57 protein-coding genes (1 of these 57 only partly in view) are annotated in these 56,418 nt (G+C 54.6%); 41 read left to right on the top strand and 16 right to left on the bottom strand.

Annotated features, from left to right (window positions below):
• Nucleotides 1–543, top strand: the 3' portion of a protein-coding gene (nudE, locus tag AC2FC2_RS17240) for an ADP compounds hydrolase NudE (protein ID WP_209639145.1). 12 nt of this gene lie to the left of the window's left edge; 543 of the gene's 555 nt are visible here — the last part of the coding sequence; the start codon falls outside the window, past its left edge; its stop codon occupies nt 541–543.
• Between the two features lie 50 nt (nt 544–593).
• Here the strand turns inward: nudE and mrcA are convergent, their stop codons facing one another.
• Nucleotides 594–3,152, bottom strand: a complete 2,559-nt coding sequence (mrcA, locus tag AC2FC2_RS17235; RefSeq protein ID WP_209639144.1) for a peptidoglycan glycosyltransferase/peptidoglycan DD-transpeptidase MrcA — start codon at nt 3,150–3,152, stop codon at nt 594–596.
• Between the two features lie 122 nt (nt 3,153–3,274).
• Here mrcA and pilM point away from each other — a divergent pair, with 122 nt between their 5' ends.
• From pilM to trpS, 12 genes are all read left to right on the top strand, one after another.
• A complete protein-coding gene (gene pilM, locus AC2FC2_RS17230) occupies nt 3,275–4,111 on the top strand; it encodes a type IV pilus biogenesis protein PilM (RefSeq protein WP_490659615.1) in 837 nt (278 codons plus the stop codon).
• Nucleotides 4,111–4,650 (top strand): PilN domain-containing protein, encoded by a 540-nt coding sequence (locus AC2FC2_RS17225; RefSeq protein ID WP_490659614.1) that lies wholly within the window; start codon nt 4,111–4,113, stop codon nt 4,648–4,650. The genes pilM and AC2FC2_RS17225 overlap by 1 nt, the downstream gene beginning before the upstream one ends.
• The gene (locus tag AC2FC2_RS17220; RefSeq protein ID WP_490659613.1) at nt 4,643–5,164 is read left to right on the top strand and encodes a hypothetical protein; all 522 of its coding nucleotides are present in this window, start codon (nt 4,643–4,645) and stop codon (nt 5,162–5,164) included. Before AC2FC2_RS17225 ends, AC2FC2_RS17220 begins: the two co-directional genes overlap by 8 nt.
• A complete protein-coding gene (locus AC2FC2_RS17215) occupies nt 5,157–5,525 on the top strand; it encodes a hypothetical protein (protein WP_490659612.1) in 369 nt (122 codons plus the stop codon). The genes AC2FC2_RS17220 and AC2FC2_RS17215 overlap by 8 nt, the downstream gene beginning before the upstream one ends.
• Entirely contained in the window at nt 5,522–6,763 is a 1,242-nt protein-coding gene (gene hofQ / locus AC2FC2_RS17210; RefSeq protein ID WP_490659611.1) for a DNA uptake porin HofQ, read from the top strand. The genes AC2FC2_RS17215 and hofQ overlap by 4 nt, the downstream gene beginning before the upstream one ends.
• Nucleotides 6,764–7,113: 350 nt before the next feature.
• Nucleotides 7,114–7,635, top strand: coding sequence for a shikimate kinase AroK (gene aroK / locus AC2FC2_RS17205; RefSeq protein WP_004391482.1), 522 nt, complete (start codon nt 7,114–7,116; stop codon nt 7,633–7,635).
• A 93-nt stretch (nt 7,636–7,728) separates the two neighbouring features.
• Entirely contained in the window at nt 7,729–8,826 is a 1,098-nt protein-coding gene (gene aroB / locus AC2FC2_RS17200; protein ID WP_265556030.1) for a 3-dehydroquinate synthase, read from the top strand.
• A gap of 159 nt (nt 8,827–8,985) precedes the next feature.
• A complete protein-coding gene (locus AC2FC2_RS17195) occupies nt 8,986–10,008 on the top strand; it encodes an SPOR domain-containing protein (RefSeq protein WP_209639130.1) in 1,023 nt (340 codons plus the stop codon).
• 278 nt (nt 10,009–10,286) lie between these two features.
• On the top strand, nt 10,287–11,099 hold the full coding sequence (gene dam / locus AC2FC2_RS17190) for an adenine-specific DNA-methyltransferase (RefSeq protein WP_209639128.1): 813 nt from the start codon (nt 10,287–10,289) through the stop codon (nt 11,097–11,099).
• 112 nt (nt 11,100–11,211) lie between these two features.
• The gene (gene rpe, locus AC2FC2_RS17185) at nt 11,212–11,889 is read left to right on the top strand and encodes a ribulose-phosphate 3-epimerase (protein ID WP_490659610.1); all 678 of its coding nucleotides are present in this window, start codon (nt 11,212–11,214) and stop codon (nt 11,887–11,889) included.
• Nucleotides 11,882–12,580 carry a phosphoglycolate phosphatase gene (locus AC2FC2_RS17180; RefSeq protein ID WP_209639124.1) on the top strand — a complete coding sequence of 233 codons (699 nt, stop codon included), beginning with the start codon at nt 11,882–11,884 and terminating at the stop codon, nt 12,578–12,580. Before rpe ends, AC2FC2_RS17180 begins: the two co-directional genes overlap by 8 nt.
• Nucleotides 12,581–12,582: 2 nt before the next feature.
• Nucleotides 12,583–13,560, top strand: coding sequence for a tryptophan--tRNA ligase (gene trpS, locus AC2FC2_RS17175; protein ID WP_490659609.1), 978 nt, complete (start codon nt 12,583–12,585; stop codon nt 13,558–13,560).
• Nucleotides 13,561–13,640: 80 nt separating this feature from the next.
• On the opposite strand, the gene cysG is transcribed toward trpS, so the two are convergent.
• The 4 genes from cysG to nirB are packed head-to-tail and all read right to left on the bottom strand — an operon-like array spanning nt 13,641 to nt 18,798.
• The gene (gene cysG / locus AC2FC2_RS17170; RefSeq protein WP_490659608.1) at nt 13,641–15,044 is read right to left on the bottom strand and encodes a siroheme synthase CysG; all 1,404 of its coding nucleotides are present in this window, start codon (nt 15,042–15,044) and stop codon (nt 13,641–13,643) included.
• A 50-nt stretch (nt 15,045–15,094) separates the two neighbouring features.
• Complete coding sequence (gene nirC, locus AC2FC2_RS17165; RefSeq protein WP_490659607.1) at nt 15,095–15,895, bottom strand: nitrite transporter NirC; 801 nt, start codon at nt 15,893–15,895, stop codon at nt 15,095–15,097.
• Nucleotides 15,896–15,925: 30 nt separating this feature from the next.
• Entirely contained in the window at nt 15,926–16,252 is a 327-nt protein-coding gene (nirD, locus tag AC2FC2_RS17160; RefSeq protein WP_265556026.1) for a nitrite reductase small subunit NirD, read from the bottom strand.
• Nucleotides 16,249–18,798, bottom strand: coding sequence for a nitrite reductase large subunit NirB (gene nirB, locus AC2FC2_RS17155; RefSeq protein ID WP_490659606.1), 2,550 nt, complete (start codon nt 18,796–18,798; stop codon nt 16,249–16,251). The genes nirD and nirB overlap by 4 nt, the downstream gene beginning before the upstream one ends.
• A gap of 288 nt (nt 18,799–19,086) precedes the next feature.
• Between nirB and AC2FC2_RS17150 the strand changes: the two genes are divergently transcribed.
• Nucleotides 19,087–20,370: a cytosine deaminase gene (locus AC2FC2_RS17150; RefSeq protein ID WP_209639112.1), complete on the top strand. Its 1,284-nt coding sequence runs from the start codon at nt 19,087–19,089 to the stop codon at nt 20,368–20,370.
• 61 nt (nt 20,371–20,431) lie between these two features.
• On the opposite strand, the gene tsgA is transcribed toward AC2FC2_RS17150, so the two are convergent.
• The 4 genes from tsgA to AC2FC2_RS17130 form a co-directional block, all read right to left on the bottom strand.
• Nucleotides 20,432–21,613, bottom strand: coding sequence for an MFS transporter TsgA (gene tsgA, locus AC2FC2_RS17145; RefSeq protein WP_490659605.1), 1,182 nt, complete (start codon nt 21,611–21,613; stop codon nt 20,432–20,434).
• 364 nt (nt 21,614–21,977) lie between these two features.
• Nucleotides 21,978–22,958, bottom strand: a complete 981-nt coding sequence (locus AC2FC2_RS17140; protein ID WP_209639462.1) for a LacI family DNA-binding transcriptional regulator — start codon at nt 22,956–22,958, stop codon at nt 21,978–21,980.
• 98 nt (nt 22,959–23,056) lie between these two features.
• Nucleotides 23,057–24,364 carry a 6-phospho-beta-glucosidase gene (locus AC2FC2_RS17135; protein ID WP_490659604.1) on the bottom strand — a complete coding sequence of 436 codons (1,308 nt, stop codon included), beginning with the start codon at nt 24,362–24,364 and terminating at the stop codon, nt 23,057–23,059.
• Entirely contained in the window at nt 24,361–24,705 is a 345-nt protein-coding gene (locus AC2FC2_RS17130) for a PTS lactose/cellobiose transporter subunit IIA (RefSeq protein WP_209639460.1), read from the bottom strand. The genes AC2FC2_RS17135 and AC2FC2_RS17130 overlap by 4 nt, the downstream gene beginning before the upstream one ends.
• Before the next feature lie 356 nt (nt 24,706–25,061).
• Between AC2FC2_RS17130 and ppiA the strand changes: the two genes are divergently transcribed.
• From ppiA to argD, 6 genes are all read left to right on the top strand, one after another.
• Entirely contained in the window at nt 25,062–25,631 is a 570-nt protein-coding gene (ppiA, locus tag AC2FC2_RS17125; protein ID WP_265556024.1) for a peptidylprolyl isomerase A, read from the top strand.
• Between the two features lie 284 nt (nt 25,632–25,915).
• A complete protein-coding gene (locus tag AC2FC2_RS17120) occupies nt 25,916–27,601 on the top strand; it encodes a sensor histidine kinase (protein WP_209639105.1) in 1,686 nt (561 codons plus the stop codon).
• Nucleotides 27,601–28,326, top strand: coding sequence for a two-component system response regulator BtsR (gene btsR, locus AC2FC2_RS17115; protein WP_490659603.1), 726 nt, complete (start codon nt 27,601–27,603; stop codon nt 28,324–28,326). The genes AC2FC2_RS17120 and btsR overlap by 1 nt, the downstream gene beginning before the upstream one ends.
• Nucleotides 28,327–28,468: 142 nt before the next feature.
• On the top strand, nt 28,469–29,995 hold the full coding sequence (locus tag AC2FC2_RS17110) for a helicase HerA-like domain-containing protein (RefSeq protein ID WP_490659602.1): 1,527 nt from the start codon (nt 28,469–28,471) through the stop codon (nt 29,993–29,995).
• A 105-nt stretch (nt 29,996–30,100) separates the two neighbouring features.
• The gene (locus AC2FC2_RS17105) at nt 30,101–30,676 is read left to right on the top strand and encodes an aminodeoxychorismate synthase component II (protein WP_490659601.1); all 576 of its coding nucleotides are present in this window, start codon (nt 30,101–30,103) and stop codon (nt 30,674–30,676) included.
• Between the two features lie 131 nt (nt 30,677–30,807).
• Nucleotides 30,808–32,025 (top strand): bifunctional acetylornithine/succinyldiaminopimelate transaminase, encoded by a 1,218-nt coding sequence (gene argD, locus AC2FC2_RS17100; RefSeq protein WP_490659600.1) that lies wholly within the window; start codon nt 30,808–30,810, stop codon nt 32,023–32,025.
• Nucleotides 32,026–32,109: 84 nt separating this feature from the next.
• On the opposite strand, the gene AC2FC2_RS17095 is transcribed toward argD, so the two are convergent.
• Both AC2FC2_RS17095 and crp read right to left on the bottom strand, forming a co-directional pair.
• Nucleotides 32,110–34,182 (bottom strand): YccS/YhfK family putative transporter, encoded by a 2,073-nt coding sequence (locus tag AC2FC2_RS17095; protein WP_209639455.1) that lies wholly within the window; start codon nt 34,180–34,182, stop codon nt 32,110–32,112.
• Between the two features lie 54 nt (nt 34,183–34,236).
• Nucleotides 34,237–34,869: a cAMP-activated global transcriptional regulator CRP gene (gene crp / locus AC2FC2_RS17090; protein ID WP_004718520.1), complete on the bottom strand. Its 633-nt coding sequence runs from the start codon at nt 34,867–34,869 to the stop codon at nt 34,237–34,239.
• A 379-nt stretch (nt 34,870–35,248) separates the two neighbouring features.
• Here crp and AC2FC2_RS17085 point away from each other — a divergent pair, with 379 nt between their 5' ends.
• On the top strand, nt 35,249–35,656 hold the full coding sequence (locus AC2FC2_RS17085; RefSeq protein ID WP_209639097.1) for an OsmC family protein: 408 nt from the start codon (nt 35,249–35,251) through the stop codon (nt 35,654–35,656).
• 38 nt (nt 35,657–35,694) lie between these two features.
• Here the strand turns inward: AC2FC2_RS17085 and AC2FC2_RS17080 are convergent, their stop codons facing one another.
• The 3 genes from AC2FC2_RS17080 to AC2FC2_RS17070 all read right to left on the bottom strand — a co-directional run bounded on the left by AC2FC2_RS17080 (nt 35,695) and on the right by AC2FC2_RS17070 (nt 37,925).
• On the bottom strand, nt 35,695–36,564 hold the full coding sequence (locus tag AC2FC2_RS17080) for a phosphoribulokinase (RefSeq protein ID WP_209639095.1): 870 nt from the start codon (nt 36,562–36,564) through the stop codon (nt 35,695–35,697).
• A 150-nt stretch (nt 36,565–36,714) separates the two neighbouring features.
• Nucleotides 36,715–36,948 carry a YheU family protein gene (locus AC2FC2_RS17075; protein WP_012147255.1) on the bottom strand — a complete coding sequence of 78 codons (234 nt, stop codon included), beginning with the start codon at nt 36,946–36,948 and terminating at the stop codon, nt 36,715–36,717.
• Nucleotides 36,945–37,925, bottom strand: a complete 981-nt coding sequence (locus tag AC2FC2_RS17070) for a hydrolase (RefSeq protein WP_209639093.1) — start codon at nt 37,923–37,925, stop codon at nt 36,945–36,947. The genes AC2FC2_RS17075 and AC2FC2_RS17070 overlap by 4 nt, the downstream gene beginning before the upstream one ends.
• A 118-nt stretch (nt 37,926–38,043) precedes the next feature.
• Here AC2FC2_RS17070 and AC2FC2_RS17065 point away from each other — a divergent pair, with 118 nt between their 5' ends.
• The 6 genes from AC2FC2_RS17065 to tauD all read left to right on the top strand — a co-directional run bounded on the left by AC2FC2_RS17065 (nt 38,044) and on the right by tauD (nt 43,014).
• Complete coding sequence (locus tag AC2FC2_RS17065) at nt 38,044–38,646, top strand: LysE family translocator (RefSeq protein WP_490659599.1); 603 nt, start codon at nt 38,044–38,046, stop codon at nt 38,644–38,646.
• Between the two features lie 10 nt (nt 38,647–38,656).
• Nucleotides 38,657–39,439 (top strand): PhzF family phenazine biosynthesis protein, encoded by a 783-nt coding sequence (locus tag AC2FC2_RS17060; RefSeq protein WP_490659598.1) that lies wholly within the window; start codon nt 38,657–38,659, stop codon nt 39,437–39,439.
• Between the two features lie 124 nt (nt 39,440–39,563).
• The gene (gene tauA / locus AC2FC2_RS17055; protein WP_490659597.1) at nt 39,564–40,559 is read left to right on the top strand and encodes a taurine ABC transporter substrate-binding protein; all 996 of its coding nucleotides are present in this window, start codon (nt 39,564–39,566) and stop codon (nt 40,557–40,559) included.
• Nucleotides 40,560–40,568: 9 nt separating this feature from the next.
• The gene (gene tauB / locus AC2FC2_RS17050) at nt 40,569–41,336 is read left to right on the top strand and encodes a taurine ABC transporter ATP-binding subunit (RefSeq protein ID WP_265556012.1); all 768 of its coding nucleotides are present in this window, start codon (nt 40,569–40,571) and stop codon (nt 41,334–41,336) included.
• Nucleotides 41,333–42,169: a taurine ABC transporter permease TauC gene (tauC, locus tag AC2FC2_RS17045; RefSeq protein WP_265556010.1), complete on the top strand. Its 837-nt coding sequence runs from the start codon at nt 41,333–41,335 to the stop codon at nt 42,167–42,169. Before tauB ends, tauC begins: the two co-directional genes overlap by 4 nt.
• Nucleotides 42,166–43,014: a taurine dioxygenase gene (gene tauD, locus AC2FC2_RS17040; protein WP_209639081.1), complete on the top strand. Its 849-nt coding sequence runs from the start codon at nt 42,166–42,168 to the stop codon at nt 43,012–43,014. The genes tauC and tauD overlap by 4 nt, the downstream gene beginning before the upstream one ends.
• A gap of 78 nt (nt 43,015–43,092) precedes the next feature.
• Here the strand turns inward: tauD and AC2FC2_RS17035 are convergent, their stop codons facing one another.
• Nucleotides 43,093–45,006 carry an ABC transporter ATP-binding protein gene (locus tag AC2FC2_RS17035; protein ID WP_265556008.1) on the bottom strand — a complete coding sequence of 638 codons (1,914 nt, stop codon included), beginning with the start codon at nt 45,004–45,006 and terminating at the stop codon, nt 43,093–43,095.
• A 256-nt stretch (nt 45,007–45,262) separates the two neighbouring features.
• On the opposite strand from AC2FC2_RS17035, the gene kefG reads away from it, so the two are divergent.
• From kefG to slyD, 4 genes are all read left to right on the top strand, one after another.
• Nucleotides 45,263–45,814 (top strand): glutathione-regulated potassium-efflux system ancillary protein KefG, encoded by a 552-nt coding sequence (gene kefG, locus AC2FC2_RS17030; RefSeq protein WP_209639452.1) that lies wholly within the window; start codon nt 45,263–45,265, stop codon nt 45,812–45,814.
• 2 nt (nt 45,815–45,816) lie between these two features.
• A complete protein-coding gene (kefB, locus tag AC2FC2_RS17025; RefSeq protein ID WP_209639077.1) occupies nt 45,817–47,625 on the top strand; it encodes a glutathione-regulated potassium-efflux system protein KefB in 1,809 nt (602 codons plus the stop codon).
• 14 nt (nt 47,626–47,639) lie between these two features.
• Entirely contained in the window at nt 47,640–47,843 is a 204-nt protein-coding gene (locus AC2FC2_RS17020) for a YheV family putative zinc ribbon protein (RefSeq protein ID WP_209639075.1), read from the top strand.
• Between the two features lie 120 nt (nt 47,844–47,963).
• The gene (slyD, locus tag AC2FC2_RS17015; RefSeq protein ID WP_209639073.1) at nt 47,964–48,560 is read left to right on the top strand and encodes a peptidylprolyl isomerase; all 597 of its coding nucleotides are present in this window, start codon (nt 47,964–47,966) and stop codon (nt 48,558–48,560) included.
• Between the two features lie 58 nt (nt 48,561–48,618).
• Here slyD and AC2FC2_RS17010 read toward each other — a convergent pair whose 3' ends face one another.
• Nucleotides 48,619–48,846 (bottom strand): SlyX family protein, encoded by a 228-nt coding sequence (locus AC2FC2_RS17010; RefSeq protein WP_209639071.1) that lies wholly within the window; start codon nt 48,844–48,846, stop codon nt 48,619–48,621.
• Between the two features lie 40 nt (nt 48,847–48,886).
• On the opposite strand from AC2FC2_RS17010, the gene AC2FC2_RS17005 reads away from it, so the two are divergent.
• The 10 genes from AC2FC2_RS17005 to tuf form a co-directional block, all read left to right on the top strand.
• Nucleotides 48,887–49,045 carry a hypothetical protein gene (locus AC2FC2_RS17005; RefSeq protein WP_490659596.1) on the top strand — a complete coding sequence of 53 codons (159 nt, stop codon included), beginning with the start codon at nt 48,887–48,889 and terminating at the stop codon, nt 49,043–49,045.
• A gap of 170 nt (nt 49,046–49,215) precedes the next feature.
• Nucleotides 49,216–50,049, top strand: coding sequence for an FKBP-type peptidyl-prolyl cis-trans isomerase (fkpA, locus tag AC2FC2_RS17000; protein ID WP_209639069.1), 834 nt, complete (start codon nt 49,216–49,218; stop codon nt 50,047–50,049).
• Nucleotides 50,050–50,448: 399 nt separating this feature from the next.
• Nucleotides 50,449–51,171 carry a helix-turn-helix transcriptional regulator gene (locus AC2FC2_RS16995; RefSeq protein WP_209639066.1) on the top strand — a complete coding sequence of 241 codons (723 nt, stop codon included), beginning with the start codon at nt 50,449–50,451 and terminating at the stop codon, nt 51,169–51,171.
• On the top strand, nt 51,171–51,560 hold the full coding sequence (tusD, locus tag AC2FC2_RS16990; protein WP_404760850.1) for a sulfurtransferase complex subunit TusD: 390 nt from the start codon (nt 51,171–51,173) through the stop codon (nt 51,558–51,560). Before AC2FC2_RS16995 ends, tusD begins: the two co-directional genes overlap by 1 nt.
• 8 nt (nt 51,561–51,568) lie before the next feature.
• Nucleotides 51,569–51,928: a sulfurtransferase complex subunit TusC gene (gene tusC, locus AC2FC2_RS16985; protein ID WP_265556007.1), complete on the top strand. Its 360-nt coding sequence runs from the start codon at nt 51,569–51,571 to the stop codon at nt 51,926–51,928.
• A gap of 9 nt (nt 51,929–51,937) precedes the next feature.
• Nucleotides 51,938–52,225: a sulfurtransferase complex subunit TusB gene (gene tusB, locus AC2FC2_RS16980; protein ID WP_209639062.1), complete on the top strand. Its 288-nt coding sequence runs from the start codon at nt 51,938–51,940 to the stop codon at nt 52,223–52,225.
• A gap of 142 nt (nt 52,226–52,367) precedes the next feature.
• On the top strand, nt 52,368–52,742 hold the full coding sequence (gene rpsL / locus AC2FC2_RS16975; RefSeq protein ID WP_004930426.1) for a 30S ribosomal protein S12: 375 nt from the start codon (nt 52,368–52,370) through the stop codon (nt 52,740–52,742).
• A gap of 96 nt (nt 52,743–52,838) precedes the next feature.
• The gene (gene rpsG / locus AC2FC2_RS16970) at nt 52,839–53,309 is read left to right on the top strand and encodes a 30S ribosomal protein S7 (RefSeq protein WP_012147229.1); all 471 of its coding nucleotides are present in this window, start codon (nt 52,839–52,841) and stop codon (nt 53,307–53,309) included.
• Between the two features lie 97 nt (nt 53,310–53,406).
• Nucleotides 53,407–55,521, top strand: coding sequence for an elongation factor G (gene fusA, locus AC2FC2_RS16965; RefSeq protein WP_209639060.1), 2,115 nt, complete (start codon nt 53,407–53,409; stop codon nt 55,519–55,521).
• Nucleotides 55,522–55,591: 70 nt separating this feature from the next.
• Nucleotides 55,592–56,418: elongation factor Tu (tuf, locus tag AC2FC2_RS16960; protein ID WP_490659595.1), on the top strand; the 827-nt coding region annotated here is incomplete at its 3' end.

Raw genomic sequence — 56,418 nt, 5'->3', positions numbered from 1 at the left:
CTGCAAAAACCTAAAATTCTGAAAGTGGAAACGGTCGCACGTTCGCGTTTATTTAACGTTGAGTCGGTCGATCTGGAATTCAGTAACGGTGTGCGGCGGGTGTACGAGCGGATGCGGCCTTCAGAACGTGAGGCGGTGATGATTGTGCCGGTGATCGGTGACGATTTACTGCTGATCCGCGAATATGCAGTGGGCACCGAATCTTACGAGCTGGGTTTCCCCAAAGGGTTGATTGATCCCGGTGAAGGTGTGCTGGAAGCGGCCAACCGTGAGCTGATGGAAGAAGTGGGTTTTGGTGCAAAAAACTTTGATTTTCTGAGTAAATTGACCATGGCGCCGTCGTACTTTTCCAGCAAAATGAACATCGTTTTGGCACAGGACCTCTATCCGCAAAGCCTGGAAGGGGATGAGCCTGAGCCATTGCCGCAGGTGCGTTGGCCCATCGCTGACATGATGGCGCTGCTGGCGGAGCCTGATTTCCGCGAGGCACGCAATGTTTGTGCGCTGTTCCTTACCGAGGCATTTCTACGCGGCTCACGTTAAGTGCCGATAGCCAAATAAAAAAAGGGCCAGATTTCTCTGGCCCTTTTTTGTTAGAACAACTCGTGACTCTCGCCGCCGGGGTCCGTCAGCGTTGTGCCGGTATCCCGTGATGGATAGTCTGTCGGCTGAGTCCCCTCGATAAAGTACTCGGAGCGACTGCCGCCACCGCCGCCTGAAAGCTTACCGCTGCTCTTGTCGATGGTTACGCTGATGATGCCCGGTGGTGGGGTGACCTTCTGCTCTGGGATACCTTCCAGTGCGATTTTCATAAAGTCATCCCATGCCGGTTGTGCACTCTTGGCACCGCCTTCACCACCAGATATTTGATCCGGGATCGCGCCGGAAGCCGTTGAACGACCCAAATCACGCCGATGGTCATCGAAGCCAATCCATACTGATGTCACGGTGTCCGGGCCATAGCCGGAGAACCAGGCATCTTTTGAGCTGTTGGTGGTACCGGTTTTACCGCCGATATCATGGCGTTTCAGGTCTCGACCCGCACGCCAGGCGGTGCCCATCCAGCCCGGTTCGCCGAAGATGTTGCTGTTCAGCGCATCGTGCATCAGGAATGCCAGCGGCGTGCTGATAACGTGTGGCGCATATTGCTGATCGCCGTCCTGCTGCACCTGCGCTGGGGTCACTTGCTCCAATTGCGGCATTGGCACGTTGCCATTGTTGCCTTCCTGCGACGTCGCGACATTTTCAATGTTGTCTTCGGAAAGCACGGCTGAGCGATGAGTATCACCATAAATTACCGGCAAATTACAGCTGCTGCAGACAATTCGCGGTTTGGTTTCGAACACGGTGTTGCCGTTATCATCTTCAATCTTGGTGATGAAGTACGGATCCACCAGGTAACCGCCGTTGGCCAATACTGCGTAACCGCGCACCAGCTGCATTGGGGTGAATGAAGCAGAGCCCAAAGCCAGCGATTCGGTATGCACGATGTTCTGAGCCGGGAAGCCGAAGCGCTGCAGATATTCTGCTGCATAGTCGACACCCATCGCCCGCATCGCACGTACCATGACCACGTTCTTCGACTGCCCCAGCCCCTGACGCAGACGAATCGGACCATCGTAGGTTGGTGGGGAGTTCTTCGGACGCCAGTCGGTACCCGCACCGGGATCCCAACGGGTGATCGGCAGGTCATTCAGGATAGTTGCCAGCGTCAGGCCCTTATCCATTGCGGCGGTGTACAGGAAGGGTTTGATATTGGAACCGACCTGGCGCAGCGCCTGAGTCACACGGTTAAATTTGCTCTGGTTGAAGTCAAACCCACCGACCAGTGCTTTTACTGCACCGTCATTCGGGTTGATTGAGACCAGCGCTGAGTTGACGTCCGGCACTTGTGACAGCCACCAGTTTTCGCCAACCTTCCGCACCCAAACCTGCTGGCCGGCTTGCACCACATCGGTGACGCGTTTCGGCGTCGGGCCTTGTTGAGTATCGGACTTGTAGGGTCTGGCCCAGCGCATGGTAGACATCGGCAAGGCGATATTACTGCCGTCTGCCATCATTGCCGTCGCCTCTTCGGCGCTGGTTGCTGTGATCACAGCAGGTGATAGCGGGCCGTAGTTAGGCAGATTTTTCAGTGAATCGACGATCTGTTTTTGATCCCATGCCGCTTCACCGACTTTCCACAGCACGTTGGATGGGCCGCGGTAGCCGTGGCGCATGTCATACGCCAGCACGTTATTACGTACAGACTCTTGCGCCGCCAACTGCAGTTTCTTGGTGATGGTGGTGTAGACCTTGTAGCCGTCGGTATAGGCGTTGTCGCCATAACGTTTGATCATCTCCTGGCGTACCATCTCGGAGAGATAAGGTGCGGAGAAGCTGATTTCCGGCGCATGGTAATTGGCCACTAATTCTTCACTGCGTGCCTGATCGAACTGCGCCTGGGTGATGTAGTGCTCATCCAGCATGCGCGACAACACCACGTTGCGGCGCGCGACCGCGCGATCGTGTGAATAAAGCGGGTTGAAGGTTGATGGGGCTTTCGGCAGACCGGCGATCGTCGCCATTTCGCTTAAGCTGAGTTGGCTGACGTCTTTACCGAAGTAAACCTGAGCCGCAGCCCCTACGCCATAGGCGCGATACCCCAGATAGATTTTATTCAGATACAGCTCAAGAATTTCGTCTTTGGTCAGCATTTGTTCAATGCGAATGGCCAGGAAGGCTTCCTTGATCTTGCGCATCAGGGTGCGTTCCGGGCTTAAGAAGAAGTTTCTCGCCAACTGTTGGGTAATGGTACTCGCCCCCTGTGACGCATGGCCGGAGACCAGCGCAATAGAGGCTGCACGGAAGATACCGACGGGGTCGACGCCGTGATGCTCATAGAAACGGCTGTCTTCGGTGGCGATAAACGCATGCACCATGACCGGCGGAATTTGGTCCAGTTTTAGCGGAATACGGCGTTTTTCACCGTATTGGGCGATCAGTTCGCCATCGGCGCTGTAAACCTGCATCGGTATTTGCAGCCGCACATCTTTCAGCGTTGCAACGTCAGGCAACTGTGGCTCGACATATTTGTACAAGCCAAAGATCGAGGCTGCCCCCAACACGATGCAACACACTGCAAGGATTAGTAAATACTTTACGAACTTCACCTGAGATTTCCCATTTTCATGTCATTTGGGCAGTTTATAAACAACCGCGCGGTAGTATAAAGGCAAGCCTGCAACATGGATATGTTCTTTTATCATCTGACGATATGGAGGTCGGGCGAAATATGTTCACTCAAGCATGGCAGGTGGGGCTGGATATACAAAGCCACTGCGTTCGCGCGCTGGCGGCCCAGCGCCGCCGGCATGGCTGGCAACTGCGTCACTGGTGGCAACAAACGTTGCCACAACCGGTGCTGCGTGAAGGTTGTCTGGTGCAGACCGATGCATTAATTCAAGCACTGCGACAATGGCGAGTTCAGTTACCAAGACATATTTCCTTACGCATTGCTCTGCCCGCACAACGGGTTTTACAGCATAGCTTGCCGTTGCCGGATGCCAGGCTAAAAGAACCCGCACGTGGCGACTACATCACCAGTCAGGGGCTCAAACAGTTCCCACTGGATAGCCAAACACTGGCGCTGGACTACCGCTGTTCACCCTCAGATCCCACCACGCTGCTGCTTACCGCGGCACGTCAACAGGAATTGCAACAATGGCTGCATTGCCTGCAGCAAGCCAATTTACAGCCACAGGTGGTGGATATCACACCTTGCGCGCTGCGCATTATGGCGGCAGCGGCAGGGCTACCGGCCAATGCCGGTCTGTTGCATCGCCTCGACCAAGAATGGCTGTGGGCCACCCCGCAACGTGCCGCCTATGGCCTTGTGTCGGCGGAGGAGACGGACGGCGTGCGCCAGGCTCTGGCGGCAATGCATGCTGCCAGCCCATCATGCGGTGAGCATCAGATTTACTATAGCAGCGTAATAGATGAGCAACCGCCGTCAGGGTGCGTGCCGTGGTCGCCGTTCAGTGCTTTTAGCCAGCTCCGACCCCCGTTACCCCGCTTGCCGGCGGCATTCGTCTTGGCGGGCGGTCTGGCGCTGCGTGGAGGAGATAGCTGATGTATCAAGTGAATTTTTTGCCCTGGCGCATACAGGTTCAGCGTCGGCGCGGTGCCTTTTGGCTGCGCGTGTTTGCGCTGCAATGGGCGCTCATGCTGGTTGTGTTGACGGTGATTATGGGTCTGCTACGTCAGCAACAGGTGCAGCGGCATGAGGCACTGTTGGTGTTGGTCCGCCAGCAAGCGGAGCTGACCGATCGTCATCAGCGCTTGCAACAGGCGATGGCGCGCCTGTCCCGTTTAACCGCGCTGGCGGAACAGCACGATACTAACCTGGCATATAACCGACGTTATCTGCGGTTGTTACAGCAATTCTCAACGCTGTTGCCCTCATCGATGTGGCTTATTGCATTTGAGAGCAATGCGCAAGGCATCAGTCTGCGGGGGCTCAGCCGCCGTTATGAGGCGGTGGTTAAGTTTGAGCAGCAATTGGCAACAGTGCCGTTATTGCAGAGTTACCGTCTGGCAGAAGTGGCGCGGCGCCAGGATGGCCTATTTTCATTTGCGTTGGTCGCGCAATGGAGCCGCCGGGATGACTAAACCACTGCCGCGTTGGATGGCGAGATGGTCGAGCCTGCCGCGGGGCTCGCTGCTGGCGATACAGGGTCTGGTGCTGAGTGGACTGGCACTGTTGTTTGTCCTGCTGCTGCAGGGGGAATGGCAGCAGTTGGAACAGACCGCGATAGAGCATCGGCGGCTCACACAACGCATTGAATTGTTGTCGGAACAGGTGGCTCGTATGCCAACGCTTGAAGCGGTGAACCAAAATCTTCAACAGATCATACAGCGACCGACCCCCCAGGGGGATTTGATGGCGGTTTTGCAACCCGTCGGTGCGGAGCTGCAACGCTGGCACCAGCAAGAGGGTTCGTCGCAGCGAATGCTGAGGCTGCATCTCAATTACGACAGGTTATTAATACTGTTGGAGAACTTACCTGCCCAACTGCGCCTTGCTGAAATGTCCGTTGAAGCGCAGGCGGGGTGGCTCACCACGCATTTTACTTTTCAGGACGCGGCGTTGGCAGAGGCTACGGCGTTGAATATCAATGAATAAACGCTGTGTGGTCTGGTTGTTGTTACTGCCGCTGGGGTTAATGGCGCAGCAGCGGGATCCCTTTAGCCCATTGCCTTTGTCAGGCTGCGTGTCAGCGGCCGAGTCACCGGCGAGTTGGCAATTGAAGGGGACCATCGGGCTGGGGGCATTGCGCCATGCCTGGGTTATCACCCCCAGCGGGCAATGGTTGCGGTTGGCGCCTCATCAAACCTTGCTGGCTGGGCGTTGGCAGATGGATAAGGTGCAGGCAAAACGATTAACCCTAAAACGGGAAGAGGTCGAGGTAGATGCTGAGTGCCCGACTACTGAGAATACGGTGGTGTTGGTGCTGGGAACCCCTCATAAGGAAGAAAAAAAATGAAAGGATGCCGTTGGGTGGGAGTGTTGTTATGGGGGGCGGCCATTACGGGGGCCGCACAGGATCAAGGCCCTATCTCGTTGGCGTTTCAGGATGCGCCGGTTACCGTCGTGTTACAGGCGTTGGCAGATTACCGGCAACTGAATGTGGTTACTGCTGTGGGTGTGGAGGGCAATCTGACGGTGAGGCTGGATAACGTGCCCTGGCAGCAAGCATTGGCCGTGATCCTGCGTATGGGGAAGCTGTCGATGACCCAGGAGGGCAATGTCATGATGGTGCACCCAGAACCCAATGAGCAGGAGAAGCAGCGACAACAACAAGCCTTGGCACAAAAACAGCCACTGCACAGCGTGACTCTGCCGTTGAGCCATGCTGATGCCACTGAGGTTGCCGCAAGCCTCAACGCCCAGGACCGTATGTTACTGAGTGAGCGTGGTAGCGTGGTGGCGGACAAGCGCACCAATGTGGTGTTGGTTCGCGATACTGCGTCGGCTGTGGCGCTGTTAACGCAGCGCATTGCGGAAATGGATGCACCGTTGGCACAGGTACAGCTAGCGGCGCATGTCGTCACCATCAATAGCGAGAGTTTGCGTGAGCTTGGCGTGCGCTGGGGCCTGGCACCGGATGAAAAACCGGCGACATCCTGGCGGATGAACGGCTTTAATGTCAATTTGCCGCTGGAACGTAGTGCACTCAGCGCCGGTTTTCACCTGGCTCGGATCGGTGGACGTCTGTTGGATTTGGAACTGATGGCACTGGAGCAGGAAAATCGGGTGGAAATCATCGCCAGCCCGCGTTTGCTGACGGCGAACTTGCAAACTGCCAGTATTAAACAAGGCACGGAAATCCCCTACGAGGTGAGCAGTGGCTCCACCGGGGCAACCTCGATGGAGTTCAAAGAGGCCGTTCTGGGCATGGAAGTCACGCCGAGAATTTTGCCCAACGGGCGAATCACCCTGACATTGCACATCAGCCAGAACATGCCCGGACGTTCAATCAGCCGTGCTGCAGGCGAGACACTGGCAATAGATAAACAGGAGATCAAAACCCAAGTGACGCTAAAAGACGGAGAAACCGTGGTTTTAGGCGGTATTTTTCAACGTCATAGTGCTCAGGGGGCGGACAAAGTGCCCGGTATGGGTGATGTACCACTGCTGGGATCCTTGTTTAAACAAAGCAGCAAACAGCATAAAAGGCGCGAGCTGGTGATATTTATTACTCCGACATTGATTAAGGCCTGAGCGGCAAGGTGCCCGGTTTGGTGAAAATCGCTTAAAGTTGATGAGCAGATGCACTTTTTTATCACCTTGGGGGCATCTGCGTTTGACGCTGCGGCCGATTTAGCTTACAAGGGTTACCGAATTGAGCACCGAGGTTTTTTTGTTAGCGCCAAGACGCCGTTAAAAACGTATGGTTTCCCTCCTGCGGCGTGGATTGCGATTTATTCGGTTGCCAAACTACCAAGAGTGTTGAGATAATTTTCCGTCTGATCTCGCACTATCGTTCATGAGGTTTCAGTTTAGGTCCCGCCGCTGATTTGATTGGCGGGGCGGGTTAACATTAACGAATTGTCTTAGTAATACCGAAAAACATGGCAGAGAAACGCAATATCTTTCTGGTTGGGCCTATGGGTGCCGGCAAAAGCACTATTGGCCGTCAGTTAGCTCAGCAACTCAATATGGAGTTTTTCGACTCCGATCAAGAAATTGAGCGACGTACCGGAGCTGACGTGGGCTGGGTATTCGACGTGGAAGGTGAAGAAGGTTTCCGCGATCGTGAAGAAAAAGTCATTAATGAACTGACGGAAAAGCAAGGCATCGTGCTGGCTACCGGCGGTGGTTCGGTTAAATCGCGTGAAACGCGTAACCGTCTGTCTGCCCGTGGCGTGGTGGTGTACCTGGAAACCACTATCGAGAAGCAGTTAGCCCGTACTCAGCGCGACAAAAAGCGTCCGCTGTTGCAGGTTGATTCTCCTCCGCGTGAAGTGCTTGAAGCGCTGGCGAAAGAGCGTAATCCGTTGTACGAAGAAATTGCAGATGTCACCATCCGCACCGACGATCAAAGCGCCAAAGTGGTTGCCAACCAGATTATCAACATGCTGGAAAGTAACTGATTGCGGTTTCCGTGTTCGCCACGGCAAATGCGGAAAGACTGATTGTGTTCCCCGCAGTAGCGGGGATAAACCACATTGAGAACTGAGCGCGACATGGAGAGAATTACCGTAACGCTTGGGGAGCGCAGCTACCCGATTACCATAGCCGCCGGATTGTTTAACGATCCGGCTTCTTTTATGCCGCTGAAGTCAGGTGAACAGGTCATGCTGGTCACCAACCAAACCCTGGCGCCACTCTATTTGGACCACGTCCGGAAGGTGCTGGAGCAGGCTGGCGTCATGGTGGATCAGGTGATTTTACCTGATGGCGAACAGTATAAATCCCTTGCCGTGCTTGAGCAGGTGTTCTCGGCACTGTTGGAAAAGCCGCACGGTCGTGATACCACGCTAATCGCCCTCGGGGGCGGCGTGGTTGGCGATCTTACCGGCTTTGCCGCCGCCTGTTATCAGCGTGGTGTCCGCTTTATTCAGGTTCCTACCACGCTGCTGTCGCAGGTGGACTCTTCCGTTGGCGGTAAAACCGCCGTCAATCATCCGCTCGGTAAAAACATGATCGGCGCGTTCTATCAACCGGCTTCTGTGGTGGTTGATTTGGATTGCCTGAAAACCTTGCCGGCGCGTGAACTCTCCTCGGGTCTGGCAGAAGTGATCAAATACGGGATTATTCTCGATCGCGATTTCTTTGTCTGGCTGGAAAACAATATCGATGCATTGATGGCGTTGGATATGCAGGCACTTGCCTATTGTATCCGCCGTTGTTGCGAGCTGAAGGCCGAGGTGGTTGCTGCCGATGAACGCGAAAGCGGTCTGCGTGCGCTGCTGAATCTGGGTCATACTTACGGCCATGCGATCGAAGCCGAAATGGGCTATGGTGTATGGTTGCATGGGGAAGCCGTTGCTGCCGGTATGGTCATGGCGGCGGAAACTGCGCACCGTCTCGGGCAGTTCAGTGCCGACGATATTGAACGTATCAAAGCACTGTTGTTGCGCGCGGGTTTGCCGGTGTGTGGTCCGCAGGAAATGGCGCCGGAATCCTATCTGCCGCATATGATGCGTGATAAGAAGGTACTGGCCGGTGAACTGCGCCTGGTACTGCCGACGGCTATTGGCCAGGCGGAGGTCCGTGGCGGAGTGGGGCATGAAACGGTGCTTGCTTCGATCGCAGCTTGCCTTCCTGAACAGACTGTCTAAGTAAATCGGACGAAGTAACAGTGGCTTAGCCGCCGTTTACATCTATATTAATTAATGTGCAAAGCATGACTGGCGTCGCTTTGCCATGATCGGGTTAATCTGCTCGTGCCACGGTAGGTCTACAGTGGTGGGCTTTTGCCTCTAGTTGGAGGGTTTCAGATGGATGAGTTTAAACCGGAAGACGATCTCAGACCTGATAGCAGCGATCGTCGTCCTGCACGTTCGCGTAAACCGGCTCCGGGACCACGCTTTGCTGTTTCACGTCAGCACTTAATGATTGGTATCGGTATTCTGGTGTTGCTGTTGCTGATTGTCGGTATTGGTTCAGCGCTGAAGGCGCCAACCAAGCACGAGGCGGCACAGGAAGGGGCACAGAATGGCGCAGCCAAGGACATCAACCTGTCGGGCTCGTCGTCGCTGACAGCCGGTAATACCGGTGTGCCAGGCGGTACCACTGACACCAATGACAATAACGGCGTGAGCAGCACGTCTCAGCCGCAAACGGTCAACGTTCCACCTATCTCCAGTACGCCGACGGAAGCGCAACCGCAGCCAGCGCAGGGCGGCGCGCAACAGCGTGTTGATCTGCCAGGCAATATGTCGGATGCACTGTCAGCGCAGCAGGGCCAGGTTGATGCGGCGACGCAGGGCATGAGCGGCCCGATGTCAACGCTGCCGACAGCACCGGCTACACTGATGAACGGGGCTGCGGCGAAAGAAGCTGCACGCCAAGTGCAGGGCACGGCGCCACAGCAACATAAAGTACCGGCGAAAAACGTCAGTAAGCCAGCGGCTACGGCCACACAGCATAAAACGCCAACCACGGTGTATACGCCAGCGCCAGCATCCTCCAGCAAAGCGGGGGCAGCGAGTGCGAAAGCGGGCACGGTAAGCGGCAATGGTGGCTCACTTCAGTCTGCACCGGCGAGCCATTATACTCTGCAACTGAGCAGTGCCTCGCGCTCCGATACGCTTAATGCCTACGCCAAGCAGCAGAAGTTGCAGCATTACCTGGTGTATTCAACCCAGCGTAACGGCAAACCTTGGTATGTACTGGTAAGCGGCAACTATGCCTCTTCAGCAGAAGCGAAGCGCGCAATCGCGACGTTGCCTGCGGATGTTCAGGCGAAAAAACCTTGGGTCCGGCCTGTAGGTCAGGTTCAACAGGATCTGAAAAAGTAACCCGATAGATTTCAAGCTGCGGCCAGGCGGCAAGAGCAGAAATTTCAGGCATTGTAAGGGCGCAGCATGCTGCGCCCGTGTTAATCGGCGGGTACCTGTTTACTCGTAACAGATGACTGAAGTGGCCTGCGGACAGGTCGAATAACTGTGCGTGGCCAATGATGCTGCGGCTTGAAGGATGAAGGGTATCAATCACTTAAATTTGTGCGCTGATGTGCTGTCTGAAACAGAGTACAATCCGCCGCTCTGAATTGTATAATAAGTAGCTAATTGACGGCATGAAGAAAAACCGCGCTTTTTTAAAATGGGCTGGTGGAAAATACCCGCTGGTGGACGAGATTCGTCGTCATCTACCAGCAGGCGACTGCTTAATCGAGCCCTTCGTGGGTGCGGGTTCAGTCTTCCTGAACACAGAATACGACGCCTATATTCTCGCCGACATCAACAGCGATCTTATTAATCTGTATAACATCGTTAAGCTACGTACGGATGACTTCGTGCGTGATGCCCGCCTTCTTTTCACCGATGAATTCAATAAGTCGGATCAGTTTTACCTGCTGCGCGCAGAGTTTAATACGAGTAACGATCCTTACCGCCGTGCGCTGCTGTTTCTTTATCTGAATCGCCACTGTTACAACGGTTTGTGCCGATATAACCTGCGTGGCGAGTTCAACGTTCCATTCGGACGTTACAAGAAACCGTACTTCCCTGAGGAAGAGTTATATTGGTTCGCTGAAAAATCCCGCAACGCGACTTTTGTCTGTGAGCATTACCGCGATACCATGGCAAAAGCTGAGCGCGGTACGGTGGTGTATTGCGATCCGCCTTATGCGCCACTCTCGGCGACGGCGAATTTTACCGCTTACCACACAAATAGCTTCAGCATGGCGGACCAGCAGAGCCTGGCGTTGATGGCGCATCAGCTTTCGGTAGAAAGCCAAGTGCCCGTATTGATTTCCAATCATGATACCGAGTTGACGCGTGACTGGTACCAGCATGCATCGTTGTACGTGGTGAAAGCGCGGCGTACCATCAGCAGAAATATTCTCGGTCGCAGCAAAGTGAATGAGCTTTTGGCGCTGTATCGCTAAGCCGGGAACACCCCGGTGTATTTACCCCAGGGATTTCGAGTCGCGGCCAACAAGGTTGTGGCTTGAAAAACGAGGGGTATAACGATTCGAACCCTACGTTTGGAGAGAGCGGATGAAAAAATTTTTGATTGCCCCGTCCATCTTGTCAGCAGACTTTGCCCGCCTGGGTGAGGACACTGCTAATGTGCTGGTCGCTGGTGGCGACGTAGTGCACTTTGACGTGATGGATAACCATTACGTCCCCAATCTGACGATCGGGCCAATGGTTTGTCAGGCGCTGCGTAACTACGGCATTACCGCACCCATTGACGTGCATTTGATGGTAAAACCGGTCGACCGCATTGTGCCGGACTTTGCCGCAGCAGGTGCCAGTTACATCTCTTTCCATCCGGAAGCCTCCGAACACGTCGATCGTACAATCCAACTGATTAAAGAGCACGGCTGTAAAGCCGGTCTGGTCTTTAACCCGGCAACGCCGTTGAGTTACCTTGATTATGTGATGGACAAGGTCGACGTGATTTTGCTGATGTCGGTCAACCCAGGGTTTGGCGGGCAGTCGTTTATTCACGGCACCCTGGATAAACTGCGTCAGGTGCGCAAGTTGATCGACGAAAGCGGCCGCGATATCCGTCTGGAAGTGGATGGCGGCGTCAAAGTCGATAATATTGCCGAGATCGCTGCGGCAGGCGCAGACATGTTTGTTGCGGGCTCCGCTATCTTCGGTAAGCCGGACTACCGCCGCGTGATTGATGAAATGCGCAGTGAATTGGCAAAGGTGACACATGGCTGATTTCGGCGCGATCCGTGCGCTCGCCTTTGATCTTGATGGCACCCTGGTCGACAGTGCCCCAGGGCTTGCCGCCGCTATCGATTTGGCGTTAGCAGAAATGGGTCTGCCGCAGGCGGGTGAAGCGCGGGTCGGCACCTGGATTGGTAATGGCGCCGACGTGTTGGTGCAACGTGCACTGCGTTGGGCCGAAGTTGAAGCCACACCGGAACATTGCCTGCAACTGCGCGCGCGTTTTGACCATTTTTACGCACAAACGGTCGACAGCGGTAGCCGCCTGTTTCCACAGGTAAAGGAAACGCTGGCGAGTTTGGCCGCGCAAGGGTATCCAATGGCACTGGTGACGAATAAACCTACGCCGTTTGTTGCGCCGTTACTGACCGCATTGGGCATTATCGATTATTTCTCGCTGATTATCGGCGGTGACGATGTGGTAGAAAAAAAGCCGCACCCTGCACCGCTGTATCTGGTTCTTGGCAAGCTTGGCTTGCGCGCCAACGAGCTGCTGTTCGTCGGCGATTCCCGTAACGATATTCAGGCTGCACAGGGCGCAGGCTGCCCAAGCGCCGCGCTGACCTACGGTTATAACTACGGCGAAGCTATTGCCCTGAGCCATCCCGACCGCGTGTTGGAGCGCTTTGCCGACTTGTTGCCCGCTCTTGGGCTGTCCTCTTTAGAGAATCAGGAATTTTAAACATGAGTAAGCCCATCGTATTTAGCGGCGCGCAGCCGTCCGGCGAACTGACTATCGGCAACTACATGGGTGCGCTGCGTCAGTGGGTTAAGATGCAGGACGATTACGACTGCATTTATTGCATCGTCGATCTGCACGCCATCACCGTACGCCAGGACGCAGACAAGTTGCGCAAGGCGACGCTGGATACGCTGGCGCTGTATCTGGCTTGTGGTATTGATCCGCAAAAGAGCACCATCTTCGTGCAGTCGCACGTACCGGAGCACACGCAACTGAGCTGGGTGCTGAACTGCTACACCTACTTCGGCGAACTGAGTCGCATGACTCAATTCAAGGACAAGTCCACGCGTTACGCCGAGAACATCAACGCCGGTTTGTTCAGCTACCCGGTGCTGATGGCCGCAGATATCCTGTTGTACCAAACCAACCAGGTACCGGTCGGTGAAGACCAGAAGCAGCACCTGGAGCTGAGCCGTGATATCGGTCAGCGTTTCAATGCGTTATACGGTGACGTGTTCAAAGTGCCGGAGCCGTTTATTCCTAAGTCTGGCGCTCGCGTGATGTCGCTGCAAGAACCGACCAAGAAGATGTCCAAGTCGGACGATAACCGCAATAACGTTATCGGCCTGTTGGAAGATCCGAAAGCGGTGATGAAGAAGATTAAGCGTGCGATGACCGATTCCGAAGAGCCACCGGTAGTCCGTTATGACGTGGCGAACAAGGCGGGGGTGTCTAACCTGTTGGATATCCTTTCCGGCGTGACCGGCAAAAGTATCGCCCAGTTGGAAGCCGAGTTCGAAGGCCAAATGTATGGTCACTTGAAAGGCGCTGTGGCTGAAGCGGTATCCGGTATGTTAGGTGAGCTTCAGGAGCGTTATCACCGTTTCCGCAACGACGAAGCCCTGTTGCAACAGGTGATGCGTGACGGTGCGGCCAAAGCGCGTGCGCGAGCACAGGAAACCCTGGCGAAGGTTTACTAGGCTGTCGGGTTTGTGTCACCGCAGTAATCCTTGGTGAAAAAAAGAAAAGCGGCCATTGGCCGCTTTTTTTACGTATGGGGCTAGGCCATCTGGGCCAGCGGCGGTGCGAGTTCTTGGCTGGAGAACCAATTCAGCTTGCTACGCAGGCTCACCACGCTGCCGACAATGATTAAACTTGGGCTGGCAGCCTGTTGAGCCAAACTTCCCAGTTGGCTCAATGTCCCTTCGATCACCCGCTGGCGGCAGGACGTTCCGTTCTCAACCAGCGCAACTGGGGTTGAGGCAGGCATGCCATGTTCGATCAGTTGCTGTTGGATGTCTGCCGCCTGAGTCAGACCCATATAAAACACCAGCGTTTGTTGCCCGGCAGCCAGTGTTGACCAATCTAGCCCGCCGTCACGCTTGGCGTGGCCAGTCACTAACCGTACGCTTTGCGCATGGTCTCGATGAGTGAGAGGAATACCGCTGTAGGCTGAACAGCCGGAGGCGGCAGTAATGCCGGGCACTACGGAGAACGGAATATTGGCTGCCGCCAGCGTTTCCAGTTCTTCACCACCGCGTCCAAAGATAAACGGATCACCGCCTTTCAGCCGTACAACACGTTTACCCAGCTGTGCTTGCTCCAACAGGATTTGATTGATTTGTTCCTGCGGCACGCAATGGTGGCCCGCACGCTTGCCAACAAAAATACGTTCGGCATCGCGGCGTACCAGCGTCATAACATCATCAGAGACCAGCCGGTCATAAACCACCACGTCAGCCTGCTGGATTTGCTGCAGGCCTTTCAGCGTCAGCAAACCTGCATCGCCCGGGCCAGCCCCCACCAACACCACTTCGCCGTGATCTTGCGGTTGATGGTTGAACAACGCCTCGATCTGCCGTTCCGCCAGTGCTGCGTCATTATTGGCCAGCGATTGTGCGAGACGATCATGGGCAAAGAGCTTTTCCCAAAAACGACGGCGAGAACCCATGTCGCTGAAGTGCTTTTTCACCCGCTGACGCAATGAACCGCCCAATTGCGCCAACTTACCCAGATGTTGGGGCAGAGCCGCTTCCAGCTTTTCACGTAGTAGACGTGCCAGCACCGGCGCTTTGCCGCCGGAGGACACTGCGACCATAATAGGTGAGCGATCGATAATCGACGGCATGATAAAGCTGGCGCGCTTAGGATCATCCACCACGTTGCAGAACACCCGTTGTTGGTTGGCGCATTGATACACGAGTGCGTTGACCTCGACCCGATCGGTAGCGGCGATCACCAGCCATTTCTCTGCCAGCAATGCCGCACTAAATTCGCCCTCTGACAGCGTAACCTGTCCTTGCGCGGCCCACTCATGAAACTGTGGGGTGAATGTGCAGGCATTGACGGTCAGTGCTGCACCGGCGTCCAGCAGCAGGCGAGCTTTGCGTTCGGCAATCTCACCGCCACCGACCAGCAGGCAGGCTTTGTGTTGCAGTTGGCAGAAAATTGGCAGGTAGTCCATCGGCAATCCTCGGGGCAATCAGCAGAGGGGCGCAAGGCGCCCCAAAAATGTTACGCGGTCTGACGTGTTGCCGCTTTTTCGGTTTGAGGTCGTTCGGCACGCGGTGTGGCATACCAGTAACCCAGGCCCATCAGCACTGAGCCGGACACAATATTACCCAATGTCACCCACAGCAGATTATGACCTATTCCGCTCAGGGTGTAGGCGTCGCTGTGATGGCCGAACCAGGACAGGGCAAACAGCGTCATGTTGGCGACGGAGTGTTCATAGCCGGACGCAATGAAGGCCAGCAGACACCACCAAATAGCGATGAATTTTGCGGCACCCTCAACGCGAATCGCCATCCAAATTGCCAGGCAGACCAGCCAGTTACACAGCACGCCCTTAAAGAATAAGACCTCCGCCGGCGCGGTGGTTTTTGCCAACGCTGCGGTATGCACCAGGCTGGTGTCCACTGGCAGCAGGCTGCCCCCGCCGTAGTAGTACATCAGCGCGACCAGCACTGAGCCCAACAGATTGCCCAGCCAGGTTTGTGGCAAAACTGCCCACATCTGACTTTGGCGTATGGTCCCAGCTTTGACGCCTAACATCAGGAACATGGTGTGGCCAGTGAACAGCTCGGAACCGGCGATGATCACCAGAGTCAGTGCGATGCCGAAGGTGGCCCCCATCACCAACGGTCGGATGGACGGGTCGACCAGATTGCCGAGTGTGAAAATAAGAATGATGCCGAGGCCGACGTAGGCCCCGGCCATCGCCGAGCTGATCCAAAAGCCCAGCGGGCTGTGTTTCGCCAGCCTGACGATCCGCGCTGCGTTGGCGGCGCATTTGTTGATGGTATCGGTGAACATGCTGCTTCCCCTGAGGTTAAAGTAAAAAAATCAGGCCGCGACCTGCACCATGCCGTCCAGAACCCGGCTGGTGAAATGCGCAACGGAGCGACTGTCATCTTCCAGGCAGTAGCCGTCGTGCAGGCGGAAATGTTGTTTTTTGAGTGGGCTGGCAACCCACAATTCCCCTTGATGCTCGGCGATCAGGCCGCGTGATAACACGCTGGCCTGGGCAAAGGGGTCAATATTGCTAATAGCAAAGACCTGTTCGTCATCGTAAGGGCGAAATATCGCGACCTGCTGGTCGCCGATCAGGGCACATACGCCGGTACCGGGCAGGATATCGGTGATGGGGCAAAGGGTTATCCACTGGCTCATGCGTTGTTCTCCTCAGCTTCCAGTAAGGTGACAGGGATACGTTCATCTGGACGCGCCGGCCGATGCTGTTCGCGCTCGGCGACGACCTGGATGTTCGGATCACGCAGGTTGCTGTTGATAAAGTGGGAGAAACGCACCTGGGATTCCGGGTGCTCAACGGTTTCTTTCCACTCGCAGATCACCGCATCGCGCAGGCGGGCGATCTCGGCTTCCAGTTGAGCGTTGATGCCCAGCTTGTCGTCAATGATCACTTTGCGAAGATAATCGATGCCGCCTTCCAGGCTTTCCAGCCATACCGACGTACGCTGCAGCTTATCGGCGGTGCGAATATAGAACATCATGAAGCGATCGAGGTAATGCTCCAGCGTCTCGCTATCGAGGTCCGCCGCCAGCAGGTCGGCGTGGCGTGGTTTCATGCCACCGTTGCCGCACACATACAGGTTCCAGCCGTTCTCGGTGGCGATAATGCCGACGTCTTTGCCCTGAGCTTCAGCACATTCGCGGGTGCAGCCAGAAACGCCAAACTTCATTTTGTGCGGGGTGCGAATGCCTTTGTAGCGGTGTTCCAGCTTGACGCCAAACCCGACGCTGTCGCCGACGCCAAAGCGACACCAGGTACTGCCGACGCAGGTTTTCGACATACGCAACGCCTTGGCGTAGGCATGTCCGGTTTCAAAACCGGCGGCAATCAGTTTGATCCAGATGGCTGGCAGGTCGTCTTTCTGCGCGCCGAACATGCCGATACGCTGGGAGCCGGTCATCTTGGTGTACAGATTATATTCCTTGGCGATCTGGCCAACGGCCATCAGTCCGTCCGGTGTGATTTCGCCACCGGCGGAACGTGGGATCACCGAGTAGGTACCGTCTTTCTGGATATTGCCGAGGAAGTTATCGTTGGTGTCCTGCAACGGCGTATGCTGCGGTTTAAGCACGTACTCATTCCAGCAGGAAGCCAACAGCGAGCCGACGGTCGGTTTACAGACTTCGCATCCGTAGCCCTTGCCGTATTTGGTTAGCAGTTCATCGAAGGATTTAATGCCTTCGACGCGGATCAGGTGGTAAAGCTCCTGACGCGAATAGGCGAAGTGTTCGCACAGGTGGTGATTAACCTCGATGCCCTGTTTGCTCAGCTCGGCGTTCAGCACCTGTGTGATCAGTGGAATACAGCCGCCACACCCGGTACCGGCTTTGGTTTCGGACTTGATCGCCGCGACGGTGTGGCAGCCCATGCTGACTGCTTTGATAATGTCGCCTTTGCTGACGTCGAAACAGGAGCAGATTTGGGCCGTTTCCGGCAGTGAGTCGACGCCGATAGCCGGTTTGCTGCCTGTATGCGCTGGTAAGATCAGGCCATCTGGATTTTCTGGCAGCTCGATGGCGTTAAGCGCTAATTGGAGCAAATTGCCATAATCGCTGGTGTCACCGACCAGCACCGCGCCAAGCAGGGTTTTGTTGTCTGCGCTGACCACGATGCGTTTATAAACTTCTTTGCTCTCATCCAGATAAACGTAGCTACGAGAGCCTTCGGTACGACCGTGAGCATCACCGATGCCGCCGACGTCGACACCCAGCAGTTTCAGCTTGGCGCTCATGTCTGCACCCAGGAAGGTGTTTTCACGGCCCAGGAGATGGTCGGCCACGACCTGCGCCATTTTATAGCCAGGAGCGACAAGACCGAAGGTACGCTCACGCCATGACGCACATTCGCCGATGGCGTAAACGTCTGGATCGGACGTCTGGCAGCTGTCGTTAATCACGATGCCACCCCGGCGTGCTGTAGCCAGACCGCACTGGTGGGCCAGCTTGTCCTGGGCCCGGATGCCGGTGGAGAAAACGATAAAGTCGACTTCCAGCGCGGTACCGTCGGCAAACTGCATGGTCTTGCGTGCCTGTTCCCCGCCGTTGATGATTTCCTGGGTATTTTTACCGGTATGGACTTTTACGCCCATACGCTCGATCTTGCGACGAAGTTGATCGCCACCCATCGGGTCGAGCTGCTCTGCCATCAGTACCGGCGCGAACTCAATGACGTGGGTTTCTACACCCAGGCTTTTCAATGCGCCTGCAGCTTCCAATCCCAGCAGGCCCCCACCGACGACCGCACCGCGTTTGCTGCGGCGTGCGCAGGCTTCGATGGCGTTCAGATCTTCAATGGTGCGGTAGACGAAACAGTCCTGGCTTTCGGCGCCTTTGATCGGCGGTATCCACGGGTAAGAACCGGTGGCCATGATCAGCTTGTCGTAGTACACCGTACGGCCGGTGTTGGAGTGAATGACTTTTTCGCTGCGGTTGATGGTAATGGCGCGCTCGCCAACCAATACCTTAACGCCCTGTTTTTCGTAAAAGCCTTCACGCACTAACGAAAGCTCTTCGGCAGTGTGGTGAGAGAAATAAGAAGACAGGTGAACGCGATCGTAAGCGATACGCGGTTCTTCACAAAATACGGTAATGTCGAACTGGTCTTTGTCTGCTTTTTCCAACAGATCTTCTATGAATCGGTGGCCGACCATGCCGTTCCCGATGACAGCAAGTTTGACTCTGCTCATTATTGCCTCAAAATTCTGGTTTCCTAGGGTTACCTTATTCTTCCCAACGGGCAATTTATTGATGCAAATCAATCGTCCCTCCATATACCTCTAATGTGGTATATAGATGATTTTTATCGATATTTGATAAGTTGCGGTTTTTATTCATCTTTAGCTGAAACGAGCCAGTTGATACGAATTTTACTCATTTGGGAGTAATGGTGGGGGGAGCCACCCCAAGGCGGCTTTGTCAGTATGATCCGCTACCAGTATGATGAAGAAAACAGGTTGGAACAGCAGAGGTGAAGGGTGGCCAAGAGTCCATTAAAGTTTATCGATAACCTGCGATTAAGCGGGCATGAAGGTCTTTGGCAACTGGCCATTGAACAGGGGCGCATCGCTCATATCGTGCCGCAGCCGGAAGGGCCGGAGTGGCGAAGTGATGTGCTGGATGCGCAGGGTGGGTTGGCGATGCCGGCATTTGTTGAACCGCATATTCACCTGGATACGACCCAAACCGCCGGACAGCCGACCTGGAACCAGTCTGGTACCCTGTTCGAAGGCATTGAACGCTGGGCTGAACGCAAGGCGCTGCTCACCCATGAAGACGTTAAGCAACGGGCCTGGCAGACGCTGAAGTGGCAGATCGCCAATGGCGTGCAATATGTGCGTACTCACGTTGACGTCTCGGATCCTACCTTGACGGCGTTGCGAGCGATGCTGGAAGTGAAGCAAGAGGTCGCGCCCTGGGTCACTTTGCAGATCGTCGCTTTTCCGCAGGAGGGCATCATGTCTTATCCCAACGGAGAGGCGCTGTTGGAAGAGGCACTGCGGCTGGGGGCTGACGTGGTGGGGGCCATTCCACACTTTGAGTTCACCCGTGAATACGGCGTGGAGTCGTTGCACAAGGCGTTTGCCCTGGCGCAAAAGTACGATCGGCTGGTGGACGTGCATTGTGACGAGATTGATGATGAGCAGTCACGCTTTGTTGAAACCGTCGCCGCCCTGGCGCTGAAGCTGGGTATGGGGGCCAAGGTGACGGCTAGCCACACCACGGCGATGCATTCTTACAATGGTGCTTACACGTCGCGGCTATTCCGCCTGCTGAAAATGTCCGGTATCAACTTTGTTGCGAATCCGCTGGTGAATATTCACTTGCAGGGGCGCTTCGACAGCTATCCTAAACGGCGTGGTATTACCCGGGTGAAGGAGATGCTGGAAGCAGAGATTAATGTCTGCTTTGGCCATGACGACGTGTTCGATCCCTGGTACCCGCTGGGTACCGCCAACATGTTGCAGGTGCTGCACATGGGGCTGCACGTGTGCCAACTGATGGGATATGGCCAGATAGACGACGGATTGAAGTTGATCACCAGCCACAGTGCGCGGACGTTGCACCTGACGGATTACGGCTTGGTGGCAGGCAACAGTGCCAATCTGGTGATCCTGCCTGCAGAAAGCGGGTTTGATGCCGTGCGCCGGCAGACGCCAGTGCGCTATTCAATACGTGAAGGGGCGGTGATTGCCGAAACCCAGCCAGCGGAGACAACGTTGTACCTGACGCAGGATGAGAAGGTGGATTTCCGGCGCTAAGGTGCAGACTGAACTGATAAAAAAGGGCGCCGAGGCGCCCTTTTCACATCAGGGTAGCAGATTAGTGCGTTACGTGGCCGTGGCTGCGGTGCTTGGTCACGAAACCGAGCAGCAGACACATCACGAATACTGCCAGGTAGAGGCCGTTAGCGGTAGTAAGCGCCGCGTGCGCGCCACCTTTTGCGACAATCGGGCCGGTAACCACGAAGGTCAGCATGGTGCCGATGGTGCCGCAGGTCAGGATGAAGTTAACCAGTTTCGGTGAGGAAACCTTGGTCTGCAACGAGCCCAGTGTGATCAGCGTGGTATAGATCGCACTTGAAACGAAGCCCAGCGCCATAATGTAGTAGCCCAGGTGTTCCGGGTTGTCGGTGCTGACGAACAGGTACATTGCGCCGGTCGCCAACGCGGCCAGAATGGTGACGATGCGCTGCAAATCAAAGAAGCGCAGGATAAAGCTGAACACCCACATACCGACCATGTACGACGTCCAGAAGTCGCTCACCAGTTTACCTGCCTGGCTGATATCCATCCCGAAGGACTTGGTGGCGTATTCCGGTACCCACTGAATGAAGCCGAGCTGACCGAGGATGTAGCACAATGCGGCGATCGACAGGAACAACACGCCGATACCCCATTTTTCTTTCGCTACCGGCTGACCCGCGTCGGCGCCTTTGTTGCCCAGTACCGGGAATTCGGAGAACAAGGCCAGCACAAAGATGCCCACGTACAGCAGGCCGATACAGGCGTACACCCAGTACCAACCAATCTGACGCGCCAGCAGCATTGCGGCGACAATCGGGAAAATCATCCCCGCCATGCTGAAGAAGGAATCAGTGAACAGCAGACGTGAACCGCGTTGGCGGCCCGCATACATATGGGTAATCAAGAAGGTGCCTATCGACATGGTGATACCGCTGACCACACCCAAGATAAACATGCATAACGAGAACATGGTTAAGCTTTTGCTCACCATCAGTCCTGCGACAGCCAATACCATCAAGATAAAGCCAAACATCAGTTGGCGTTTCAGCGGGATAATTTCCATCAGCCAGGCATTAAGGAAGATCGAAATCAAAATACCGGCGTTGAGAAAGGTAAACGTATTACTCATGCTGGAAACCGGCAGATTAAAGTACTCTGCAATGTTTCCCATCACCATCCCTGTGACGATAACTAAAGCACCGGTCAGCGCGTAATAAAAAATAGCTGATCCAGGTAAGCCGTAGACGGTTGCTGTCATTCATTATATAGGCCTGATTATGTCTGTTAGGATTACTCCCGTCGCCTTTCAAACCGCAGCGTGGTTGCCTGCGTCCATTGATCCCAGTCACCGTAGGGGGCGAATAAATTCGCCCCGATTAACACGGGCGCTGCATGCAACGCCCCTACAATACCAGGGGATAAATGCACTGGGCACTTGGCTGCAATTTGAAATTCATAGGGTATAACGCTGGATTAAGGCCGCTGGTTTTTCCTGGCAAAAGCAGAAAAAAGTCCCGATCAAGCCACCAGGGAGCGGATCCTAGCACAGACAACGGGAGTTTTTGTGATGGCTGTCGATTTTTTGATGCAATCAATGAAAGCTGCTGAGATATTTTTGTGATCTATTTGCTTGCCGTCACGATCGAATCACGGCTGATGACTTTTGGCGAGAAGTGCGCACCGGCGGTGGTCGGGTCAATCAACAGACGTGCAGCGTACTGCGCCATTTCGGTAATGGGGAAATGCACGCTGGTCAGAGCAGGCCGCACGAAGGGCGCGCGTTCACCGCTGTCATAACAAATTAATGAGATATCTTGCGGCACCCGCAAACGGTGCTCGTTGATCGCCAATAAAGCACCTATAGCCATCTCTTCGTTACAGCAATAGATTGCGGTCGGGACAGTTTCCATTTGCAGCAGCTGGTCGGCGCAACGATAGCCACTTTCAAGATCGTAGAGCCCTTCGACGCAGGCGACCGGTTTGATATGTGCGGACTGCATCGCTTGTTCAAAACCGTCGAGCCTCAATCGGCTGGAAGGGCGGTCGCGCGGCCCGCTGATACAGGCGATATGTCGGTGACCGGCATCGATCAACTGCTGTGTTGCCATTTGGCTGGCGCGTGGGTGATCGAAGGTGACGCAGCGGTCTTCCAGGCCAGGCACCAGACGGTCGAGCAGCACAAAGCGGCGTTGCTCTGTCGCCAATTGGCGCAGTTGGTCATCGCTGAGAAAGCGTACGTGCAGGATCACGCCATCACAGCGCAGGCTGAACAGCCGCTGAATCGCCTGCCATTCATTTTCCGCACTGTTACGCCCCTGGGTTACCAGCAGTTGTTTGCCGTGAGATTCGGCTTCGGTTTGGACGCAGTCCATCAGTGCGCCGAAGAAGCCGCCACGATACGAGGTGGTGACCAGTCCCAAGGTATTACTGTGGCTGGAGGCCAGCGCACGGGCGGCAGGATTGGGGGTGTAGCCGAGCTGAGTCACCGCGCGTTCAACCTTCTCGCGGGTTTGCCCTTTAACGTTGGTATCGCCATTCACTACGCGTGACACGGTGGCGCGGGACACGCCTGCCAAAGCTGCGACATCTTCCAGTGTCACCATCATCCGACTCCTGATTACGGCAAAAAAACGGGTCCGGCGAACCGAACCCCGACATACTCGTTATAGCAATCTATCAGCGACTCTGGCTTGCCAGACAGTTATTTGAACTGCGGCAGATAAGGCGCATTCACCGCCAGCACTTCATCCAGCAGGGGTTGTGCCACGTTAGCATTGCCTACCAGTGGGTTGGTAACCAGCGCCAACAGAGCGCTACGTTGGCAGCCATGTACGGCAGCGTCGATGGTCAGACGTTCATAGGCTTTGACCTGCTGGGTTAGCGCGTGCATGGCGTCTGGCAAGGTGCCAAACGTCAGCGGATGTGCGCCCTGCGCATCGACGATACAGTTAGTTTCTATCACAGCGTCGTCTGGCAAACCGCGAATGGCGCCACGGTTTGCTGTATTGACGACTAATTGCGTACCGAGATTATTATGGATCGCACGGATAAGCTCCAGCGCGACTTCTGAATAGTATGATCCGCCACGGAAACTGAGCTGCTCCGGTTTGCTGTCGAGATGTGGATCGGCATACAGTTCAAACAATTCTTTCTCTACTTTCATCACCTGCTCGGCGCGGGTGCCGCGTTCGGCCGCTGCGGCAATTTCTTCGGCCAGCATCTCTTTGGTCTGATAGAAATAGCGGTGATATGGGCATGGGATCGCACCGACGGCGCGCAGGAAATCAGGCTGCCACGGCTCTTCCTTGATGTTGTTCATCGTCAGAGCGGCACCGTCGCACAGCATGTTGATGACCTGGTCGGTCACGTCGAGACCGTTTTGCGTAACCTGATGTACCCACACCATGTGATTGAGGCCGGCGAACTGCAGCTGTACTTCGCTATAAGGTGCCTTCAGCATGTTGGCGATCATGTGATGCATGCTGATCGGTACGTTGCACAGGCCGATAATTTTCGCTTTGGTATAACGAGAGACCGCTTCAGTGACAATGCCGGCAGGGTTGGTAAAGTTGATGATCCAGGCATCGGGTGCCAATTTTTCTACTCTGCGTGCAATATCCAGCATGACTGGAATGGTGCGCAGCGCTTTGGCAAAGCCACCAACGCCGGTGGTTTCCTGGCCGATAAGATCATATTTCAGCCCTAAACGCTCGTCGGCGGCGCGTGCCGGCAGTTGCCCGACGCGGAACTGCGTCAATACGAAGCTGGCTCCGCGAATCGCGTCATCGAGCTCGAAATGCACGCTAACCTTCACTTGCTCTAACCCGTGGCGTGCCAACATGCGTTGGGTCAGTGCGGCAATGATTTCTACTTTCTCACGCCCAGGCTCAACGTCTACCAATGCCAATTCAGTCACCGGCAGCTCTTCGATACGTTGGATCAACCCATCGACCAATTCAGGTGTATAGCTGCTGCCGCCGCCAATAACAGCGATTTTCAACGCGTTCATGCGCGAACCTCCAACTGGGCCTGACGGCGGTACAGTTCAATCATGTCGTCCGCCAGATCCTGAATCACCATGGCATTCATCAAATGATCTTGGGCATGAACGGTGATCAGGTTGATAGTCAGTTTGCCGCAGCCTTCGTCCAGACCGATCAGCTGGGTCTGAATACGATGGGCTTTTTTTACCGATGCTTTGGACTCGGCCATATGCTTGGCCGAGGCGGTAAAGTCGCCGGCACGCGCTTGCTGTAGCGCCATCAGCGCACTGCTGCGGGCACCACCGGAGAACACCAGCAGCTCCATGATGGTGCTTTCAAAATCGGGGCTGATTTCAGTTTCAGTCATCAATTCACTCACATTATTTCTCCAGTTAATGCGCGACAGTCATGCCGGCGGATAGTCATTGTTTTCAGTGTCGCCTCAAAATGAGAGCGCTCTCATTTGTTTAGATTAACCAGAATGAGAAACGAAACCGGGAGTTGTGTCGCAAAAAGTGACGAAGGGGTAAAAAGGGCAAAAAATGCGTGATGCGGTTGGCAAAAAGGTCTAAGGCGATCATACTTTTGGCAGTAAATTTCGGGGGTGACTGAGATATATCCCACAATTACGTAAATATAGGTAAATGGCTGGCACTCGCAGGTGCAGCTCTTTAGAATCAAGGCGCTTTTCCGTTGTTTGTCTCCCAGAGAAAGGATCCGTTAATGTTCAAACGTACTTTAGTGACCTTCGTTGCGCTGTGTTCCCTGACAGCAATGGCGCCCGCTGCGTTCGCCGCCGGTGAAACTCATGTCATGCTGACCACGTCGGCAGGGAATATCGAATTAGCGCTCGACAGTCAGAAGGCTCCGGTTTCCACCAAGAACTTCGTCGACTACGTGAACAGCGGCTATTACAACAACACCGTTTTCCACCGCGTGATCCCGGGCTTTATGGTTCAGGGCGGTGGCTTTACTGCGGATATGCAGCAAAAAGCAACCCAGGCGCCAATCAAGAACGAAGCGGATAACGGCCTGCGTAACCTGCGCGGCACCATTTCGATGGCGCGTACTGCCGACAAAGACAGCGCTACCAGCCAGTTCTTCCTGAATGTGGCGGATAACGCCTTCCTGGATCACGGCCAACGTGATTTCGGCTATGCGGTGTTCGGTAAAGTGATCAAAGGTATGGATGTCGTGGATAAAATCTCCCAGGCACCCACCGGTAACGTTGGTCCGTACCAGAATGTCCCGAGTAAGCCTATCGTCATTCTGTCCGCAAAAGTGCTGCCATAATGATTTTGCGCCGGCCCCAAGCGGGCCGGCTGCGTTGCTTTCCCCTGGAAGCCTTGCCTGCATCACTGTTTTTTCCCCCGCCACATGCTTTAATCGCCAGCTCATAATCAGACCGGAAACCCGGCGTTATACCCCTCTTGCCTGAAGCCGCAACATTGTTGGCTACGTGCGTTCACCCCAGTCACTTACCTGCGTAAGTTCCTGAGGATTTTCGCCCTTGTCGCCTTGCTGCAACGTCAACCACGTGGGGATGCATTTGTTTTGTTAAGGGATGAGCTGCTGCCATGTTTGAATTTAGCCAGGTTCTGCTGTTGCTACAGCAAATGTGCGTCTATCTTGTCATTGCTTATTTGCTGAGCAAAACCCCGTTATTCATTCCGCTGACGCAGGTGACCATTCGCCTGCCGCACAAGCTATTGTGCTACGTCATCTTCTCTGTGTTCTGCATCATGGGTACCTATTTCGGCCTGCATGTAGAAGGTTCAATTGCCAACACCCGCGCGATCGGCGCCGTGCTGGGTGGCCTGTTGGGCGGACCTTCGGTGGGCTTTCTGGTCGGGCTGACGGGGGGGCTGCATCGCTACACCCTGGGCGGCATGACCGATGTTGCCTGCGCGGTATCCACCGTGGCTGAGGGGTTGGTCGGCGGCGTCGTGCACAGTATCGCGATGCGCCATCGTCGCATCGATTTGCTGTTTAATCCGCTGTTTGTCGCGGGGGTAGCGCTCGTCACTGAAGTGCTGCAAATGGCAATTATTCTGGCGATTGCCCGTCCGTTTGACGAAGCGCTGCGGCTGGTGGAGCACATTGCGTTGCCAATGCTGATCGCCAATACCCTGGGTGCCGCAATGTTTATGCAAATCCTGCTCGATAGACGAGCGATGTTCGAGAAATACACCGGGGCGTTTTCGGCCAAGGCGTTGAAGATAGCGGAGCGTACCGAAGGTATCTTGCGACAGGGGTTTGATCAGGAAAATAGCATGAAAGTGGCACGGGTTATCTACCAGGAGCTGGGGATTGGCGCCGTGGCGATCACCGACCACGAGAAGCTGCTGGCGTTTATGGGCATCGGTGACGACCATCACCTGCCTGGCACGCCGATTTCATCGTGTCACTCACACCGCGCGATCGACAACAACGAAGTGGTTTACGCTGATGGCAATGAGCTTTCCTACTCCTGTTCGATCAACCCCGCTTGCAAACTGGGCTCAACGCTGGTGATCCCACTGCGTGGTGAAAACCAACGGGTGATTGGTACCATCAAACTCTACGAACCCAAGAGCCGTTTGTTCAGCACCATCAATAGGACGTTGGGCGAGGGGATTGCCAGCCTGTTATCCGCACAGATTATGGCCGGGCAGTATGAGCGCCATAAACAGTTGTTGGCGCAGTCGGAAATCAAATTGCTGCATGCGCAGGTCAACCCGCACTTCCTGTTTAACACGCTGAATACGCTGGTGGCGGTTATCCGGCGTGACGGTAACCGGGCCTGCGAGTTGGTGCAGTACCTTTCTACCTTTTTCCGCAAGAACCTGAAACGTTCAGATGACGAGGTTAGCCTGGCCGATGAGCTTGAACATGTGAACGCCTATTTGCAGATCGAACTGGCGCGCTTTGCCGATCGGCTGGAGATCTCCATGTCGTTGCCGCAAGAGTTGCTGGCGGTGCGGTTACCGGCATTTTCACTGCAACCTATTGTTGAAAATGCCATTAAGCACGGCACGTCTCAGCTGCTGGGCGTAGGGAAAATCGATATCGGTGCGCGCCTTGAAGACGGGTGTTTACTCCTGCAGGTGACTGACAATGCAGGCCTATTCCAACCGAAGGCAAATAACAGCGGGCTGGGAATGAACCTGGTGGATAAGCGTATTCGTGTACGCTACGGCGATGGCTATGGCGTGCAGGTGGCCTGTGAGCCGCAATTATTCACCCGTATTACGCTCAATGTACCCTTGGCGAGGGCAGCCTGATGTTAAACGTACTGATTGTCGATGATGAGCCTTCTGCGCGCGATAACCTGCGGCATTTACTGGAAGCAGAAGAGGGGATCAGCATTGTTGGTGAATGTGCTAACGCAATAGAAGCCATCAGCGGCATCCATCGGCTGCAGCCTGACGTTGTTTTTCTGGATATACAGATGCCGCGAATCACCGGGTTGGAGATGGTCGGCATGCTCGATCCCAACCGCATGCCGCATATCGTGTTTCTGACCGCTTATGATGAATATGCGGTGCGGGCTTTCGAAGAACACGCCTTTGATTACCTGTTGAAACCGGCGGAACCCAAGCGGTTGAGCAAAACGTTGCAGCGTTTGCAACAGCATCGCGGGCAACAAAATATGGCCGTGTTGGATGAAAGCGCCGGTGACTTGAAATACATTCCCTGCGCGGGCCACAGCCGTATTTATCTACTGCGTTTTGATGAGGTGGTGGCTGTCCGTTCACGATTGAGTGGGGTGTTTGTTGTACGTAATGACGGCATGGAGTGTTTCACCGAGCTGACGCTACGGACGTTGGAACTCCGAACGCCGTTGGTTCGTTGCCATCGTCAGTATTTGGTCAACCTGGAGCAGGTGCGTGAAATTCGGTTCGATGACAGTGGTGCGGCAGAAATGATCATGCCGGTAGGGGAGCCGGTGCCGGTCAGCCGCCGCTACCTGAAAACCCTGAAGGAAGAATTGGGGCTGCGGGGCTAGGTAGATTCTGAAAATATTGGCTTTGTGGGCGTCTTGATGACGCCCTTTTTGTTTGTCCTTGACGGGGTTACGCCGCGCTTATAGCTTTATTGACATCAACAGGCGCTTTTTGCGCCGTGTCAGAGCGCCCAAGGAAACGAAAATGAGTGAAGCACGGATTATTGCCAAAGCGATGAAAGACGGGAAACCGGTACAAGATTTGGTTATTTTGCCCGCGTTGGCGAACCGCCATGGTCTGATCACCGGTGCGACCGGGACGGGTAAAACCGTGACGCTGCAAAAAATGGCTGAACAGTTTTCACGTATTGGCGTGCCGGTGTTTTTGTCGGACGTAAAGGGCGATCTCTCAGGGATTGGCACCGCAGCCGTGCCCTCGGAGAAATTGCAGGCGCGTTTGGCGGCAATAGGCGTCACTGACTGGCAGCCGCAAGCTTGCACCATCATTCCATGGGACATCTACGGTGAAAAGGGCCACCCGATCCGCGCCACCGTGTCTGATCTGGGGCCGTTACTGCTGGCCCGCTTACTGGATCTGAACGACGTACAAAGCGGTGTACTGCAGTTGGTATTCAAAATTGCTGACGATAATGCGTTGCTGCTGCTGGATATGAAAGATCTGCGCGCGATGGTGCAGTATGTGGGGGACAACGCCAAACAGTTCCAGACTCAATACGGCAATATCTCTTCCGCTTCGGTAGGTGCGATCCAGCGCGGGTTGCTGACGCTGGAAGAACAGGGTGCCAATATGTTCTTCGGCGAACCGATGCTGGACATCAATGACCTGATGAAAACTGATGCCAATGGGCAGGGTATTATCAACCTGCTGGCGGCAGATAAGCTGATTAATCAGCCGAAGCTGTATTCGGTGTTCCTGCTGTGGCTCCTGGCCGAGCTATTCGAACACCTGCCAGAAGTGGGCGATCCAGAACAGCCAAAGCTGGTGTTCTTCTTCGATGAAGCGCATCTGTTGTTCAACGATGCGCCGGCGGCCTTGCTGACCAAAATCGAACAGGTTGTGCGTTTGATCCGCTCCAAAGGTGTCGGAATTTACTTTGTGACCCAGAACCCGCTGGATATCCCGGACAGCGTGCTGGGGCAGTTGGGCAACCGCGTGCAGCATGCGTTGCGGGCCTTTACGCCACGCGATCAGAAAGCCGTGAAGGCCGCGGCACAAACCATGCGTGCCAACCCGGCCTTTGATGCCGAAACGGCGATCGCTGAGCTGGGCGTTGGCGAGGCGTTGGTCTCTTTCCTCGACGAAAAAGGGCGTCCTAATGTGGTGGAGCGGGCGATGGTGATCGCGCCGGAATCCAAAATGGGGATGCTGGGGGCGGAAGGGCTCAACAGTGCGATCAATAAGTCGCCGTTGTATGGGCGTTACGAAGATATGGTTGACCGTGAGTCGGCCTATGAAAAGCTGTCGGCTCAGGGGTTTTCTACCGTCGGCACCCCGCAAGCAGGCCAGTCTGCACAGCAACCTCAGGCACAACAGCAGGCGGGTGGCGGCTTGATGGGGGGGCTGAATGAAATCTTGTTTGGTTCTACCGGCCCGCGCGGCGGCAAGCATGATGGCATTGTCCAGACTGCGGCCAAAAGCATGGCACGCGATCTGGGCCGTCAGATCTTGCGCGGTGTACTGGGCTCGATTATGGGCGGTCGCAAAAAGTAAGCTGAAATTATCGGTAGCGGCGGTATTGTAGGGGCGTTGTATACTGCGCCCGTGTAAATCGGGGCAAGGTATTTGCCCCCTACGATGATGCCCGTTGGAAAGACTATGCTGCTGTTGATCGATAACTACGACTCTTTTACCTATAACCTTTACCAGTACTTCTGCGAATTGGGCGCCGAGGTGGTGGTAAAGCGCAACGATGAGCTGCAACTGGCCGACATCGAAAGGCTGGCGCCGCAGCGTTTAGTGATTTCTCCCGGCCCCTGCACGCCGAACGAAGCCGGCATTTCGCTGGATGCCATCCGTCATTTTGCCGGTAAATTGCCGATCCTCGGTGTTTGTCTGGGCCATCAGGCGCTGGGGCAGGCCTTTGGCGCTAAGGTGGTGCGGGCACGAGAAGTCATGCACGGCAAAACCTCGGCGATCCGCCATTTTGATTCTGGTGTTTTTCACGGGTTGCACAATCCGCTGACGGTGACCCGTTATCACTCGTTGGTGCTTGAAGCCGCGACGCTGCCGGACTGTTTTGACGTGACGGCCTGGAGTGAGCGCGACGGTGTGCACGATGAGATCATGGGCATTCGCCACCGCCAGCTGGCGCTGGAAGGGGTGCAGTTCCATCCTGAGAGCATTCTCAGCGAACAGGGGCACCAACTGCTGGATAATTTCCTTAAAAGTTAAACCGTTAGCTTTTTTTTCGCCGGGAAGGTGATTTGCGTTTGCCCTTCATTGGTTTTTTATGCATATTTTGTGATTATATTTTCACTTGTTCATCAAGATTACGCTGAAGAACCCCTAGGGTGGACCCAATAATGACCGAAAAATCCGCAGTAAGCCGCAGTACCTTTGATCAGGTTATCCTGCCTGTTTATGCACCTGCTCAGTTCGTGCCGGTACGCGGTAAAGGCAGCCGTGTATGGGATCAACAGGGGAAAGAGTACATCGATTTCTCCGGTGGCATCGCGGTGACGGCGTTGGGGCATTGCCACCCGGCGCTGGTGGCGGCGCTGAAAGAGCAGGGTGAAACCCTGTGGCATACCAGCAACGTCTTCACGAACGAACCGGCGCTGCGCTTGGCCACCAAATTGATCCAGGCCACGTTTGCCGATCGGGTGTTTTTCGCCAACTCCGGTGCGGAAGCCAATGAGGCGGCCTTCAAACTGGCACGCCATTACGCGATTACCCGGCATAGTCCATACAAAACCAAAATCATCGCGTTTTATAACGCGTTTCACGGCCGTACGCTCTTCACGGTCTCAGTGGGTGGGCAGGCCAAGTATTCTGACGGCTTTGGGCCGAAGCCTGCGGATATCGTGCACGTGCCGTTCAACGATCTGGCTGCGGTAAAAGCCGTGATGGATGACCACACCTGTGCGGTAGTGATGGAACCGATTCAGGGTGAAGGCGGTATTACCCCGGTAAATGCCGAATTCCTCAAAGGCGTACGTGAACTCTGCGACAAGCACCAGGCGCTACTGATATTCGATGAAGTACAAAGCGGTATGGGGCGCAGCGGCAAGCTGTTCGCTTACATGCATTATGGTGTGACGCCGGACATTCTTACCACAGCCAAAGCTCTCGGTGGTGGTTTCCCGGTCAGCGCCATGTTGACCACCGAAGACATTGCGTCGGTAATGCAGGTAGGCACTCATGGCACCACCTACGGTGGCAACCCGCTAGCCTGTGCCGTGGCAGAAGCCGCACTGGACGTGATCAATACGCCAGAGGTGCTGAGCGGCATTGAACTGCGCCATGGTTTGTACGTGCAGGCGTTAAAGAAGGTGGGCGAGCAGTACGGTATCTTCAGCGACATTCGTGGCATGGGCCTGCTGATTGGTGCTGAGCTGACACCGCAATATCAGGGTAAAGCGCGTGACTTCCTGACCGCTGCCGCTGCACGTGGGCTGATGATTCTTAACGCCGGGCCAAATGTGATCCGCTTTGCTCCTTCGCTGGTGGTGGAGACTCAGGATATTGACGAGGGTATGGCACTGTTTGAGTTGGCCGTGCAGGATGTGATTAACGCTTAATGCGTTGCATGGATGACGGGGCGCGCCCCTCCCACAAAACAACAGAGCACTATGTCATCAACCTAAGGGCGCCCTACGGCGCCCTTATTGATCGCGTAATTTACGCTTCAGCCAGATGCCGTGGTGCGGACGCTGGCGCCAGGCCAGTGACGAAATGGTGTGCATCACGCTCAGGTGCGACAGAATGCGCCGCAGGTGGCGTTCCATCTCGGTAATCGGCATCTCTGGGTGGAGATCCGGCGGCTGCATGATGGCGTTGCTGCTCGGCCCGTCGTATTCCAGGCGCTGCTGACAGCTTTGCAGCGCGATTTCACAGGTTTGCAGATACTCCTCCGCCAGCTTTGGCGTCAGCATATAGTGTTCACGCGCCAGAATGGTCATTGCATTAAGATGCTCAACAATAAACTGGCTGTGTGTCACCCACAGGCGCATATCCGCCAGATAGCTCGATTCAAACCCCGGCTCCTGCATTGCCTGATTAAGCGAGGTGAAAAGCGCATTGTGTGACTGATTGACCTGCATGCGGGCATAGGCCAGCGCACTGGGATCGGGCTCTTGCTCTTCCAACAGTAAACGCAATGCCTGTTGATCGTTCTCCAGCGCTTGGTGAGCGTTCTTACGCAGCAAACCGCTTTGCCACTGTGGCCATAACCAGATGGTGCTGCCAAACACCAGCACACAACCGATCAAGGTATCGATCAGGCGTGGAACCAGAAAATGGGTACCGTTTAGCGCCAGTAATTGCAAGGTGTAGACCGCCGTTACCGTAAAACCAATCACTGCCAACCCGTAGTTTTTACGCGAGACCAAGTAGGCCAGCAGGGTGATCACCAGCATTACGCTCAGCGTTTCAGCCTCAGGCAACTGCAGTTGCAGCAGGCCGGCGGCGAGTACGAGCCCAACCAGGGTGCCAAGCGCACGGTGCTGGATACGTACCCGGGTGGCGTTGTAGCCATTCTGGCTCACCAGCATGATGGTCAACAGTATCCAGTAAGGCTTCGGTAAGTTGAAAATCATCCCGAGGCTACTGCCGGCAGCGAGTGTGACACCCAGGCGTGCCGCATTGCGCAGGGCGTTGGATTTAAATGACAGGTAACTAACTAGCGCAGGCCAGAACGGCAAACGGTTTTGATTGGCCATCAGATCGCGTCGGTAAAGCGGGTGTTGGGTGCGTAACAGACGAGCAATACGGCTGAAATGGTAGTAACAGAACTGCCCAACGGGGTTATCCGGGTGCTGCGCTGCCACTTTCTCTAGCGCCGCCAGTTCATTGTCCATATTGAAACGCTGAGAATGCTGGTGATAGAGAATATCGTGTGCCACCGTGCGCAGCCGGCCGGCAATCACCTGTGCATTGCGGCGGATGATGGCTTCGGCCTGGCTTTGCTCCACCAGTTTTTGCACTTCTTCCGGCAGATGTAGACTGACGGTAATGTGTTCCTGCAGATCCAGTGCGACCTGAAAAGTACGCTGTAGGCGCTTTTGTTCGAGGTTACTGGCGTGCGGTAGAAAGTTAAGCTGCTGATACAGCAGGGTGATCAGATCCATCACTTTTTGCTGGCGTATCAACAGTGGCGGTAATGCGGTCTGTGGATCGGTATGCTGGGTCAGCAGCGAATATTTGGCCTCAAAGTAGTCCGCCAGTTCCAAATAGAGCTGATTGAGCGATTCGCGCATCGGTTGTTCTTTCCACAGCGTGAACCAAAACCAGGTAAACAGCCCGTACCAGGCGGTACCCACGACGTATAGCAGCGGTGCGTGCCAAAGCGGAACTGTACCGGCCATACTGAGGGAGAAAATGGCGGCAACCAGCGAGGCGGGCAACAGGCGGGCATGTAACGGACTTATTTCACCGCTGACGCCGAGAAGCAGTGCCAGGCCAAGCATCAACACCGGCAACGGCAAGTGCCAAAGCAATGCTTGCTGTAATAGCAGGCTGCTGAGTGCAAATAGAGAGCCACCGACGATCAGACGTTTGAAGAAGCGTTTGTGAGGGGTGTCTAGCCCGGCAATATTGCAGCAGGCAGGAACCAGGGAAAATAATAGGCCGTATTGCAGTTGGCCGCTCAACAGGCCGAGTAACACTGGCAGGCACAGCACCAGCGTTTGCCGCAGTGCATAGTTGACTTCCGGGTGGTAAATCAGTCTGCGCCACATGATGACTTGGGGCATAAAAAAACGGCGCGAATCATCGCGCCGTTTTTTCAGTGATTAACGCGTGCCGTAAACGACAATGGTTTTGCCGTGGGCGGAGATCAGGTTTTGATCTTCAAGCATTTTCAGAATACGGCCAACGGTTTCACGTGAACAACCGACGATTTGGCCAATTTCCTGACGAGTAATTTTAATCTGCATACCATCAGGATGGGTCATGGCATCAGGTTGTTTCGCCAGGTTCAGCAGTGTTTGCGCGATACGGCCTGTAACGTCCAGGAAGGCGAGGTTACCCACTTTCTCAGATGTTATCTGCAGACGGTTTGCCATCTGGGCTGACAGGCGCATCAGGATGTCCGGGTTGACCTGAATTAACTGGCGGAATTTCTTGTAGGAAATTTCAGCCACTTCACAGGCGGTCTTCGCCCTAACCCAGGCGCTACGCTCCTGACCTTCTTCAAATAATCCAAGCTCGCCGATGAAATCCCCCTGGTTAAGGTAGGATAAAATCATCTCTTTACCTTCTTCATCCTTAATCAGCACCGCGACGGAGCCTTTGACGATGTAGTAAAGCGTTTCGGCTTTTTCACCTTGGTGAATCAGCGTACTTTTGGATGGATATTTGTGGATATGGCAATGAGACAGGAACCATTCGAGAGTAGGGTCTGTTTGCGGTTTGCCGAGAACCATTCGCTGTTATCCTCTGTTGTTATCGCTGCCTTGTGTCACAGGGGTCAGAGTTCCCTGTAAAACCTGTTGTCGCCGTTGTTTTAATGGTGGCTATCAGCAGATTTTGAGGCGTGTCATAAATATACGCTGTCGCTCTAGCATATTAACTTGCCGGGAGAGCTGCAAGCTACATTCTGTTAACATACCGGTAAAGGAGCCTTTCCCTGGGAGTTTCCCTGAAATCAGTGTCCCGGAAAGATTTATTGCGGCTCTGTTTGTAGCACAGAGTGAGGCGGGTGTCTTGTGTTGTCTCGCTTCAGCATGATTAGCATCAGGTTCCGTTGCCAGTTTCTATGCGAAAGCGTACCCTGATTTTAAGAAATTAACCGGAGTGACCAGTATGCAGGCAAGAGTTAAGTGGGTGGAAGGGTTAACGTTTCTGGGTGAATCCGCGTCTGGCCATCAGGTGTTGATGGACGGCAATGCGGGCGACAAAGCGCCCAGCCCGATGGAAATGGTGCTGATGTCGGTAGGGGGCTGTAGTGCTATCGATGTGGTGTCGATCCTGCAAAAAGGGCGTAATGATGTGCGTGATTGCGAGGTCAAGCTGACTTCTGAACGACGTGAAGAAGCACCGCGGCTGTTCACCCATATCAACCTGCACTTTATCGTGAGCGGTAAAGATCTGAGCGACAAAATCGTTGAGCGGGCGGTGAACCTCTCGGCGGAGAAATACTGCTCGGTGTCATTGATGCTGAGTAAGGCCGCAAGCGTGACTCACAGCTTTGAAATCCGCGACGTGGCCTAATGGCGAAAAGGCGCGGCTGACTGCCGCGCTCTACCCACTTATTCGATTTTTTTGCCTTCCAGCAGACGCTGCACCAAGGGTGCCATGATCAGCTCCATCGCCAGCCCCATTTTGCCGCCCGGCACCACAAGCGTATTGATGTGTGAGATAAAGGATCCCTGCAGCATCGCCAGTAAATAAGGGAAGTCGATTTGATCCAGGCCGCGGAAGTGAATCACCACAAAGCTCTCGTCCAGCGAAGGGATCGCCTTGGCGGCAAACGGATTCGACGTGTCGACCGTGGGTACCCGCTGGAAGTTGATATGGGTGCGTGAGAACTGCGGCGTAATGTAGTTGATGTAATCCTCCATCGAACGTACCACCGAGTCCATCACCGCTTCACGGGAGTGGCCGCGTTCACCGGTATCGCGGATCAGCTTCTGAATCCATTCCAGATTCACGATAGGCACCACGCCAACCAGCAGGTCGACATGTTTGGCCACGTCGTTGTGTTCGGTCACTACGCCGCCGTGTAGCCCTTCATAGAACAGCACGTCAGTCGGTGCCGGTAAAGGCTCCCAAGGTGTAAAGGTACCGGGAACCTGGTTATAAGGCACCGCTTCATCGTAGGTATGCAGATACTTGCGTGAACGGCCGGTACCGTTCTTGCCGTAGTCGAGAAAGCTTTGTTGCAGCAGGCCGAAGTCGTTGGCTTCGGGGCCGAAATAACTGATATGACGGCCGAGATCGCGTGCTTTACGGATAGCTGCATCCATTTCCGGTCGGGTATAGCGGTGGAAACTGTCGCCTTCCAGCTCTGCGGCGCGGATATTCAGCTGCTGAAAGATTTTACGGAACGCCACGCTGGTCGTGGTAGTGCCGGCTCCGCTAGAACCGGTCACTGCGATAACGGGATGTTTGGCGGACATAGTGGTGCTCACTCCGTGTTAAATGCGCAGGCGTCAGTTATGGTTATTGGTCTGTTTGACGCCCTTTCGCCAAGGGCAAAATTCCGCGCGTTGGTTTGCAATAGCCCATTGTTACCTGATTTTTTCCGTCAGTCATAGAACCGAGCAAGACTAAATTTCTTCTTGCCCGGCACGGAACTGCCCTCGCGGCATGATGTTGATGGTTTCATGCAGTTCTGACCACACCAGCAATACTTCGCCATTTTTCAGCTGACGGCGCACATCTTCCACTTTTTGCTCCAGCGAGCGCTCGTGCTCACCGTAGTCCGTCCCTTCTCGCAGCACAAAGGACTCGATCAGGCTATTAAGGGTCTCAGTTTCCAGTTCTTTCCAGGGGATAATCACGAGGTTGTTTCCAGATAAGGGGCAAGCCAGGATGGAATACGGTATTCCAGCCACATATGGGGTTTGTTCAACGTGCCGCCGACAAAGCCGACGTGGCCGCCAAACTCGGTCAACTGGTATTCGATATTGTGTGGCAGTGTGGCCACGTCGGGGATCACCTCGGCGGTCATAAAGGGATCGTCTTTGGCATGGATGATCAGCAGCGGTGTTTGGATCGCCGGCAGCAGCGGTAAGGCACTGCAACGACGGTAATAGTCAGTGGCGTCGTTGAAACCATGGATGCGTGACGTAATGGCATCGTCAAAGTCACGGATGCGGCGCAACGCATTAAGCTGCGTCAGCTTAAGCGGCAGGGTGTCTGGGTAGTGCAATAATTTACGGGTGGCATTCTGTTTCAATTGCCCGAGCAAGTATCGCTGGTAAACCCGTGAGAAGCCTTGGTCCATTCGCCATGAACAAGGTTCCAACATCAGCGGCGCAGATACCACGACGGCAGCGTGCAGCAAACTCTTGTTTCCTTGCTGGGACAGATAGCAGGCCAACATGTTGCCGCCGAGCGAGACGCCCACCGCGGCGGTTGGTACTTCTCCGTAGGTGGTTCGTAGCCACTGCAGGAAGAAGCGTGCATCCTCCGTTTCGCCGGAATGATAAATACGTGATTTACGGTTGGGGACGCCGCTACAGCCGCGAAAATGCATCACCACGCCGAGCCACCCTTTTTCGCGCCAGGCGCTGAGCTGACCGTGGGCATAGGGGCTATAGAAACTCCCTTCCAGCCCGTGAAACAGGACCACGCGTGGCTTGTGGCTGGCCAGGGCGGGATCTTCGCTCCAGGCAAGATCGACAAAATCACCGTCGGGCAATTCCAGCCTTTGCCAGTGCGGTTTTAGCTGCACGCGGCGGCGCACCAACCGTGGCAACAGTGTCTGTAAATGTGGATTACTGGCCCCGGTCAAAGGGCGAAAGGATTCATGCATAACGTGAATAAAAATCTTTTTGGCGGCTATTGTGAGATTAATAGTGCGCTGTTAGCTTCACTACCTGAGTTAACAATAATACTGCAAAAAATCCCCCTGGGTGAGGAGCACCCACCTCATGGAACCGAGTTTATTTCTTTCGATGTTAGGCTTCTTGTGGGTTGCTGCGATCACGCCTGGCCCAAACAATATGTTACTGACAACTTCCGGCACCAACTTTGGTTTTATGCGCTCACTGCTGCTGATGATTGGCATCATGTTGGGCATGCAAAGTATTTTGCTGCTGGTGGCGTTCGGCGTGGGTAGCCTGATACTGGTTTACCCCGCATTGCACCTGGTGCTGAAAATTCTCGGCAGCCTGTACCTGCTGTGGCTGGCGTGGAAAGTGGCGACGGCAGCCTATGAAAAACTGGAAACCGATGTGGCGCCACCCAAACCGATACGTCTGTACCAGGGCTGGCTGTTGCAGTTCCTTAACCCCAAGGCCTGGTTGATGGCATTGGGGGCGGTGGCAAGCTTCAGCCTGGCGGGCGATAAATATAATACGTCGATTCTGGCAATCTCGCTGGGCATTTTGGTGGTGAATATCGTCGCCGGGGTGATTTGGCTGGGATTTGGTACGGTGATTGGCCGCCTGTTGCGCAGCAAAAAGGCCTGGATCATCTTTAATGTTTCTATGGGGCTGCTGACGGCGGCCTGTGTGTTACTCATCTGGCATTAAGGAATTGCAGATGGCAGAAAATTACTTCCACGTGGCGGCTTTTACCGGCGAAGGGTTCCGTGGCAACCCTGCCGGCGTCTGCCTGCTGAAGCATCCATTGTCGGCCGCAGAGATGCAGGCTATCGCCAATGAACTGAGTCTGCCGGAGACCAGTTTTGTCTGGGACGATGGCGATATGTCGGCTATTCGCTGGTTTACACCTCAGCGCGAGGTCGATCTGTGTGGCCATGGCACGTTAGCGGCGGCGCACGTGATGTTCAGTGCGGTAAACCCGGCATTGCAAGATATTCGGTTCCGCTCGGCAAGCGGCGACCTGTACGTTAAGCGTGATGTCGAGGATGGTGAACGTTTGATTTTGGACTTCCCGTCTCGGCCACCGCAGAAGATCGAAGAGCCTGCCGAGTTGGCGGCGCTATTGGGGATCCCTGTGCAGGAAGTGTGGCAGGCCAATGCGCTGCTGGTGGTGCTGGAAAATGAAGCGCAGGTACGGGCAGTACACCCCGATGTCCCGGCATTAATTGCCCTGACCGGCCGTGCGGTGATCGTCAGTGCTCCGGGTGAAACGGTAGACTTTGTCTCCCGCTATTTCACCCTCGACGGCGGCGAAGACCCGGTAACCGGCTCAGCACACTGCACGTTGATGCCGTATTGGACCGCTCGTCTGGGGCGTCATCAACTGCGCGCACGCCAGGTTTCGGTGCGCGGTGGTGAATTGTTCTGCGAACTGAAGGGGGATCGCACCTTGATTGGTGGTTACGCCCGGGTTTTCCTGCGTGGGGAGCTGTTGGCGTGATGATGATTTCCTGTAATTCATATTCTCTAGGGTAATAACGAAGTTTTTTTTATTCTTTTATAGCTCGTCACCGCTCAGATAAAACTGTCAGCAACTGAACAGACTTTTATCATTGGAGCGGACCATGGCGAGCAAACTCTTTTCATTACGCAGCGCGGCACTTCTGGTGTTGTCACTCAGTACGGCCAGCGCCTACGCAGTGGACGTGACCGTGGCGTACCAAACGTCGGCGGAACCTGCCAAGGTAGCGCAGGCGGAAAATAGCTTCGCTAAACAGTCCGGTGCCACCGTTGACTGGCGTAAGTTTGACAGCGGCTCAAGCGTGTTGCGTGCGCTAGCCTCCGGCGACGTGCAGATCGGTAATATCGGCTCCAGTCCACTGGCAGTAGCCGCCAGCCAGAAACTCCCCATCGAAGTGTTCTTGATCGCCTCACAACTTGGCAGCTCCGAGGCCCTGGTGGTGAAGAAGACGATTAAAAGTCCACAGGACTTGATCGGCAAACGCATCGCTGTGCCCTTTATCTCTACCACCCATTACAGCCTGCTAGCCTCGTTGAAGCACTGGGGTATCAAACCTGAGCAGGTCAACATTCTTAATTTACAACCACCGGCCATTGCCGCTGCCTGGCAACGCGGTGATATCGATGGGGCCTATGTCTGGGCACCGGTGGTCAATGAGTTGGCCAAACAAGGCAAGGTGCTGACGGATTCTGCCGAGGTCGGACAGTGGGGGGCTCCGACCCTTGATGTCTGGGTGGTGCGTAAAGACTTTGCAGAAAAACATCCTGAAGTGGTGACGGCCTTTGCTGCCAGTGCGCTGAATGCCCAAAAAGCCTATCTGGCGCAGCCGGAGCAGTGGCTGAAGGACAAAGGAAATCTCAGCACGCTGGCCCGTCTAAGCGGTGTGCCGGAAGAGCAGATACCGGTCTTGGTGAAGGGCAATACCTACCTGCCGGTTGCGGAGCAGATCACCCAGTTGGGTCAGCCGGTGGACAAGGCTATTCACGATACGGCGGAATTCCTCAAACAACAGGGCAAAATTCCACAGGTCGACAGTGATTACAGTGCCTATGTCACCGATCGTTTTGTAAAACAGGTGCAGGCTGCGCCGCAGTCGTAAGGGAGCAGAATGCTAAACGTTAATCACCTTTCAGCAGAATATCAGGGGCGTCCAGCGCTGCGCGACGTCTCGTTCCAAATTGCCGCAGGGCAACTGGTGGTGGTACTTGGCCCCTCGGGCTGCGGCAAAACCACGCTGCTGAATTTGATCGCCGGGTTTATTGAGCCTTCAGCTGGCAGCATCACGCTGGATGGAACGACCGTGAATGGCCCTGGCGCCGAGCGGGGCGTGGTGTTCCAGCATGAGGGTTTACTGCCGTGGCGCAATGTGGTGGATAACGTTGAGTTTGGCCTGCAGCTGGCCGGCGTTGGCAAACAACAGCGTCGCCAGGTGGCGCAGCAGATGTTACAGCACGTCGGGTTGGCGGGTTACGAACAGCATTTCATCTGGCAGCTTTCCGGTGGCATGCGGCAGCGGGTGGGTATTGCACGTGCACTGGCAGCCGATCCTCGCCTGCTATTGCTGGATGAGCCGTTCGGCGCGCTGGATGCTTTTACCCGTGAGCAAATGCAGGAGCTGTTACTGACCATTTGGCGTGATACCGGCAAGCAGGTGCTTCTGATCACCCATGATATTGAAGAGGCGGTGTTCCTTGCTAGCGAGCTGTTGCTGTTGTCGCCGGGGCCGGGCCAGGTGGTGGAACGTTTGTCGCTGAACTTCGGCCAGCGTTATGCCGACGGCGAGGCTTGCCGTTCAATCAAATCCGATCCCGAATTTATCGCGCAGCGCGAATATGTGCTGGGCAAAGTATTCCAACAGCGCGAGGCCTTGCTATGAGTCTGCATTCCGCTCTCAAAGAGGTTGCTCAGCCGCAGGTGGTTGTGCGTCGTCGGTTTAGCGTACCGCGTAATGTCTGGCTAAGCAGTGCGACCTTGTTGGTGGTATTGGCCGCCTGGTGGGGTGTCACGGCGCTGAACCTGATTAGCCCATTATTTTTGCCTGCTCCGCAGCAGGTATTGCATCAGCTCATCACGATTGCCAGCCCGCAGGGCTTTATGGATGCCACGCTGTGGCAACACTTGGCCGCCAGCCTGGGGCGCATTCTGGTAGCGCTGCTGGCCGCGGTGATTATCGGGGTCCCGGTGGGGATCGCGATGGGATTGAATGAGACGGTGCGTGGCATTCTGGATCCGCTGATTGAAATTTATCGGCCGGTGCCGCCATTGGCCTATTTACCCCTGATGGTGATTTGGTTCGGCATCGGCGAAACCTCAAAGATATTACTGATTTATCTGGCGATTTTCGCCCCGGTAACATTGTCGGCCGTCGCTGGCGTGCGCAGTGTGGCTCAGGTTCGTGTGCGGGCTGCCCAAGCCTTGGGCGCCAGCCGCTGGCAGGTGCTGCGTTTTGTGGTGTTGCCGAGCGCACTGCCTGAGATTTTGACCGGCATCCGTATTGGGCTCGGGGTCGGTTGGTCGACGTTGGTGGCCGCGGAGTTGATTGCCGCCACTCGCGGCCTCGGATTTATGGTGCAATCCGCCGGTGAGTTTCTGGCTACCGATGTGGTGCTGGCTGGCATTGGCGTGATTGCGATTATTGCATTTGGGTTGGAGCTGGGGCTGCGCGCCTTGCAGCGCCGATTGACCCCGTGGCATGGAGTACAACAATGAACGAACGTTTGAATATCATCCCGTTGGGCCCCTATATCGGTGCGCTGGTGGAAAACGTTGAGCTGGCAAGACCCTTGGGCGACGGCCAATTCGAGCAGCTTTACCATGCCTTGCTGAAACACCAAGTGCTGTTCTTGCGTAATCAGCCAATTACACCCTTGCAGCAGCGTAATTTAGCCGGTCGCTTCGGTGATCTGCACATCCACCCGGTCTACCCGCAGGCCGCCGATGTGAAAGAGATCATCGTGCTGGATACCCATGATAATAATCCGCCGGATAATGATAACTGGCATACCGACGTGACCTTTATCGAAAACCCGCCGCTAGGGGCAATTTTGGCGGCGAAAACGCTGCCTTCTGCCGGTGGTGACACGCTGTGGGCCAGCGGTATTGCGGCTTATGACGCGCTGTCTGAACCGTTCAGGCAATTGTTGGCGGGGTTGAGGGCGGAACATGATTTTACCAAGTCATTCCCGGAGCATAAGCATCGTGGTAGCGAAGAGGAACACCAGCGCTGGCAGTTGGCGGTGCAGAAAAATCCCCCTTTGTTGCATCCGGTGGTGCGGACCCATCCCGTGAGTGGTCGTCAGGCGCTGTTCGTCAATGAAGGCTTTACCACCAGGATTGTTGATTTGGCACCAAAGGAAAGCGATGCACTGCTGAATTTCCTGTTTGCGCATATTACCAAACCGGAATTCCAGGTGCGTTGGCGCTGGCAGGAAAATGACATTGCCATTTGGGATAACCGCGTGACGCAGCATTACGCCAACGCGGATTATCTGCCGCAGCGGCGCATAATGCACCGCGCGACCATTCTGGGGGATAAACCTTTTTATCGCGCGTAAGAATGTCTGCACGGCGCAGCGGCGGTGTGAGCTCGCCCCCGCACAGGCATTCTCCGATAACGATAGCGGCCTTGAATGTTAAGATTCAAATTCCTGGGCCAGGCTTTCCAACTGCTCTTGCGCATCCAGCCAGGTCATTTCCGTCTCTTCCAGTGCGGATTTGGTTTGGCTTTGTTTTTGCAGGCATTCAGTCAGCTCAGCTTTACGGCTGATGTCGTACAGTGCCGAGTCCGCCAGTTTCTCTTCTATCGCCGTCAGTTCGGCACCCAGTTTTTCCATCTGCAGTTCCAACTTGGCGATCTGCTTGCGCAGCGGCTGGGTTTGGGTGCGGAATTCGGCCTCGCGGCGTTTCTGATCTTTACGTGCCTGTGCGCTGTTGGCGTTGTTTTCTTTGTCTGGCGCATCTTGCTGGTTTTCCTGCCGTTGCAGGTCGCTCAGCCATTGCTGATAGTCGTCAAGATCGCCTTCGAACACCTCGACCTGGCCATCATGCACCAGATAGAGATCGTCTGTGGTGGAGCGCAACAGGTGACGGTCGTGCGATACCACAACCAACGCGCCTTCGAAGTCGATTAACGCTTCGGTGAGCGCCTGGCGCATGTCCAGGTCCAAGTGGTTAGTGGGTTCATCGAGCAGCAGCAGGTTAGGGCGCTGCCAGACAATCAAGGCCAGTACCAGTCGTGCCTTTTCGCCGCCGGAGAAGCGCTCGGTGACCTCGGTGACCTTATCGCCCTGGAAACCAAAACCGCCCAGATAGTCGCGCAGTTGTTGTTCCAGCACTCGGGGTGCTATACGGCTCAGATGTTGCAAGGGGGATTCGTCGGCGCGCAAAAACTCCAACTGATGCTGGGCGAAGTAACCCAGCTTGATGCCCTTCGCCAGACCAATCTCACCGCTCAGTGGCTCCAGCGAGCCGGCCAGCATTTTGATCAGCGTGGATTTACCTGCCCCATTGCGGCCCAGCAGGCCGATACGCGAGCCGGGTACCAGGTTCAGCTTGATCGATTTCAGGATCACTTTGTCGCCGTAACCCGCGCTGACCTTTTCCATACGTAGCAAAGGGTTTGGCAGGCTTTCTGGCTGACGGAAGCTGAAACTGAACGGGTTATCGACGTGGGCCGGCGCAATCAGCTCCATACGTTCGAGCATTTTGATACGGCTCTGCGCCTGCTTGGCTTTGGTCGCCTGTGCCCGGAAGCGATCAATGTAACTTTGCAGATGCGCCACTTTCTCCTGCTGGGTCTGGTACAGCGCTTGTTGCTGTGCCAATTTGGTCGAGCGTTGGCGTTCGAATGAGGAGTAATTGCCGGTATATTCGTTGATGGTTTCTTGCTCAATGTGCAGGATTTTATCGACGATAGGATCAAGGAAGTCACGGTCATGCGAAATCAGCACCAGCGTACCTTGATAACCCTTCAACCAGCGTTCCAGCCAGATCACCGCATCCAGATCCAAGTGGTTAGTCGGTTCATCGAGCAGCAGTAAGTCTGAGCGACAGACCAGCGCCTGCGCCAGGTTCAAACGCATGCGCCAGCCGCCTGAGAAGGCGCGAACCGGATTGAGTAACTGCTCGTTGGAAAAGCCCAGGCCATGCAGCAGGCTGGCGGCGCGTGAGCGAATGGTCCAGGCGTCGAGTGCGTCAAGTTTACCGTGCAGTGTGGCGATGGCGTGGCCGTCGTTTTTTTCGTTTGCCAACTGCAATTCGGCTTCAAGTTGGCGGAACTCACGGTCGCCGTCGATCACATACTCAAGCGCCGGTACATCCAGCGCAGGGGTTTCCTGATTTACCCAGGCCAAAGCCCAGTTACTTGGGAAGGTGTAGCTGCCGCCGTCTGCGGTCATTTCGCCTTTCAGCAATGACAGCAGCGTTGATTTTCCGCAGCCGTTTTTTCCCACCAGACCGACCTTCTGACCTGGATTAACCGTCGCCGTGGCGTTGTCCAACAGGACGCGGGTGCCGCGTCGGATTTGTAGCGAGGAGAATACAATCATAAAGCGCCGTATGTTCAGAGTATGTTAAATTGAGGTGATTCTAAATTAACAGGCCTTATATGCCCTATGAATTTCACGTTGCAGCCAGGCGACAAGGGCGTTTATCCCAGGAGCTACTAAGGTAAGTGGCTGGGGTTAACGCACGCAGGTAGCACCGCTGCAGTTTGAAAAGCGACGGGTATGCTGTCCTATTATTAGTCTTTGCGGACCATGGTAACGGAAAACCGCTACTCTGACGACGCTTTGGAGGGGAATGATGTCACAGCCGCCGAAGGTCTTGCTGCTGTATGCCCATCCGGAATCCCAGGACTCGGTAGCGAATCGGGTTTTGCTTCGACCGGCGCAGCAGTTGGAACATGTCACCGTGCACGATTTATACGCGCACTATCCTGATTTTTTTATTGATATTCACCACGAACAACAATTGCTGCGTGAACACCAGGTCATTGTTTTTCAACATCCTCTCTATACCTACAGTTGCCCGGCCCTGCTGAAAGAATGGTTGGATCGCGTGCTGTCGCGCGGCTTTGCCAGCGGTATCGGTGGCAATGCGCTGACGGGAAAGTATTGGCGTTCGGTGATCACCACCGGTGAGCCTGAGGGTGCCTACCGTACTGGCGGCTATAACCGTTATCCGATGGAAGATATTTTGCGGCCATTCGAACTGACCGCCGCCATGTGCCACATGCACTGGATGACGCCGATGCTGGTGTATTGGGCACGCAGGCAGAAACCAGAGGTGCTGGAAAGCCATGCTGCCGCGTACGGTGACTGGTTGCGTCATCCGCTGCCACAGGGAGGGAGATGAACATGGAAGGCTCCGCCTTATTGACCGCAATTTTACTGTTTCTGTTCGCCGCGGTGGTTACGGTACCGATCGCCCGCCGGTTAGGGATTGGCGCCGTATTGGGCTACCTGATCGCCGGCATTGCCATCGGCCCCTGGGGGCTGGGCTTCATTCGCGACGTTGACGAGATCCTGCACTTTTCCGAGTTGGGTGTGGTGTTCCTGATGTTTATCATCGGGCTGGAACTGAACCCGAGCAAGCTGTGGGAGCTGCGGCGTTCCATTTTTGGTGTCGGCGCGGGACAAGTGCTGATTACCGCCGCTGTACTGGGGGCGTTGCTCTACCTTACCCATTTCGCTTGGCAGGCCGCTGTGATTGGGGGCATAGGACTGGCGATGTCTTCAACGGCCATGGCGCTGCAATTAATGCGCGAAAAAGGTATGAACCGCAATGAGGGCGGGCAACTGGGATTCTCGGTGTTGTTGTTCCAGGATATGGCGGTGATCCCGGCGCTGGCCCTGATCCCGATTTTGGCCGGTGCCGGTGGTAGCAGTGACGATTGGGCACAAATTGCACTCAAGGTTGCGGCGTTCGGCGGCATGCTGATCGGTGGGCGTTTCCTGCTGCGGCCACTGTTCCGCTACATCGCTTCTTCTGGAGTGCGTGAGATCTTTACTGCCGCCGCATTGTTGGTGGTGCTCGGGGCCGCGTTGTTTATGGATGCGCTTGGCCTGTCGATGGCGCTTGGCACCTTTATCGCGGGTGTGCTGCTGGCGGAAAGTGAATATCGCCATGAGTTGGAAATCGCCATCGAGCCGTTCAAAGGGCTGTTACTGGGGCTGTTTTTTATCTCGGTGGGCATGGCGTTAAATATCGGCGTACTCTATACCCATTTGGTCGAAGTGTTGCTCGGTGTTGTGGTGCTGGTGACGATCAAGTCAGGCGTGCTTTATACACTGTCGCGTATTTTTGGGCTGCGCAGTTCCGTGCGTTTGCAGTTTGCCGGCGTGCTTAGCCAAGGTGGGGAATTTGCCTTCGTGCTGTTTTCGGCCGCGGGTGCACAGAAGGTCTTGCAGCCCGATCAGCTTGCATTGCTGTTGGTGGTAGTAACGTTGTCGATGATGACTACGCCGTTACTGATGCAGATTATCGACCGTATTTTGGTACGCCGTTACAACGCCAAGGACGAAGACGAAGAGACGCCGTACGTGGAAGATGACGATCCGCAGGTGATTATCGTCGGCTTCGGGCGTTTTGGTCAGGTGATCGGCCGGCTGCTGATGGCCAATAAGATGCGTATTACCGTATTGGAACGGGACGTCAGCGCCGTCGGTGTGCTGCGCCGCTACGGTTATAAGGTGTATTACGGTGACGCCACCGAGCTGGAATTGCTGCGGGCAGCCGGGGCAGCGAAGGCCAAGTCGATTGTGATCACCTGTAATGAGCCGGAGGACACGATGGAAATTGTGCGCCTGTGTCAGCAGCATTTTCCCGAACTGAGCATTTTGGCGCGTGCACGTGGTCGCGTGGAGGCGCACGAATTATTGCAGGCGGGGGTCAAGCAGTTTACTCGTGAAACCTTCTCCAGTGCCTTGGAACTGGGGCGCAAAGCGCTAATGGAGCAGGGCATGCATCCGCATCAGGCCTATCGTGCTCAGCAACACTTCCGTCGGTTGGATATGCGGATGCTACGTGAGCTGATGCCACCACATCACGGCGATGTGGCGCAGATTTCCCGCGTGAAAGAAGCGCGGCGCGAGCTGGAAGAACTTTTCCACCGAGAAATGCAAAAAGAGAGTCGCCAGTTCGACGGCTGGGATGAATACGAATAATTTGGAGCACTGAGATGTCTGCAACACGCAAAAGATTTATTGCCGGAGCCGTTTGCCCAAGCTGCAAAGCCATGGATACGCTGGCCGTTTGGCGCGAAGACCAGGTTGAAGTGGTCGAGTGCGTTAAGTGTGGTCACCATCAGCGACAGACCGAAGAGCAGGTCGCAAAACACGTGAGGCCGCAGGAGCAGGTGATCGGTATTTTCCATCCTGAGTAGCGTTATCGGGCGCGTTTTTTTATGCTGGAGGGTACAGCGGGGCAGATTTCCGATACAATCTGTCCGGTTAAGGCGTAGCCCAAAGACAGTTGCGCCAAGTGTCTAACGGTAGGAGATATCATGAAAGTAGCAAAAGACTTGGTGGTCAGCCTGGCTTATCAAGTACGTACAGAAGACGGTGTGTTGGTTGATGAGTCTCCGGTGAGTGCGCCGCTGGACTATCTGCACGGGCATGGTTCTCTGATCGCAGGTCTGGAAAAAGCACTCGAAGGCCACGAAGCTGGCGATCGTTTTGACGTGAATGTTGGCGCTAACGATGCGTACGGCAACTACGACGAAAACCTGGTGCAGCGCGTGCCTAAAGACGTCTTTATGGGCGTTGACGAGTTGGAAGTTGGCATGCGTTTCCTGGCTGATACCGATCAGGGTCCAGTTCCAGTCGAAATCACCGAAGTGGACGGCGATCACGTCGTGGTTGACGGCAACCACATGCTGGCTGGCCAGAACCTGAACTTCAATGTAGAAGTTGTCGCGATTCGCGAAGCTACTGCTGAAGAACTGGCGCACGGTCACGTACACGGCGAGCACGATCATCACCACGAACACGGTGAAGGTTGCTGCGGCGGCCATGGCCACGATCACGACCATGACCACGCGCATGGCCAGGATCAGGCTAAGAAAGGCGGTTGCGGTAACGGCGGTTGCGGCTGCCACTAATCGCAGCGCAGTAACGGCAAAAAAAAGGCGGCCCTGGGGCTGCCTTTTTTATGGTCTGTCAATAATGTGGCGGCGGCGTTTCTTCCGACTGTGAGGCGATCATCGACGTTTGGGTCGAACGCAGTTTGTCGGTCAGAACGCGCAGGTGGTCCTGCAATTTCAGCATTTCAAGCTGGTGTTGTACCACCGTTTGGTTGAGTTCTTCGATGGTGACTTCCTGAAAGGCCTGGCGGCTTTCCAGCTCTTCAAGCCGCATTAACAGGCTTTGGGTATCGGCGTTGTGCATGATGCTACCTCTGACACGGTTTAATCCTGGATCTGACACTATGTTAACAGCTGCCGCTGGCTTTGCGCTGTGCTATTTCACCCGCTCCGTGAGGCAACTTCACGAAAGCGTGGCGGGCCTGTGTAAAGTGCTGAAAAATAGAGCGCTTGCTTTGACGGTATTTGTTACTGTTGCGCTGCGAGATGAAAGAAAAATCTGATTTATCATGCGGGTAGCACATTAAACGAAACTTCTGTTTAAAGCGGGAGTCACACTTTGACTCGATTGGTTACCTGTGTGACTGTTTTGTTTTCTTTCGGACAGCTATAGTAGCCCGGTTATCTTACTTAATGATTGTTTGGGGCACCGCTTCAGACACTGGAGAAATGGATGAAATCTTTGTTTAAAGTCACGCTTCTGGCAACCACCATGGCTTTTGCTCTGAATGCGACCCACGTCATGGCTGCGGATGCAGCTAAACCGGCAGAAGCGGCGAAACCTGCTGACGCGGCGCCAAGCACTGGCAAGTTCAAGAATGATGACGAACAAGCGGCTTACGCACTGGGTGCATCACTGGGTCGTTACATGGACAACTCGCTGAAAGAACAAGAAAAGCTTGGCATTAAACTGGATAAAGACCAGTTGATCTCAGGCGTTCAAGACGCTTTTGCTAACAAGAGCAAACTGAACGACGCAGATATCGAAAAAACGCTGCAGAGCTTTGAAGCACGCGTGAAGGCTTCCGCCCAGGCGAAGATGGAGCAGGACGCGAAAGATAACGAAGCGAAAGGCACTAAGTACCGCGACACCTTCGCTAAAGAAAAAGGCGTGAAGAAAACTGAATCTGGCCTGCTGTATCAGGTAGAAAAACCAGGTGCCGGTGCTGCGCCTAAAGACAGCGATACCGTTGTGGTGAACTACAAAGGCACCCTGACCGACGGCACTGAGTTCGACAACTCATACACCCGTGGCGAGCCGCTGTCGTTCCGTTTGGACGGTGTGATCCCAGGTTGGACTGAAGGCCTGAAACACATCAAGAAAGGCGGCAAAATCAAGCTGGTTATCCCACCGGCACTGGCCTATGGTAAAACTGGCGTTCCGGGCATCCCGGCTAACTCCACCCTGGTATTCGACGTTGAGCTGCTGGACGTGAAAGCGGCACCAAAAGCAGACGCTAAGGCAGAGAAGCCCGCTGACGCAGCGGCTGATGCTAAAGCGCAATAAGCCTGTCTGAGTACCTCACCGCCGCGAATATTCTTCGCGGCGGCTTTATTTTAGCACACCCAATTACGTGCCACTTTCACGCCTTACCCACTGATCGCTTGACGCCTGCCGGGCATCGGGCTTAACGTCAATACCACGCGCAAACGCAAGGATTTTACTCTGGTTGTTTTGCTAGACTAATAATCCGGGCTTATAAGTCATGCGCCTGCCCCTTAGGGCGTGTATCTAAAACTGTTCCTGGTCGTTTCGGCCTGCGGACGTTCGTCGTGCTGTTTCAGACTGATATCAGCCAGCCCACCCTGTTTTATCACAAGGGTGCGCCGCCTGTGGAAAGCAGCCTGCACGAGCAGTTTTAGCTGCGCCCCCTGGCACAGGCGATCTTTGAGGGTGGTATTTTCGATGTCTAATTCGCTTTTATCCAGCGAAGCCAGCGAACTTGATTTGCTGAATGAACGTCCGTTTACTCAGACGGATCATGAAATTCTGAAGTCTTACGAAGCCGTTGTTGATGGCCTGGCGATGTTAATCGGCGGGCATTGCGAAATTGTGCTGCACGCACTGGAAGATTTGAAATGCTCTGCGGTGCGCATTGCTAACGGCGAACATACCGGTCGGCAAATCGGTTCGCCGATCACTGACCTGGCGCTGCGTATGCTGCACGACATGGCGGGTGACGATAGCAGCGTGTCGAAAGCCTATTTTACCCGCGCCAAGAGCGGCGTGCTGATGAAGTCGGTAACTATCGCCATTCGCAATCGCGAGCAGCGAGTGATTGGCTTGCTGTGCATTAACATGAACCTCGATGTTCCCTTCTCCCAGGTCATGCAGACCTTCATGCCACCGGAAACGCAAGATGTTGCCCCGTCGGTCAACTTTGCGTCCTCCGTTGACGACTTGGTGGCGCAAACGCTGGAGTTCACCATTGAAGAAGTGAATGCCGATCGCACTGTCTCCAACAACGCGAAAAATCGCCAGGTGGTACTGAACCTCTACGAGAAGGGTATTTTTGATATCAAGGATGCGATCAACCAGGTGGCGGATCGGCTGAATATCTCCAAACACACGGTGTACTTGTACATTCGCCAGTTCAAAAGCGGCGATCTGTTGGGAACCGAACGTTGATGCTGGATTACTGTCTTTTGGTCACTGGCCCGGCGTATGGCACCCAGCAGGCTAGCAGTGCCTATCAGTTTGCACTTGCCCTTTTAGCTAAAGGGCACCGCCTTTCCAGCGTGTTTTTTTACCGTGAAGGCGTATTGAACGCCAATCAACTGACGGCACCGGCCGGTGATGAGTTCGATTTGGTACGGTGCTGGACGCAACTGGCGCAACAGCACGGTATTGCGCTCAATGTCTGTGTGGCAGCCGCGCTGCGACGTGGAGTGACCGACGAGCAAGAGGCTGCGCAGCAAGGGCTGGCTACCGCTAATCTTCAGCCGGGTTTCATCCTCAGCGGGCTGGGGTCATTGGCGGAGGCTTCGCTGAGCTGTGACCGCTTGGTGCAGTTCTGAGAGAGTTTATGAAACGAGTCGCTTTTGTTTTTACCCAGAGTCCTCATGGTAGTGCCGGTGGCAGGGAAGGGCTGGATGCATTGCTGGCCACGTCTGCGTTGAGCGAAGAGGTGGGTGTGTTTTTTATTGGCGACGGCGTACTGCAGCTTTTGCCAGGGCAGCAGCCGGAAAAAATTCTGGCGCGTAATTACATTGCGACCTTCGGCGTGTTGCCGTTGTATGACGTTGAGCAATGCTATCTGTGCCAGGCATCCTTACAGGAACGCGGTTTGGGTCAGGTGACCGACTGGGTATTGGATGCTGAAATACTGCCACCGGATGCGTTGCGCCTGCAGTTGGCCAGCTATGACGTGGTGATGACTTTTTAGGAAATCCTGATGCTGTATACCCTTAGCCGTTCCCCCACACAATGTGATTTGCCAGCATTGCTGCGCTTAACTGCCCCAGGTGATGACTTGCTGTTGTTGCAAGATGGCGTGCTGGCTGGCTTGGCTGGCAGCGCGCACCTTGAATTGCTACTCAGCGCCCCCATATCCCTTTATGCGCTGCAGAACGACCTGGAAGCCAGAGGATTGGTTGGTCATTTTTCGCACAATATTACTGTTGTCGGCTATAATCATTTCGTCGAATTAACCGAAAAACACCGCAGCCAAATGGCTTGGTGATGAGAGTAATGTTGTATATTTCTTGACACCTCAACTGCTCAGCCATAAAATTCTGCGTCCCGTACTTTGCCAGTAGTGCATACGGGGGGATTTATCACATGTTTACGAAGCAACAAACGAAGCAAAAACCAGGAGCTTTTTAATGGCAACAATTAATCAGCTGGTACGCAAACCACGCTCTGTGAAGGCTGCTAAAAGCAACGTTCCAGCGCTGGAAGCCTGCCCGCAGAAACGTGGCGTATGTACTCGCGTATATACCACCACTCCTAAGAAACCAAACTCCGCACTGCGTAAAGTATGCCGTGTGCGTTTGACTAACGGTTTTGAAGTTACCTCCTACATCGGCGGTGAAGGTCATAACCTGCAGGAACACTCCGTGATCCTGATCCGTGGCGGTCGTGTAAAAGACTTGCCAGGTGTGCGTTACCACACCGTTCGTGGTGCACTTGACTGCTCCGGCGTTAAAGACCGTAAGCAAGCTCGTTCCAAGTACGGCGTGAAGAAGCCAAAGGCTTAATGGTTCTCCGTTAAGTAAGGCCAAACATTTTCACTTTAATGTCAAAATAAACTCGTAGAGTTTTGGACAATCCTGAATTAACAACGGAGTATTTCCATGCCACGTCGTCGCGTAATCGGCCAACGTAAAATCCTTCCAGATCCTAAGTTCGGATCCGAACTGTTGGCCAAATTTGTAAATATCCTGATGGTAGATGGTAAAAAATCTACTGCAGAAGCAATCGTCTATACCGCGCTGGAGACCCTGGCTCAGCGTTCTGGTAAAGATCACCTGGAAGCTTTCGAAGTAGCTCTCGACAACGTACGCCCGACTGTAGAAGTTAAGTCTCGCCGCGTTGGTGGTTCTACTTATCAGGTACCAGTTGAAGTTCGCCCGGTCCGTCGTAATGCTCTGGCAATGCGTTGGATCGTTGATGCTGCTCGTAAACGCGGTGATAAATCCATGGCTTTGCGCTTGGCGAACGAGCTTTCTGACGCAGTTGAGAACAAAGGTTCTGCTGTTAAGAAACGTGAAGACGTTCACCGTATGGCCGAAGCTAACAAGGCGTTCGCCCACTACCGCTGGTAATTGCCACGCAGTAGTTATGCTAACCAAGCGGGCGCTTCAAGAAGCCAACCCGCTTGGGTTAACTGAACTTGAACGCCTAAGGCAATAGAGGAATCAAATGGCTCGTACAACACCCATTGAGCGCTATCGTAACATCGGTATCAGCGCCCACATCGACGCCGGTAAAACGACCACTACCGAACGTATTCTGTTCTACACCGGTGTAAACCACAAAATCGGTGAAGTTCATGATGGCGCAGCCACCATGGACTGGATGGAACAGGAGCAGGAGCGTGGTATTACCATCACTTCTGCAGCGACTACTGCTTTCTGGTCTGGTATGGCCAAGCAGTTCGAGCCGCACCGCGTAAACATCATCGACACCCCAGGGCACGTTGACTTCACCATCGAAGTAGAACGTTCCATGCGTGTTCTTGATGGTGCGGTAATGGTTTACTGTGCTGTTGGTGGTGTTCAGCCGCAGTCTGAAACCGTATGGCGTCAGGCTAACAAATACAAAGTTCCACGCATCGCGTTCGTTAACAAAATGGACCGCATGGGTGCTAACTTCCTGAAAGTTGTTGGTCAGATCAAATCTCGTCTGGGCGCGAATCCAGTTCCATTGCAACTGGCTATCGGCGCGGAAGAGAAATTCACCGGTGTTGTTGACCTGGTGAAAATGAAAGCTATCAACTGGAACGAAGCTGATGCTGGCGTGACCTTCGAATACGAAGAGATCCCTGCAGACATGCAAGAACTGGCTGCTGAATGGCACCAGAACCTGGTTGAATCTGCAGCGGAAGCTTCAGATGAGCTGATGGACAAATACTTGGGCGGCGATGAGCTGACCGAGGAAGAAATCAAGAAAGCTCTGCGTCAGCGCGTGCTGAACAACGAAATCATCTTGGTGACTTGTGGTTCTGCATTTAAGAACAAAGGCGTACAGGCGATGCTGGATGCGGTAATTGATTACCTGCCAGCTCCTACTGACGTTGCTGCAATCAACGGTATGCTGGATGACGGTAAAGATACTCCAGCTGTTCGTCACTCTACCGATGATGAGCCGTTCGCTGCGCTGGCGTTCAAAATCGCTACCGACCCGTTCGTAGGTAACTTGACCTTCTTCCGCGTGTACTCAGGTGTGGTTAACTCCGGTGACACCGTACTGAACTCCGTGAAGGCGGATCGCGAGCGTCTGGGCCGTATCGTTCAGATGCATGCGAACAAACGTGAAGAGATCAAAGAAGTTCGCGCGGGCGACATTGCTGCGGCAATCGGCCTGAAGAACGTGACTACCGGTGACACTCTGTGTGATCCAGACAATGTGATCATTCTGGAGCGTATGGAATTCCCTGAGCCGGTAATTTCTATCGCGGTAGAACCAAAAACCAAAGCTGACCAAGAAAAAATGGGTCTGGCTCTGGGTCGTCTGGCTAAAGAAGATCCATCATTCCGCGTTTGGACTGACGAAGAAACTAACCAGACTATCATCGCAGGTATGGGTGAGCTGCACCTCGACATCATCGTTGACCGCATGAAGCGTGAATTCAACGTTGAAGCGAACGTCGGTAAACCACAGGTTGCTTACCGTGAAGCGATTCGCGCGAAAGTTACCGATATCGAAGGTAAGCACGCCAAGCAGTCTGGTGGTCGTGGTCAGTACGGTCATGTTGTTATCGACATGTACCCACTGGAGCCGGGCTCAAACCCGAAAGGCTACGAGTTCATCAATGACATTAAAGGCGGTGTGATCCCAACGGAATACATCCCTGCCGTTGATAAAGGCCTCCAGGAGCAGCTTAAGTCTGGTCCACTGGCCGGTTATCCGGTAGTTGATCTCGGTGTGCGTCTGCATTTCGGTTCTTACCATGATGTTGACTCCTCCGAATTGGCGTTTAAACTGGCCGCGTCTATCGCCTTTAAAGATGGCTTTAAAAAAGCGAAACCTGTTTTGCTTGAGCCAATCATGAAGGTTGAAGTTGAAACGCCGGAAGAGAACACTGGTGACGTCATCGGTGACCTTAGCCGTCGTCGTGGTCAACTGAAAGGTCAGGAATCTAACGCTACTGGCGTTCAGATTCACGCTGAAGTTCCGTTGTCCGAGATGTTCGGATACGCGACACAACTGCGTTCTCTGACCAAAGGCCGTGCTTCTTACTCCATGGAGTTCCTGAAGTACGATGATGCGCCGAACAACGTCGCTCAGGCCGTTATTGAAGCCCGTGGTAAATAAGCTTTCGGGTTTAACACATTGATCAGTGCTCTCTCCATGAGGGGAGAGCATAAGAGTAAGGAATATAGCCGTGTCTAAAGAAAAATTTGAACGTTCCAAACCGCACGTTAACGTTGGTACTATCGGCCACGTTGACCACGGTAAAACTACCCTGACTGCAGCAATCACCACCGTTCTGGCTAAAACCTACGGCGGTTCTGCACGTGCTTTCGACCAGATCGATAACGCGCCAGAAGAAAAAGCTCGTGGTATCACCATCAACACTTCTCACGTTGAATATGACACCCCGACTCGTCACTACGCGCACGTTGACTGCCCAGGGCACGCCGACTACGTTAAAAACATGATCACCGGTGCTGCTCAGATGGACGGCGCTATCCTGGTTGTTGCTGCGACTGATGGCCCAATGCCACAGACCCGTGAGCACATCCTGCTGGGTCGTCAGGTTGGCGTTCCTTTCATCATCGTATTCATGAACAAATGCGACATGGTTGATGATGAAGAGCTGCTGGAACTGGTAGAAATGGAAGTTCGTGAACTTCTGTCTGCTTATGACTTCCCTGGTGATGACCTGCCAGTTGTTCGTGGTTCAGCGCTGAAAGCACTGGAAGGCGAAGCTGAGTGGGAAGCTAAAATCATCGAGCTGGCTGGCTACCTGGATTCTTACATCCCAGAACCAGAGCGTGCTATCGACAAGCCGTTCCTGCTGCCAATCGAAGACGTATTCTCCATCTCCGGTCGTGGTACCGTTGTTACCGGTCGTGTTGAGCGCGGTATCGTTAAAGTTGGCGAAGAAGTTGAAATCGTTGGTATCAAAGACACCGTTAAGTCTACCTGTACTGGCGTTGAAATGTTCCGCAAACTGCTGGACGAAGGCCGTGCTGGTGAGAACGTAGG

This window comes from Serratia sp. CoH_122_TC_1 (assembly GCF_058191755.1).
This window is presented reverse-complemented; position numbering and strand designations above follow the sequence as displayed.

Excerpts from the sequence above, each read along its gene's own strand:
- pilM (WP_490659615.1), top strand. The coding sequence starts at position 3,275 with ATGTTCACTCAAGCATGGCAGGTGGGGCTGGATATACAAAGCCACTGC.
- AC2FC2_RS17225 (WP_490659614.1), top strand. The coding sequence starts at position 4,111 with ATGTATCAAGTGAATTTTTTGCCCTGGCGCATACAGGTTCAGCGTCGG.
- AC2FC2_RS17220 (WP_490659613.1), top strand. The coding sequence starts at position 4,643 with ATGACTAAACCACTGCCGCGTTGGATGGCGAGATGGTCGAGCCTGCCG.
- AC2FC2_RS17215 (WP_490659612.1), top strand. The coding sequence starts at position 5,157 with ATGAATAAACGCTGTGTGGTCTGGTTGTTGTTACTGCCGCTGGGGTTA.
- hofQ (WP_490659611.1), top strand. The coding sequence starts at position 5,522 with ATGAAAGGATGCCGTTGGGTGGGAGTGTTGTTATGGGGGGCGGCCATT.
- aroK (WP_004391482.1), top strand. The coding sequence starts at position 7,114 with ATGGCAGAGAAACGCAATATCTTTCTGGTTGGGCCTATGGGTGCCGGC.
- aroB (WP_265556030.1), top strand. The coding sequence starts at position 7,729 with ATGGAGAGAATTACCGTAACGCTTGGGGAGCGCAGCTACCCGATTACC.
- AC2FC2_RS17195 (WP_209639130.1), top strand. The coding sequence starts at position 8,986 with ATGGATGAGTTTAAACCGGAAGACGATCTCAGACCTGATAGCAGCGAT.
- dam (WP_209639128.1), top strand. The coding sequence starts at position 10,287 with ATGAAGAAAAACCGCGCTTTTTTAAAATGGGCTGGTGGAAAATACCCG.
- rpe (WP_490659610.1), top strand. The coding sequence starts at position 11,212 with ATGAAAAAATTTTTGATTGCCCCGTCCATCTTGTCAGCAGACTTTGCC.
- AC2FC2_RS17180 (WP_209639124.1), top strand. The coding sequence starts at position 11,882 with ATGGCTGATTTCGGCGCGATCCGTGCGCTCGCCTTTGATCTTGATGGC.
- trpS (WP_490659609.1), top strand. The coding sequence starts at position 12,583 with ATGAGTAAGCCCATCGTATTTAGCGGCGCGCAGCCGTCCGGCGAACTG.
- cysG (WP_490659608.1), bottom strand. The coding sequence starts at position 15,044 with ATGGACTACCTGCCAATTTTCTGCCAACTGCAACACAAAGCCTGCCTG.
- nirC (WP_490659607.1), bottom strand. The coding sequence starts at position 15,895 with ATGTTCACCGATACCATCAACAAATGCGCCGCCAACGCAGCGCGGATC.
- nirD (WP_265556026.1), bottom strand. The coding sequence starts at position 16,252 with ATGAGCCAGTGGATAACCCTTTGCCCCATCACCGATATCCTGCCCGGT.
- nirB (WP_490659606.1), bottom strand. The coding sequence starts at position 18,798 with ATGAGCAGAGTCAAACTTGCTGTCATCGGGAACGGCATGGTCGGCCAC.
- tsgA (WP_490659605.1), bottom strand. The coding sequence starts at position 21,613 with ATGACAGCAACCGTCTACGGCTTACCTGGATCAGCTATTTTTTATTAC.
- AC2FC2_RS17140 (WP_209639462.1), bottom strand. The coding sequence starts at position 22,958 with ATGGTGACACTGGAAGATGTCGCAGCTTTGGCAGGCGTGTCCCGCGCC.
- AC2FC2_RS17135 (WP_490659604.1), bottom strand. The coding sequence starts at position 24,364 with ATGAACGCGTTGAAAATCGCTGTTATTGGCGGCGGCAGCAGCTATACA.
- AC2FC2_RS17130 (WP_209639460.1), bottom strand. The coding sequence starts at position 24,705 with ATGACTGAAACTGAAATCAGCCCCGATTTTGAAAGCACCATCATGGAG.
- ppiA (WP_265556024.1), top strand. The coding sequence starts at position 25,062 with ATGTTCAAACGTACTTTAGTGACCTTCGTTGCGCTGTGTTCCCTGACA.
- AC2FC2_RS17120 (WP_209639105.1), top strand. The coding sequence starts at position 25,916 with ATGTTTGAATTTAGCCAGGTTCTGCTGTTGCTACAGCAAATGTGCGTC.
- btsR (WP_490659603.1), top strand. The coding sequence starts at position 27,601 with ATGTTAAACGTACTGATTGTCGATGATGAGCCTTCTGCGCGCGATAAC.
- AC2FC2_RS17110 (WP_490659602.1), top strand. The coding sequence starts at position 28,469 with ATGAGTGAAGCACGGATTATTGCCAAAGCGATGAAAGACGGGAAACCG.
- AC2FC2_RS17105 (WP_490659601.1), top strand. The coding sequence starts at position 30,101 with ATGCTGCTGTTGATCGATAACTACGACTCTTTTACCTATAACCTTTAC.
- argD (WP_490659600.1), top strand. The coding sequence starts at position 30,808 with ATGACCGAAAAATCCGCAGTAAGCCGCAGTACCTTTGATCAGGTTATC.
- AC2FC2_RS17095 (WP_209639455.1), bottom strand. The coding sequence starts at position 34,182 with ATGTGGCGCAGACTGATTTACCACCCGGAAGTCAACTATGCACTGCGG.
- crp (WP_004718520.1), bottom strand. The coding sequence starts at position 34,869 with ATGGTTCTCGGCAAACCGCAAACAGACCCTACTCTCGAATGGTTCCTG.
- AC2FC2_RS17085 (WP_209639097.1), top strand. The coding sequence starts at position 35,249 with ATGCAGGCAAGAGTTAAGTGGGTGGAAGGGTTAACGTTTCTGGGTGAA.
- AC2FC2_RS17080 (WP_209639095.1), bottom strand. The coding sequence starts at position 36,564 with ATGTCCGCCAAACATCCCGTTATCGCAGTGACCGGTTCTAGCGGAGCC.
- AC2FC2_RS17070 (WP_209639093.1), bottom strand. The coding sequence starts at position 37,925 with ATGCATGAATCCTTTCGCCCTTTGACCGGGGCCAGTAATCCACATTTA.
- AC2FC2_RS17065 (WP_490659599.1), top strand. The coding sequence starts at position 38,044 with ATGGAACCGAGTTTATTTCTTTCGATGTTAGGCTTCTTGTGGGTTGCT.
- AC2FC2_RS17060 (WP_490659598.1), top strand. The coding sequence starts at position 38,657 with ATGGCAGAAAATTACTTCCACGTGGCGGCTTTTACCGGCGAAGGGTTC.
- tauA (WP_490659597.1), top strand. The coding sequence starts at position 39,564 with ATGGCGAGCAAACTCTTTTCATTACGCAGCGCGGCACTTCTGGTGTTG.
- tauB (WP_265556012.1), top strand. The coding sequence starts at position 40,569 with ATGCTAAACGTTAATCACCTTTCAGCAGAATATCAGGGGCGTCCAGCG.
- tauC (WP_265556010.1), top strand. The coding sequence starts at position 41,333 with ATGAGTCTGCATTCCGCTCTCAAAGAGGTTGCTCAGCCGCAGGTGGTT.
- tauD (WP_209639081.1), top strand. The coding sequence starts at position 42,166 with ATGAACGAACGTTTGAATATCATCCCGTTGGGCCCCTATATCGGTGCG.
- AC2FC2_RS17035 (WP_265556008.1), bottom strand. The coding sequence starts at position 45,006 with ATGATTGTATTCTCCTCGCTACAAATCCGACGCGGCACCCGCGTCCTG.
- kefG (WP_209639452.1), top strand. The coding sequence starts at position 45,263 with ATGTCACAGCCGCCGAAGGTCTTGCTGCTGTATGCCCATCCGGAATCC.
- kefB (WP_209639077.1), top strand. The coding sequence starts at position 45,817 with ATGGAAGGCTCCGCCTTATTGACCGCAATTTTACTGTTTCTGTTCGCC.
- AC2FC2_RS17020 (WP_209639075.1), top strand. The coding sequence starts at position 47,640 with ATGTCTGCAACACGCAAAAGATTTATTGCCGGAGCCGTTTGCCCAAGC.
- slyD (WP_209639073.1), top strand. The coding sequence starts at position 47,964 with ATGAAAGTAGCAAAAGACTTGGTGGTCAGCCTGGCTTATCAAGTACGT.
- AC2FC2_RS17010 (WP_209639071.1), bottom strand. The coding sequence starts at position 48,846 with ATGCACAACGCCGATACCCAAAGCCTGTTAATGCGGCTTGAAGAGCTG.
- AC2FC2_RS17005 (WP_490659596.1), top strand. The coding sequence starts at position 48,887 with ATGTTAACAGCTGCCGCTGGCTTTGCGCTGTGCTATTTCACCCGCTCC.
- fkpA (WP_209639069.1), top strand. The coding sequence starts at position 49,216 with ATGAAATCTTTGTTTAAAGTCACGCTTCTGGCAACCACCATGGCTTTT.
- AC2FC2_RS16995 (WP_209639066.1), top strand. The coding sequence starts at position 50,449 with ATGTCTAATTCGCTTTTATCCAGCGAAGCCAGCGAACTTGATTTGCTG.
- tusD (WP_404760850.1), top strand. The coding sequence starts at position 51,171 with ATGCTGGATTACTGTCTTTTGGTCACTGGCCCGGCGTATGGCACCCAG.
- tusC (WP_265556007.1), top strand. The coding sequence starts at position 51,569 with ATGAAACGAGTCGCTTTTGTTTTTACCCAGAGTCCTCATGGTAGTGCC.
- tusB (WP_209639062.1), top strand. The coding sequence starts at position 51,938 with ATGCTGTATACCCTTAGCCGTTCCCCCACACAATGTGATTTGCCAGCA.
- rpsL (WP_004930426.1), top strand. The coding sequence starts at position 52,368 with ATGGCAACAATTAATCAGCTGGTACGCAAACCACGCTCTGTGAAGGCT.
- rpsG (WP_012147229.1), top strand. The coding sequence starts at position 52,839 with ATGCCACGTCGTCGCGTAATCGGCCAACGTAAAATCCTTCCAGATCCT.
- fusA (WP_209639060.1), top strand. The coding sequence starts at position 53,407 with ATGGCTCGTACAACACCCATTGAGCGCTATCGTAACATCGGTATCAGC.